Origin of the sequence: Streptococcus sp. 21.1 (genome assembly GCF_016648635.1) — a bacterium.
Classification (GTDB): Bacteria; Bacillota; Bacilli; order Lactobacillales; family Streptococcaceae; genus Streptococcus.
The window spans coordinates 1-55,493 of record NZ_JACLQL010000012.1 but is presented as its reverse complement, the minus strand read 5'-3'; the positions used below and the strand labels follow the sequence as shown (position 1 = coordinate 55,493).

The following is a 55,493-nucleotide window of genomic DNA, read 5'->3' as shown; positions in this document are numbered from 1 at the left end:
CTCAAATGCAAAATTGGAGGGGACCAATAAGCTTATCAAAGATATTAAACGTCTGGGCTTCGGTTTTAAAAATTTTATCAACTTTAGGAAGCGTGTTTTCATCACTCTGAATATACAAAAAGAGAAGACCTATCTGGTCCTCTCTAGATGTTAGCTTTTCGTCACCCACTACAGTTGACAAAGAGCCAAAAATCCAAGGTCTATGCCCTGGATTGAGGAGATTATGAAAAAGAAAAGTTTTAGGATAGTTATAGCATATAAATTAAAACCTAAAGTTTTCTTAAAGTGGTAGAAATATTTTGTCTTTCCTTTTTAATTCACTTTCTCAGTAGCCACACCGTTTTCATCGATGATATAAGTTTTGCCGTCTTTTTCGAGAGTGGTATTCGTCCACATAGCCCCACTGTCTTTGTCAAAGTAGTAAGTTTTACCATCAATGTCTACTAGGCTACCTTTGACTTGCTTACCATTTTTATCAAAGTAGAGTTGAACACCATCAATGGTTTGACGGCCTGTTAGGAGTTTGCCCTCTTTGTCGTAGTAGTACCAGTTCCAGAAATCATCGCGAACAAATTGGTTTTTAGCCGTAAATTCAGTCACTACTCCCTCATTATCAATTGTGTAGGTCTTATCATCGACTTTCAAAGTGTCGTTAGTAAGGATAATAGTGGTGTACATACCAGCATATCTTTCTGTTCGATATGATTTTGTTAGACGATAGCGCTTGCCATCGATTTCTTTCCACGTAGGCTTGTTAATACTTTCCACCTTTGGTTGGAAGTAGTGAAGGTAACCATCGGAGCCTCGTTGGATGCCCTCGAGGAGGACACCGTTTTTATCAGTTCCATAGATTCCAGAGAAACTAGGCCCGCCCCAAAATGTTTTTTTTGAAAAAAGGGCTCCAAAATAGTTTTTTTCTATTTTACTATCTGTGACTAGATAAAGTTTGCTGTCATAACCTATGATACCATCAAGAACTTGACCCTTTAAAGCAAAGATATATTCTTTTCCATCGATAATTTGTTTACCAGTTAAGACTTCGCCGTTAGCATTGGTACGGTAGGTAGAAGTGTTTGCATGGAACATTGAAGGAGTTTCAACAATGCCATATTTGTTCTTGACCAATTGTCCTTGGTAATCAAAAAGATAAATCTTCCCATCAATTGTGACAGTATCATTTTTAGCCATAAGTCCGTCAGGTTTGAAATAATAACGTTTACTGTCAATGGTATGCCATCCAATAAATGCAGCACCATCTTCGCCTAAGTAATTAGTATAAGTTGTATATTGAGGTTCTGTCCTATAGCCATTGAAAATTGAAGTGTGATGCCACTGATTCGTTAATAGAGAACCATCATTCTCATCGAATCGATAGTATTTTCCACCAATCTCTCGTTCTTGTCCTTTGACTTGTTTGCCATCTTTATCAAAGTAAAGGATGACACCATCAACATTTTGCCAACCAGTCAATTTTTCACCGTTGGCAGTGTAGTAATACCAATCTTTTTGGTTGTCAGATTGGAAATGACCACCGGTCACGACCTGAGTAGGTAGTTGTGTTTTTTCGGTTAGGATACCATCAGCATCTGCTAGATAAGTTTTACCATCTACTTCAATACTTGTATCAGTTACCTTACGCCCATTATCTTTATCGTAGTAGTAATCCTTGCCATCAATGGTTACCTTTTCACCTTTTGCCTGGATGCCATTGTCATGGAAGTAGAGGTTGAAGCTGTCGATGGTTTGTGGGCCAGTTAGTTTGTGGCCCTCGCTGTCTAGGTAATACCAGTTACCTTGTTTATCAGAAGTGAATCTGCCACCTTGTGAGGGTGTTTCCTGTGAAGTAGTTACGTTGTCGCTTGTTTCAGATGAGACTTCAGCACCCCTATCAGCAATAGTTGTTTCACTAGATTGAGCGGTTTCAACCTTTTTATCGGCCTCGTTACTAGGCTGTGTAGCAGTTGTTTCTGTTGGCTGAGTAGCGACATTCGTAGGTGTAGTGTCAGTAGATACTGCTGCACTAGAAGTATTCTCAACAGTAGTGCTTGCTGGAGCTACTTCGGTTCTTGTAATAAGGCTAGCACTTGTCTCAAGATTGCTGTCAGAGACGACATTTTCAGGACTGTTAACAGCAGTCGTTTCTGGTTTGACTTCATCAGCTCCGACCTGTCCTAGTCCAATTAGTGAAGCCCCGATAGCCAAACTTGAGGCAGCGATTGTGATCCAATGTTTCTTAACTTTATGAAGTTTGAAACGAACTTTGTTTTCCATAATTTTCCCCCTTATATGGTGACTTGGTAAATTCATGCTGTGACATATAAAACATCATGAACACCAAAAATTAATTTACGATTATATTTTAATCTTATTTTCTAATAACTTCAATAGAAAACGGATACAAAAATGCCATACTCTTATAAAAAGATGCTTATAGTTGTGATAGTTATAGCCTATAAAAGAGTTTTCCTAATTTATTTATTTTTTCGTCTATAGATATGATTGAAAGGGCAATTGTCCCCATACAGTTTGGGAAATAGAGTCTTTTTTTCAAAAATCATCCTGTGTAAAATAGAGGGCATAAAAACATGAGAGGTGATTGCAATGACAAATCGTTACGACTTAAATAAAAATTTGGCACAGATGCTTAAGGGGGGCGTCATCATGGACGTTCAAAATCCTGAGCAAGCACGTATCGCTGAGGCGGCAGGAGCCGCTGCGGTTATGGCCTTGGAACGCATTCCGGCCGATATCCGTGCAGTGGGTGGTGTGTCACGTATGAGTGATCCTAAGATGATTAAGGAAATTCAGGACGCTGTTAGTATTCCAGTGATGGCTAAGGTGCGTATTGGTCATTTCGTGGAAGCACAGATTTTGCAGGCAATTGAGATTGATTATATCGACGAGAGCGAGGTATTGACACCAGCCGATGATCTTATTCATGTGGACAAAACCAAATTTGATGTGCCTTTCGTCTGTGGAGCCAAGGACCTCGGTGAGGCTCTTCGCCGTATCTCTGAAGGGGCATCAATGATTCGTACCAAGGGTGAACCTGGGACTGGTGATATTGTTCAGGCTGTTCACCACTTGCGACTCATGAATCAAGAAATTCGCCGTATTCAAAATCTTAGAGAAGATGAACTCTATATTACTGCTAAAGACCTACAGGTGCCAATTGATTTGGTCCGCTATGTCCATGAACATGGCAAGTTGCCGGTTGTCAATTTTGCGGCAGGTGGTGTAGCGACGCCAGCAGATGCTGCCCTTATGATGCAGTTGGGTGCTGAAGGTGTCTTTGTTGGTTCAGGGATTTTCAAGTCAGGTGATCCGAAAAAACGTGCGGAAGCTATCGTCAAAGCAGTGACTAACTATAATCGTCCAGATATTTTGGCGCAAGTGTCAGAAGATTTAGGGGAAGCCATGGTTGGTATTAACAAGGATGAAATTGAAATCTTAATGGCAGAGCGAGGAAAATAGATGACAAAAATCGGAATACTGGCTTTGCAAGGTGCTTTTGCAGAACATGAGCAGGTCTTGAAAGTACTTGGGGTTGAAACGGTTCAAATCAGAAATCGACAGGATTGGGAAGCTCACGCTGATTTAGACGGGCTCATTCTACCAGGGGGAGAGTCGACAGTCATGGGGAAACTCTTGCATGATTTAGACTTGTTTGACTTGATAAAGGCGAAAATTGATGCAGGACTACCTGTATTTGGGACTTGTGCAGGTCTGATTTTGTTGGCCAAAACTATAGTAGGGGACCAAACAAAACATTTGGCAAGTATGGACATCAATGTAGCCAGAAATGCCTATGGTCGCCAATTGGGCAGTTTTGTCACAGATGCTGAATTTAAAGGAATAGGGGAAATCCCAATGGTCTTTATTCGTGGGCCGATTATTGAAGCTGTTGGACCAGAAGTGGAGATTCTAGCACAAGTCAATGGGGCTATCGTGGCAGCTAGAGAGAAGCAGATGTTGGTGACCTCTTTTCATCCAGAATTAACGGGTGACGAAAGGGTTCATGCTTATTTCCTAGATATGATTAATCAGGCAAAAGAAGAAAAGAAATAGCTCAAAACCTGTGACATCGTTTATTTCTTGACCGCACAAAAAAAATCCAGGACCTAGACCCTGGATTTAGGAGATTATGAAAAAGAAAAGTTTTAGGATGGTTATAGTATATAAAGCAAAGCCTAAAGTTTTCTTAAAGTGGAAGAAAAAGTTTATTTGTGAGATAAAAAAGGAAGTTGACAGTTGGTCGACTTCCTTTTTAACGATTACTAAATCAAAGTAATTATGCGATATCAATAGTTGTTATTTGAATTATATACTTATACTTCACCAGGGCCCATCAAATGTCCATTACCGTCAGCATCGAATTTGAAGGCACCAGTGTTTGTTCTAACAATGGTATTTTCAGCGCGTGCTCCATTCTTAGCATCGTAATAGTGGACAGTTCCGTCATCGTCAAATTTGAATTCACCTCTAAGTTGTCTACCGTTTTGGTCGAAGTAAACATGGATGCCGTTTAAGGTTTGAGGTCCTGTCAGTTTATCCCCTTTAGCATCAACATAGTAGTAGAAATCTTCACGATCTAAATCTTTACTTTCTCTTGGGTACTGTCCATCCTGATCTACGAGATCATTTCCAGGAATGGTAATAGTGAAGTGGAAGATGCGATCACCATCGAGATTTCGGTAATTCCAGTTGTAGACATGAACAAAGCTATCAGTGACGAGAGCACCAGAGTCTTTATCATAATAGTGTCCATCAGGGGCGAAGCGTCCCTTGACTTGTGCCCCATTAGGAAGGAAGTACAAGTGACTATTTCCAAAGGTTTGAGGTCCTGTTAATGGCTTACCATCAGCATCGAGATAATACCAGGCAGTAGTATAGACATTTTGATTGTTGATGTCATCACGACCAATATAAGTCAAGATTTCTTTAAAAGCATTGGTTACGAGAGCCCCAGAATCTTTGTCATAGTATTTACCATTTGGTGCAAAATGTCCCTTGACTTGTGTACCAGTGAAATCATCAAAGTAGACTTTAACACCATCGATAGTTTGTTCTCCCTTGAGTTTATCGCCTTTATCATTGACGTAAACCCAGTTGCCATCTTCAGTTTCAAGATAGCGTTTTGTTGCAAGTGCACCAGAGTTTTTATCGTAATAGCGACCATCCTCTGCAAAACGTCCTTTGACTTGTTTGCCATCCTTGTCAAAGTAGACTGGAATGTTGTCAACGAAGTTGAGACCGATGAGGTTTTTACCGTTTGCATCCTTGTAGTACCAGTTGCCTTCGTTATCACTATAATAGTGACCACCAAAAACTCGTGGTGCATTGTCTAGGGAGACAGTAGGTGTAGGAGTGACGGGGGTATCTATTTCTTCGCCAGGTTTCATCAAATGTCCATTACCATTTGCATCGAATTTGAAGGCACCAGTATTTGTTCTAACAATGGTATTTTCAGCACGTGCACCGTTTTTCGCATCGTAATAATGAACAGTACCATCTTCGTCAAATGCAAACTCACCTCTAAGTTGTCTACCATTTTGGTCGAAATAGACATGGATGCCGTTTAGGGTTTGAGGTCCTGTCAGTTTATCCCCCTTATCATCTACGTAATAGTAGAAATCTTCGCGATTCAAATCATTGCTAGAAAGTGGGTAATGACTCATATCCAAAAATTGGTTTTCACCGTTAGGTCCAACGACTGAATTATTAGGAATGGTGATGACAAAGTGATTCACATGATTTCCGTCTTGATTTTGATAATTCCAGTTGTAGACATGGACAAAGCTGTTAGTTACAAGCGCACCAGAGTCCTTATCATAGTAGTGTCCGTCAGGTGCAAAACGTCCTTTAACTTGTGCCCCATTAGGGAAGAAGTACATGTTTGTACCACCAAGATTTTGAGGACCTTTAAGTGGCCGTCCGTCGGCATCAAGGTAGTACCAATCAGTAGTATAAATGTTTTGACCGTTGATATCATCACGACCAATATAAGTTAAGAGTTCTTTAAAGGCCTTGGTTACAAGAGCACCAGAATCTTTGTCATAGTATCGGCCATCCTCTGCAAAACCACCTTTGATTTGAATACCGTCTTGGCTAAAGTAAACAGGAACATTATCCACATAGTTCAGCCCGACAAGATTTTTGCCATTTGCATCCTTGTAATACCAGTTACCATTATCATCACTATAATAATGTCCACCAGAAATATGAGGTGCATTTTCAAGTGTTACAGAAGGTGTGACTGGCTTTTCATTTTCATCGATTGGGGCAGGTTGTTCACTGTTTTTTGTAGGTGTTTTTGTTTCTTCGACAGGAATAGGTTCATTGACTTTTTCTACCGAAGTTTTTGTAGTAGAGGCTTCTGAAGTTGCCGTTTTAATAGATATAGCTTTATTGGCCTCATTATCTTGATTGCTAATTTCTTGTTCAGAAGTGATTTCTACTGGTGATTCGCTTGCCAATTCAGATGATGCGACTTCACTGCTAGGAGCTTCACTAAGAACCGTACTTGTACTAGTAGGTAGCTCAGTATTAGTTGAGATAGGATTTGTAGTAGGTGCTTTGATCTCAACATTAGTTACTACAGTTTCTTGTTCGGGTGCAATAATTTCAGTTGATTGACCTGTAGCTTCGGGTATTTTTACTTCATCCGCAAATGTAGGGCGTGCGACTAAAGTAAAAGTAGCTAGAGCAGTTGCACAGGAAAGTGCTACGACATGTTTCTTTGACATTTGCCAATGATAATTCATTTCAGTATTCATAATAGACTCCCTTCAAAAATGAACACCGATGTTTAGGTGTGTAACATAAAGGAGCTAGGCCGTCAGAAAAATGTTAAAAGTGAGAAGATCTGTTAAAACGACTGAGCCCCATATCTAAATCTCTCAGGGTATGGCCATAAGACGATTTTATAGGCGAGCACGTCAAATGTGTGCAAGGAGAATATGCTTATGCTGTGTAATTTATATCTAGAAACAAGTGATTTTACTTATTTATCCTAATACTTTTATTTCTCTCTTTTCGTTTAATTATTGAATCCAACCTATGGCATGTGTCTTCAAATACAAAAAACTAGAGCTCTTAGTTTGAAGCATTCTCTCTAAAGCTCTAGTTTTATATTATAGACTGATGTGTGTATGAAAAGAGCCTTAGATTATCATGCCAAAGTGCCTAAGGACCAGTTTTCATGCATAAAAAATTATTTTGACGTTAGAAGTCTAAAGCCAAGTTCCTAATCCTAATCCCCTGTAGTACACTTTCAACGTTTTTAGTAAAACGCTTACATGTTCACCTATCTTTATTATAATACTTTTTTTATGACAAACAAGTTTTTTTACAAGATAATCGTAATTGTTTTAGAATTGTTCATAATTGGGTTCTATTTGTATGACATTTATTGATGATATGAAAAAGGAAGTTGACAGTTGGTCGACTTCCTTTTGTGTTGGGTAATTGTTCATAGTCACTTGTAAATGACTATCGAAGGATATGGCCAACCCCGTCATTATCGAAGTAATAAGTAACGTGATTGATTGTCAAGGTTACATTATCAGCACGATTACCAGAGCCAGGAAGATAATAGTAAGTCTTACCACCTAAAATGATGAGTTTATCTTTAGCTTGTATACCCTTATATTGTCCGTAATCATCATCGTAGAAGTAGACATGCTTTCCATCGATGACTCTTCTACCAGTCAGAATATTTCCCTTACTATTTGCATAATACCAGTTATTCTTATGTTCGAAGTATTTTCCGGTTACAAGGGCACCAGTCTCTTTGTCATAATAATGATCACCACGGTATGGATAATTAAACTCACCTTTCACTTTTTCGCCGTATCTAAAGTAGTACTGAATTCCGTCCAAATATTTAGTACCGTGAAACTTCTTTCCTTTTTCATCAACATAAAACTCTTTGCCGCCATCCTCAACCAATCTATCTGTTACTAAAGCACCGTTATCTTTATCGTAATAGTGATTATCAGGAGCAAAATGGCCTTTGTATTGGACACCATTGGTGCCGAAATAAACGTTGACGTTATCAATGGTGTGGGCACCAAGGAGGAGGTAACCCTTGTCATTGACATAGTACCAGTTACCTTCGGAATCACTGATATAGCGGTTTCGTTCAGTTGATTGACTTTTAATGCTGAGGACACCAGATTGGTCTGCCACATAGGTCTTACCATCGAAATCAAAAGTTGTATCTTTGACTTTTCGACCGTTATCTTTATCAAAATAGTAAACCCTTCCATCGATATCAACGAGCTCTCCCTTAGCTTGTCTATGAGTTCCTAAATGGAAATACATGTCGTAGCCATCAATAGTTGCAGGGCCAACGACAGGAAATCCATATTCATTATAGTAACGCCAGTATCCATCTTTATCTTGGACAAAATAAGCAGTCTTTTGTCGAAGGTCCTTAAAATCACTAGAAATGAATTTACCAACCCCATCATTATCAAATTCATAGATATTTGGAAATTCTCTCGTAATATAGTGTGTAGGAATATTCAATCGTTTATTTCTAGCAATAGTTCCATCATTGTAGAAGTAATAGTTATTGAAAAATCTGTGCACGACCATATTTCCATCATCTTGGAAAAAGTACTTATTACCATTGATGGTTTGCCATCCTGTGACTGGTAGGCCATCGGCACCAAGATAATACCGTTCGAGTTCAGGATGTTCATTGTTATCATAATTTGCATAAGGAGCAAAGTCAAATCTTACTTCTTTAGCATAGTTTTCTTCAGGAATGAATCGTCCAGCTTTGAAGGTGACGAGGCGGTTCGCCACAAGGGCGCCGTTATCTGGGTCGTAAAAATAGGATTTACCATTGACCTTACGGCGTTCCCCCTTGACCTGTCTACCATTTGAATCAAAGTAATAGGTCAAACCATCAATAGTTTGTGGTCCAGTCATAAGTTTTCCATCTTTATCCATATAGTACCAGTGACCACCATTATCTTGTAGAAAAGCGGGATGGTTATTTGCCACTGTAACGATACCATTAGGATCAATATTGAGTTTGAAATCACCGTTGTTGAGATGTGTGTCTTTAACTAATTGTCCTGCATTTTCTTTGCCAGCATCTCCAAACAGATAGAGCTTGTCACCAACCACGTTCAAGCCGTAGCTAAGTTGGCCGTTTCTATCAGGATTAAAGTAATAGGTTTGTCCTTTGATATCTTGTAAGCCAGAAACTCGCACGCCATCGCTACCTAGATAGTAAGTTTGACCATTTTCTTCAACAAATTCATCATGGAGCATACGTGCACTATCTGTAAAGTAATAGAGTTTTCCATCAATGGTTTCGAAACCAGGATGTTCTCGCTCTTTTTTGAAATAATAGCGTTCTCCATTAATATCTTGCCATCCCATAAGCTTATTACCGTTGTTATCGTAGTAATAAGTTACGTAATAAGGATGTCTTGTGGTAATAAGACTACCTAAATAGTTTTCTGTTTCAATGCGTTCTTCTTTTTCGGTAACAAATCCATTCCTTTTTTCAGTAAAGGCAGAACGGTCAGTTCCTCTTGTGGTATTTTCGATTGGGATATCACCGACAGGTGACGCATTCTCAGCTGTAACACTCTCACTAGTCGTTGCAATTACCTCAGAATGTGCAGTTTCAGAATGCGCTACTTCCGAACTAGCTGTACTTGTCACTTCAGAGCTTGGTTTTTCAGAGACTGTTTCTGTTGAAGGAACTTCTAAGGTAGCTACTGGTGCTTCTGATACTGTAGCAGTCTCGCTAGAAGGGGTAGCAGGTGTATTTTCTGTAGGTTTAGCTGTGGCTTCACTAGTCGCTGGAGCCTCAACGTCAATAGCGCCTTCTTTGATGATGGTTTCAACAGTCGCTTCATTAACAGGGGTAGACTGTTCTTCAGCTGAAGCATAGTTAAGGCCAGCAAAACTCAATCCCAAAGCCAGTCCTGTCACTGCAATAGTTACCCAATGTTTTTTAACTTTGTGAAGTTTAAAATGTACTTTCTTTTCCATGATAATTCTCCTTTCATTGAAAGACAAATTGGAATTATATGTGTGAAATAAATATTATTCGTAAATATATTTAATAACCCTTCCATCACCGTTTTCATCGAAATGAACAAGCTCAGCTTTCACCTTGTAACGAATTGAGTGGTTAAAAGTAATGTCAACATTTTTAGCACGTTTTCCAGTTTTTGGGTAATAATAATGGTAGTAGTAGTCATTTCCCGCCCAAATTGTTCGCAATTCGTCGTAGCCTAGTCTACCATCATCGTGGAAATAGTAGTAATCATCTCCAATCTTTTGTTCTCCCTTGTAACATTTACCATCACTACCAACATAGTAACGATTACCGTCAACGTCAACGAATTTGTCACGTCCTAAGTCAACAAGTTCACCAGTATTCTTGTCATAGTAATAACCATCATCAGCAACAATACCTTTAGCTTGTTTACCATCTTTATCAAAGTAACCCTTCACATTATCGATAGTTTTGTGTCCAGTTACCTTTTGACTATTTTCATCGACGTAGTACCAACTATTAGAATATTTTTTACCAAAATATCTAGTAATTGCACCAGTTGAGGTGTCTGCTAGACTAGGGTATCTATCGAATTGAAATACTTGAACATAATTATGGTCGATAGGCTCATTACCTAGGTCGGTGATAAAATGCCAAGGTTTTATTTGAACATAACGTTTTGTGACTAAAGCTCCGGTGTCCTTATCGTGATATCTACCATCTGGTGCGAAATCCCCTTTTAACTGTGGTCCATCAGGGTAGAAGTAGTAGTCCTCACCGTTAATAGTCTGATAACCTGACACCTTGTAGCCACTATTATCTAGGTAGTAGCGGAATGTAGTTGAGATACCATTAGCACGCCATTCACGAGCGATTCTTACAGTACGTTCTCTGAAAGTATTTCTTGCTAAGTTACCTGTATGTTTATCGTAATATTTACCGTTTTTTGCGAAACCTCCTTTTACTTGCTCTCCATTTTCATCGAAGAATACTGTTTCACCATTAATAGTATGCTCCCCTTTTAAAGCGATTCCTTCGGAACCAAAATAGTAAAATGGTTTTGTATCATCGCTAAATCCATTGTGGTTAGAAGGAACGTATAAGTTCCTAGCTAGATGACCATTATCATTCATATAATGGATATTGTGGTAGTCATCATAGAACAGTCCATTTTTTTTGATATCATCTTTCTTTTCAGTAATGACACCTTCTTGATCTGAAATATAAAGTTTATCGTTCACTTCAAAAAGTGTTCCAATGACACGCTCACCATTATTTTTATCGTAGTAGTATTTGTTTCCTCCTTGTTTAATAAACTCTCCTTTAGATTGCTTTCCGTTTTGGTCAACATAATACCATTTACCATTTATCATAACTGATCGGTTGACACCTAAATTAACACGAGCACCGGTATCTTTATCATAATAGTAACCATCGTCTGCGAACTGGTCTTTGATTTGTTCACCATAGGCATTGAAATAAGTAGCAACACCATTTATTGTTTGGGGACCGTGAAGGAATTTTCCGTCATATCCTGCATAATAGGTGACTTTTCTAATTTTAGGGTTAAGATAGTCATTCTCTAGGTGATAGATAGTAACGTATTGATTTTTAACCATCATTCCTTGGTAGTCATAATAATAGCTGTTTTCAAAGTCATCGGTAACAATTTGGTTGCGATAGTTTAAAGCATATGGTACTTCAGAGAGTTTACCTTCATTATCAGATTTATAGGTCTTACCATCGATTTGAATAAGTGAGTTGATAACCATTTGTCCATTATGCAAATCATAGTAATGTTTTGGTAGACCTGAATTTGAGTAGCTAGCTTCACCTTTTAGTTGTCGACCATTACCGTCAAAACAAACATGATAACTATCAACAATTTGGTTTCCAATGAGTTTTTGACCATTTTCGTCGACATAATACCAGTTTCCATTGTCTTCTACATAAGCATTGGTAACAAGTTCACCACTATCCTTGTCATAGAAGTGTCCATTCGGAGCGAAGTGTCCTTTAACTTGGACTCCACTATCCTTAAAGTAAACTTTGACGTTATCAATGGTTTGTTCGCCAATGAGTTTATTGCCATCGGCGTTGTAGTAGTACCAGTTTCCTTTATCATCGCTGACATATTGGTTATGGAATTTAGAGTCACCTTGAATAGTGATATTTCCCTCTTTATCTGCGATATAATATATACCGTTTAACTCAAAGGAAGTGTCCTTGACTTTACGACCATTATCTTTGTCGAAGTAGTAGATTTTATTATCAATATTAATGAATTCGCCTTTAGCTTGATGTCCCTCTGGACGAGATGATTCATGGAAGTAGAGTTCAAAGCCATCAATAGTTTTAGGTCCAGTGATAGGAAATCCGTCTTTGTTGAAGTAATACCAACGACCTTCGTAGTCCATCATAAATTGATTTTTTGGATATTCTCTATTATTTTCTGAAGGAAGAGTATAGTAAATTGGGAACGGATAAGTTACAATGTTTAGTTTTTTATTGAGATAATCTGCCACCCCATCGTGGTCTGAATAAAATACATATGGCATAGACTTCCATAGACCCTTTTCGATGATAGGAAATTGTTTGTTTTTGGCTAAGGTCCCTTTGTCGTCAAAGTAGTAGCGTTTGTGGTCTAATTCCATTAGTCTATGAACAGCAACTTGGCCATTGTCATAGATGTAATAGTCATCACCTAAAATCGTCTGACGACCTTTCTTAAGTGTATTACCATTTTTATCGAAATAGTAACGTTCTAGTCCAGGCATTACATAATAGTTTGGTTCGATATAAGCAGGTTCATTGAAGTAAACAACTTTACTATAGTTTTCTTCTGGAATATAGTGGTTGTCTTTGAATGTAATAAAACAATCTGTTACTAGCTTGCCATCGTTTCCATCGTAAAAGTGTAGTTTGTCGTCAACTTTTCTAAGCTGCCCTTTTACCATAGTGCCATCATCGTTAAAGTAATATTGGAAACCGTTGATGTCTTTTGGTCCGGTAACCAGCCGCCCTTTTGCATCTACATAATAGGTAACACCATTTGCATCTGAAACGAAACTCTCTCTTTTATCTGTCTTTTTTGTGATACCTTCCGCTTCAACAGTGATGGTGAAATCGCCATCTTTTTGTGAGGTATCTAAAGTTGTTTTATCAGGAGTAGTACTTATGATGAGGTTTTCGTTGTTTGTAGGTGTATTTGTTGTACTTACCTCAGAATGTGCAGTTTCCGGACTAGCTACTTCCGAACTAGCTGTGCTTGTAACTTCAGAGCTTAGTTTTTCAGAGACTGTTTCTGTTGAAGCCAATTCAGAGTTAGCTGCTAGTGCTTCTGACACTGTGGCAGCTTCACTTGAAGCACTAGCAAGTGTGTTTTCTGCAGGTTTAGCTGTGGTTTCACTAGTTGCTGGAGTCTCGACGTCAATGGCGCCTTCTTTGATGATGGCTTCAACAGTCGCTTCATTAACAGGGGTAGGCTGTTCTTCAGCTGAAGCGTAGTTAAGGCCTGCAAAACTCAATCCTAAAGTGAGTCCTGTCACTGCAATAGTTACCCAATGTTTTTTAACTTTGTGAAGTTTAAAATGTACTTTCTTTTCCATGATAATTCTCCTTTCATTTTAAACTGTCGTTATTGAGAAGGAGTCTCTATAACTTCATTAACTAATGAGTGTTCCGTTTCCATCCGCATCAAAGTGATAGGTTTGCCCTTTAATAGTAATGTCAATATTTGACAAACGGGCACCTGAGTTGGCATCGTAGTAGTGGATTTTACCATCGACAGTGATTAGTTCCCCTTTAGCTTGTTTACCATCACTGTGGAAGTAGACAGGAACATTGTCAATGGTTTGCTCACCGGTAACTTTATCACCATTGACATCAACGTAGTAGAAATAGTCCTCACAATCGAAGTCTTTGCTTGAAAGTGGGTAGTGACTAATGTCTACTGGTATTGTGTTATCATTGGGATCAAGAATAAAATTATGTGGGTACTGGATAAAAAAGTTATCGACAGGATTACCGTATTTATCTTGAAATTTCCAGTTATAGATATGGACGTAACGGTTTGTTACAAGTGCACCAGTATCCTTATCATAGTAGTGTCCATCAGGAGCAAAACGTCCCTTAACCTGTGCTCCATTAGGGAAGAAGTACATTTTGACATAATCAAGTGTTTGAGGTCCTTTTAGTGGTCGGCCTTCCCTATCAAGGTAATACCAGTCCTTTGCATATAAAATTTCGCCATTTATGGTACTACCAACGGAAGTCAATACTTCTTTAAAAGTATTGGTCACTAGTTCACCAGAATCTTTGTCATAGAATTTACCGTTTTGAGCAACCCTTCCTTTGGTCTGAAAACCCCAAGGATTATCAAAGTATAGTTTTTGACCATTAATTTCAACTTCTCCTGTTGCAGCTGTACCATCTTTTGTAAAATAATACCAAGTTCCAGTTCCATTACGTTCGAAAAAGCGATTTTTCAAGATTTTACCACTATGATCAACATAATAGACCTTATTATTTTCATAGATAAAACGATCTCGTAACATTTCTCCAATGTCATAGTGTTTATACGTATTTTCTGGACGGAAGTAATAGAAATCGCCATTAATTTCCTGAAGCCCAAGAACTATTTGTCCTTTATCATCAAGGTAGTAGGTTGAATCATTTTCATTAACAAAGCCTGCATGGGTTACTTTGCAACCATTGTCTTTATCATAGTAGTACTTAGGCATGTAATAATATTTGGAGATAAACTTCGGATCTCTTACAAATCCTCCTTTAATCTGTTTACCATCATGGGGATCGAACATAACATCTTGTCCATCAATAATGTAGGCCCCTTTTAGTGGGCTACCGTATTTATTAACATAGTACCAATTACCATTAACTTCAACGTAACGATTGGTTACGAGATTTCCTGTATTGATATCGTAGTAACCTTTAAGGTCATTATATATATCTAAATAGGCCCCTTTGACTTGTTGTCCATTATCCCGGAAGAATACTCTTTGTCCCTTAATGATTTGGAAACCGATAAGGTTTTCTCCGCTTGCATTCTTATAATACCAGTTACCCTGTTCATCGCTATAGTAGCCGTTAGGGTTTGGAGCATCTTTACCAATTCCATTTTCATCAAAGTTATAAGTCATCCCATTGATCGTTAGGCTTGTATTTACAACACGAGCTCCAGAATCAGGATCATAGTAACGGAGGACCCCATTATCAAGAACAAGTTCTCCTTTAGCTTGACGGCCGTTTGAGTAGAGATAGACGATTTGTCCATTAATAAGGGTTTCCCCATCTTTAGGACGAATAGCATTTCCATCATCACCGTAGTAGTACCATTTATCATGTTCTTTAATTGTTTGTTTTTTGACTAACTGACCGGTTTCTGAGTCAAAATAGTAACGACGGGTAATGTTTGTGGGCGTTCCATATTTATTAGAAGTTGGAAGAGTCTTTCCATCTTCTAGCTCTATGCTGATTCCTTTTTGCATGACACCAGAGTTGATTTCGAAATAATAAAGATTACCATCAATCATACGAGTTCCTGTATATTTAGAACCGTCATTATTGATAAAAAAGGTTCTTCCTTCTTTATCTTGAACGAGACCTTCTTTTCTAACTCTAGCTCCGGTGTTAGGGTCATAATAGTGCATCTTATCAAGATTACCAGAATACTTTTCACTAAAGTCTCCTTTGACTTGAGTTCCGTCATAATCAAAATAAACTTCTTGCCTATCAATGGTTTGTTCCCCCTTGAGAGGAATACCATCCTTGTCAACATAGTACCAGTTTCCCTTATATTCTAGATAACGTTTGGTTTGTAGTTGACCAGTATTATCATCAAAATAACGGTATAGTTTGTAATTTACGATTTGTGGTCCTTTAATTTGTTTTCCGTCCTCCCAGAAGGAGACTCTTACGTTATCAATCGTTTGGTCTCCAGTAAGTTTTTTCCCATTAGCATCTTCATAGTACCAATTCCCCTGTTTATCACTGTAGTAGTGACCGCCAGTGATATTATTTTCAGCAAAGGGAACTTGAGAATTAGGGGTATCAGTATCACTAGTTGTTGGTGACGAATTCTCAGTTGTAACACTCTCACTAGTCGTTGCACTTACCTCAGAATGTGTAGTTTCAGAATTAGCTGCTTCCGAACTAGCTGTGCTTGTGACTTCAGAGCTTGGTTTTTCAGAGACTGTTTCTGTTGAAGCCCCTTCAGAGGTGACCACTGGTGTTTCTGACACAGTGGCAACCTCGCTCGAAGCGGTAGCAGCTGTGTTTTCTACAGGTTTAGTTGTGGCTTCATTACTTGCTGGAGCCTCAACGTCAATAGCGCCTTCTTTGATGATGGCTTCAACAGTTGCTTCATTAACAGGTGTAGGTTGTTCTTCAGCTGAAGCGTAGCTGAGTCCTGCAAAACTCAATCCCAAAGCAAGTCCTGTCACTGCAATAGTTACCCAATGTTTTTTAACTTTGTGAAGTTTAAAATGTACTTTCTTTTCCATGGTAATTCTCCTTTCATTTTAAACTTTTTACATACTGCAAAATAAGGGCTGTCATGAGAGTTTATGAAAAGTGAGCATTGGGGAGGAGTCCCTAACGATGTAAGTTAATCTTTTTGTGACAATCCTTATTTCTCCAAGCCTCCTCAATTTCTATATTACGAGACTGTTCGAGGCAAACATGAGTCCTGACGAAATGATTCTAGAAAAACGAGAGCCGTTCGGAATTTTCCTCCTTTCTAAGCATGGAAGATCTCGTTTATTTTGGGCTTCTAAGACACAAAAAACTAGAGCTTACTAGTATGAGGCGTCCCCTCTAGAGCTCTAGTTTGAAATGATGCTGTATTCTTTTTATGAGCCCTAGTTTGATGGTTCAAAGTGACTCAGGAATGGTTATCCTACTATAATCCTTATTTAGGCATTAGGTAACTAATGTCAATCTTTTAGATAATCCCCCAAGTGTCCTTTAAAGCAAAATTAAAACGCTTACATATTCACCTAGCTTCATTATAATCCTTTTTTAAGAATAAATAACAGAAACTAACGGAATTATCAAAAATGTTAAAGAACTGACATAAAAGATTCTATATTTAGTTTCGTTAGTCAAATAAGAATTCACCTGTGTAAATCATTTATATTTTTAATTTTTGTTCCTCATAGACAGACCACGATCTTAGTCAGATGAAAAAATAGAGTCTTTCTATCTAAAATTTTCTTTTCAGAATTGTCTTTTTAGGGGCTACTTCTCTCATAGTTTTGCTATCTCTTAAGGTTAATTGAAGCTTGCTTTAATCTTCAAAAGCCTTTGAAGATAAGCACTTGAAGGAGTTTGAGAAGCAAAAAAACTCTATTTAGGACCTTACATATGGTGTAAGGTCTCATTTTTACAAATCAAAGTTAATAATAGGAAGCGTCCGGCAGAGATTCATGAAAATAAGATGACTTTTTCCTATTTGTAATTTGTCTGAATATATCATAGAGTAGAGAAAACAATAGAAAAAAAGGATGATTGTTATAGATGGAAAATAAGGTACGTTTTAAACTACATAAGGTTAAGAAAAACTGGGTAACTATCGGGGTGACCACCCTCTCAATGGTTGCCTTGGCGGGTGGAAGCCTCCTAGCTCAAGGAAAAGTAGAAGCCGATGAGACGAGCGCACCTAATGGTGACGGCTTGCAGCAACTGAGTGAGGATGGTACTGCCAGTCTAGTGACGACAACAACTGTTACTGAGCAAGCTAGTGCTCAAGCAAGTGTGGCAGCAGTAGCAACAGCCAGCGTAAGTCACGAAACAAGCTCTCAGGCGACGACAAGTGCGGTCGCTCAAGAGGCAACTGCTCAAGCACAAAGCAGTCAAGTTATCGATCAAGAAGTGGCAGTTTCTTCGCAAACTCAAGCTAGTGCCCAAGAGACACTGACTACGGAACAGGCCTCACAAGGTCAGGCTACGACTCAAGTAGCTGGGCAAACAAGTGCTCAGTCTACTCCAAGTGTGACAGAACAAGCAAGACCTAGAGTCTTGACCAATGCTGCACCAGCAATCGCCACACGCGCTGCTGATAGCACTATTTGTATCAATGCCAACCGTAACACCAACATCACGATTACGGCCAGCGGTACGACACCAAATGTCACCATTATCACAGGGCCAAACACTCCTAAGCCAAACGTGACGGTGACAAGTCCAAATGGCACAAGACCAAATGTGACCATTGTAACGCAGCCAAATCAACCCAACAAACCTGTTCAACCAAGTCAACCGTCTCAACCTAACAAGCCAGTCCAACCAAGTCAGTCAAGTCTTGACTATAAACCAGTAGCTTCCAACTTGAAGACGATTGATGGCAAGCAGTATTATGTTGAAAATGGCGTTGTGAAAAAGAACACAGCGATTGAACTTGATGGTCGTCTTTATTATTTCGATGAGACTGGGGCGATGGTAGATCAAAGTAAACCTTTGTATCGTGCCGATGCCATTCCAAATAACTCTATCTATGCGGTTTATAACCAGGCCTATGATACGTCAAGCAAGAGTTTTGAACACTTGGACAATTTTTTGACGGCTGATAGCTGGTACCGTCCAAAACAGATTTTGAAGGATGGGAAAAATTGGACAGCTTCAACTGAGAAAGATTATCGTCCCCTTTTGATGACTTGGTGGCCAGACAAGGTGACACAGGTCAACTACCTCAACTATATGAGCCAACAAGGGTTTGGTAATAAGACCTATACGACAGATATGATGAGCTATGACTTGGCAGCTGCTGCCGAAACGGTTCAACGAGGAATCGAGGAACGTATCGGTCGTGAGGGCAATACCACTTGGCTTCGTCAATTGATGTCAGACTTCATCAAAACACAGCCTGGCTGGAACTCTGAGAGTGAGGACAATCTCTTAGTTGGTAAGGACCACTTGCAAGGAGGCGCTCTGACCTTCTTCAATAATAGTACGACCAGTCATGCCAATTCAGACTTCCGCCTCATGAACCGCACACCGACTAACCAAACGGGGACACGCAAATACCATATTGACCGTTCAAATGGTGGCTACGAGTTGCTCTTGGCTAACGATATCGACAACTCTAACCCAGCTGTTCAGGCCGAGCAACTAAACTGGCTCCACTACATCATGAACATTGGTTCTATCCTTGGCAATGATCCAAGTGCCAACTTTGACGGGGTTCGTATCGACGCAGTGGACAATGTGGATGCGGACCTCTTGCAGATTGCTTCTGACTACTTCAAGGAAAAATACCGTGTCGAAGATAATGAAGCAAATGCCATTGCCCACTTGTCGATTCTTGAAGCTTGGTCTTACAACGACCATCAATACAACAAGGATACCAAGGGGGCTCAGTTATCCATTGACAATCCACTACGTGAAACGCTTTTGACAACTTTCTTACGTAAGAGCAATTACCGTGGTAGCTTGGAGCGAGTGATTACTAACTCTCTTAACAATCGTTCAAGTGAGCAGAAACACACGCCACGTGATGCCAATTATATTTTCGTGCGAGCCCATGATAGTGAAGTGCAAGCTGTTTTGGCCAATATCATCAGTAAGCAGATTAATCCAAAAACAGATGGTTTCACCTTCACTATGGATGAGCTCAAACAGGCCTTCGAAATCTATAATGCGGACATGCGCAAGGCTGATAAAAAGTACACCCAGTACAATATCCCAGCTGCCTATGCCACAATGTTGACCAACAAGGATAGTATCACTCGTGTTTACTACGGGGACCTCTTTACCGACGATGGCCAATATATGGCTCAAAAATCACCGTACTATAATGCCATCGATGCCCTGCTTCGTGCTCGCATTAAATATGTAGCAGGTGGTCAAGACATGAAGGTCACTAAGCTCAATGGCTATGAAATCATGTCATCTGTGCGTTATGGTAAAGGAGCAGAAGAAGCCAACCAGCTTGGTACTGCTGAAACACGCAACCAAGGAATGCTCGTCCTTACAGCTAACCGTCCAGATATGAAGTTGGGAGCAAATGACCGTCTAGTGGTCAATATGGGAGCTGCCCACAAAAATCAGGCCTACCGTCCATTGCTTCTCAGTAAATCGACAGGACTTGCGACCTACCTCAAGGATTCTGATGTGCCAGCAGGATTGGTTCGCTATACGGATAATCAAGGGAACTTGACCTTCACGGCAGACGATATTGCTGGTCATTCAACCGTTGAAGTTTCAGGTTATTTGGCAGTTTGGGTGCCAGTAGGTGCCTCAGAAAACCAAGATGCCCGCACCAAGGCTTCGACAACCAAGAAGGGTGAGCAGGTCTTTGAATCATCAGCAGCTCTTGACTCACAGGTCATTTACGAAGGTTTCTCAAACTTCCAAGATTTCGTTAAGACACCAAGTCAGTACACCAACCGTGTCATTGCTCAAAATGCCAAACGCTTCAAAGGGTGGGGAATCACTTCCTTTGAATTTGCGCCACAGTACGTGTCTAGCCAAGACGGAACTTTCTTGGATTCTATCATTGAAAATGGCTATGCCTTCGAGGATCGTTACGATATTGCCATGAGCAAGAACAACAAATACGGTTCACTCAAAGACCTCATGGATGCCCTTCGTGCCCTTCACGCAGAAGGTATCTCAGCCATTGCTGACTGGGTTCCAGACCAAATTTACAACCTTCCTGGAAAAGAAGTGGTAACAGCTTCACGTACCAACAGCTACGGCACACCACGTCCAAATGCCGAAATCTACAATAGTCTCTATGCAGCTAAAACACGTACCTTTGGAAATGACTTCCAAGGCAAGTACGGTGGTGCCTTCCTCGATGAATTGAAGGCAAAATACCCAGCTATCTTTGAGCGCGTGCAGATTTCAAACGGCCGTAAATTGACAACCAATGAGAAAATCACGCAATGGTCAGCCAAGTATTTCAATGGAAGCAATATCCAAGGTACAGGGGCTCGTTATGTCTTGCAAGATAACGCCACAAACCAATACTTCAACCTGAAAGCAGGTCAAACCTTCCTTCCTAAACAAATGACAGAAATCACAGCAACTGGTTTCCGTAGGGTCGGTGATAAGGTCCAATACCTCTCAACGAGTGGCTACCTTGCCAAGAATACCTTCATTCAAATCGGTGCCAACCAGTGGTATTACTTTGATAAGAATGGCAACATGGTCACAGGTGAACAGGTCATTGATGGTAAGAAATATTTCTTCCTAGACAATGGTCTCCAGCTACGTCATGTCCTTCGCCAAGGCAGTGATGGTCACGTCTATTACTACGATCCTAAAGGGGTTCAGGCCTTTAACGGATTCTACGACTTTGCAGGTCCTCGCCAAGACGTTCGCTATTTTGATGGCAACGGTCAAATGTATCGTGGTCTCCACGACATGTATGGCACAACCTTCTATTTCGATGAAAAGACTGGTATTCAAGCCAAAGACAAGTTCATCCGCTTTGCGGACGGACGCACACGTTACTTCATTCCAGATACAGGAAATCTCGCAGTCAACCGTTTTGCGCAAAATCCTGAGAACAAGGCTTGGTATTACCTCGATAGCAACGGTTATGCCGTGACAGGCCTACAAACTATTAACGGTAAACAGTATTACTTTGACAATGAAGGACGTCAGGTTAAGGGACACTTTGTCACTATCAATAACCAACGTTACTTCCTTGATGGTGATAGTGGTGAAATTGCTCGCTCACGCTTTGTGACGGAAAACAACAAGTGGTACTATGTCGATGGCAATGGTAAACTGGTTAAAGGTGCTCAGGTCATCAATGGTAATCACTACTATTTCAACAATGATTATAGCCAAGTCAAGGGTGCCTGGGCCAACGGCCGTTACTATGATGGTGACTCAGGTCAGGCCGTAAGCAACCGCTTTGTCCAAATCGGTGCCAACAAATGGGCTTATCTCAACCAAAATGGTCAAAAGGTAGTTGGTCTCCAGCATATCAATGGTAAACTTTACTATTTTGAAGGCAACGGTGTCCAAGCTAAAGGGAAACTTCTGACATACAGAGGCAAGAAATACTACTTTGATGCCAATAGTGGTGAAGCCGTAACCAATCGCTTTATCCAAGTTTCTCGCGGTGTTTGGTATTACTTTAACGCCTCAGGACAAGCAGTAACGGGTGAGCAAGTCATCAACGGTCAACACCTCTACTTTGACGCTTCTGGCCGTCAGGTCAAAGGCCGTTACGTCTGGGTTAAAGGCCAACGTCGTTACTATGACGCCAATACTGGAGCTTGGGTCAGAAATCGATAAGGGGCAGAAGAAAATGTGATTTTGGGACTATCCTAGATGCTTTTAGATTAAAATTCAGTAGGTACCTTCCCAGTCTCACCACTTTTAAGCACTTGAAACAAAATGTTTCAAGTGCTTTTCTTTTATTACTATCTCTTGATATGTCAAGCAGATTGTAAGTAAACAATGAATTTGATTAATAGAATCGTCAATAAACTACTTACTTTCGCTTTAAACTATACTCAGTCCTCTAATGAAGGGGGAGCTAAAATGGCTAAACATCGGATTTTCTGTGTGAGTTTAAGAAAATCCGAACATATTTTTGGTAACGTTTTCTAACATATAAAAGCTATTGGTATCTATCTTAGGCTTGTTTTTTTAAATGGATTATGGGCAGAAGGTTAGTCTTATGAGATTAGGGTTATGTATCTGTAATTGTATTCGTTTCCAAAATCCCTTAACATAGTATAGAGAAATAAAGTTATATTGAAAGGTGTATGTTATGGAAAAGAAAGTTGGATTTAAGTTGCACAAGGTCAAGAAAAACTGGGTGACTATTGGAGTTAGTACGCTGTCGATGGTTGCACTTGCGGGTGGAGCCCTTTTAGCGGACCAATCGGCACAAGCAGATGAAGTGTCACTTCCTAATGGTGACGGTTTTGAACAAACAGATGCAGGCATTGAGTCAAGTGCTTCATTGATTAATGAAAGCTATTCGCCAACCTTGACGGAAGATGCTGGCCATTTGTCAGCGGTGTCATCTAACTATGGCAGTCAAACAAGCTCAGGCTACGAGTCTTCATCATCTGTCTCAACAGGAGGCTCATCACAGACTGTGGTAGGTGGTGGATCTGGTCAAGTCAGCTCGTCACAATCTTCTCAAGTAGTAGGAACACAAACCTCTAATTCATCACAAACGGGTTCTGCTTACCAATCAAGTAGCAGTTCGGCATCAGTAAGTGCTAGTGCGTCAAGTTCTTCAAGCTCATCAAGTTCAGCTTGGTATTCTTACTCGTCTTCATCATCATGGTCATCATCATCGTCAGCTAGCGGTTTTGCGACAATTACGACAAGTTCGTCTGACTCAAACGGCATTCATTGGAATGGTGGTCGAAACACGACGATTACAATCACGGCTTCAGGTACTACGCCAAATGTGACTATTGTTTCGAATTCAAATAAACTGTTTCCAAACGTGACAGTAGGTCATTCAAATGGTTCAAATGCTAATGTCACTATCATTTCACAAGGAAATCAACAAAATAACTCAGGTTACCAAATCATCACAGGTGAGACTAAACCAAGTGTTGATTCGAACAATGCCAAGTCTTCATTTGTCCGTGTAGGCGAAAATCAATGGTATTATTACGACCAATATGGCCAAAAGGTCAAAGGTGAAAAGGTTATCGATGGTAAGGCTTATTACTTCCTTGAAAATGGTCTTCAAGCTCGTGACTCACTTGTTAAAGGTAGCGATGGCTACACTTATTATTACGATAAAAATGGTGTGAAAGCTATCAACGGTTTCTACGATTTTGCTGGTTATCGTAAGGATGTCCGCTATTTCGATTGTTATGGTCACATGGCTACTGGTCTTCTTGAAATGTGTGGCACAACCTTCTACTTTGATACACAAACAGGTATCCAAGCGAAAGACAAGTTTATTCGCTTCTCAGATGGCCGTATCCGTTACTTCATCCCTGATACTGGTAATATGGCTGTAAATACTTTTGTTCAAAATAAAGAAAACCAAGCTTGGTACTACCTAGATGAACATGGTTACGCTGTGACAGGAAAACGTATCATCAATGGTAAAGAATACTGCTTTGACTCAGAAGGCCGTCAAATCAAAGGTCAGATGATGCAACAAGGCAACAAGCAATACTACATTTCAGCTCAAACAGGTGAAATGGCTGTTTCACGCTTTATCTTTGAAAACAACAACTGGTATTATGCGGATGCTTTTGGTTGCCTCGTTCAAGGTGCAAAAGTGATTGATGGTAAACTCTATTACTTCAATAAAGATCACAGCCAATTAAAAGGTGGCTGGGCTGAAGGACGCTATTATGATGCCGTTACTGGCCAAGCAGTCATCAACCAATTCATTCAAATTGCGGCTAACCAATGGGCTTACCTTAACCAAGATGGTCACAAAGTGACAGGTCTTCAAAACATTAACAATAAAGTTTACTACTTTGGCAGCAATGGTGCTCAAGTCAAAGGTAAATTGCTCACTGTCCAAGGTAAGAAATGCTACTTTGATGCCCACACTGGTGAGCAAGTGGTGAACCGCTTTGTCGAAGCTGGACGTGGCTGCTGGTATTACTTCAACGCAGCAGGTCAAGCAGTGACTGGGAAACAGGTCATCAATGGCAAACACCTATACTTTGACGGTTCAGGTCGTCAAGTGAAAGGACGTTATGTCTATGTTGGTGGTAAACGCCTCTTCTGCGATGCCAAAACTGGTGAATTGAGACAGCGTCGCTAATTAATATGTACTTTAAAAAATCTAGAGCGAATTTTTCCTATTCCTATATAAATTACTATTATTATTTTCCTATCAGAACTCTAGATGCTTAATAGACAAAAAAGCCAGCATTAGCTGGTTTTTTGAGTGAAGATAAGGTTTTGCTGTTTGTTTAGGTGATTTTTCACGCTTAAATCCTAATAATTTTATCCCTCTCATATTCAAAAGAAGGAGCCATAGCCGTGTTATAATGGGTATTATAGTTGTATTTAGGAAAATAGAGTTAGGGGTAGTTATGGGGGACTATTTTCGTTAAACTCGAGGTGTAATTGACTTTCTAGAGGAGGAAAATCATGCTTATCTTAGCTTGGAGTATCATTGTCATATTATTTATCTTCATTTCGAATTACTACTTTTATAAAACAGATTTCAGACCACGAAAACCCCCATTACTCTATGCCATTATTGAAACCATAGGTGCCTTTTTCACTAGGTGGTAGTACATGGAAAATGAGTAAAAAATAGCAATCAAGCGTTTTGTGGACTACTAAATATGGAAAGCATCGCGACCTCCTAACCCATAAACCACGCATACTTTAGCAGGATTTTGCTAGTCCCCGTAACCAAGCCTTTATTTCATCTTAGAAATGAAGGTTTTTTTATTTAAAAATAAATTAATATTGTTGGATGATTCTATCGTCTAAAAAAGTCTTAGTCCTAACGATTTTAGCTGGTTTTATGTTATCCTTAGTGCATTTGTTCACAAGGTGTATTTATTAGGCAGATTATTAAAGGACGTTTTCTGAGAAAACGAAGGTAGATACATTAAACTGATATTACAGTTGTGTAATTGTATTCCCTTGTCAAATAGCTTATGATAGAAGTAATATAAGGGAAAAAGGTAAATATTATGGAACAAAAAGTACGCTTTAAAATGCATAAAGTGAAGAAGAATTGGGTGACTATTGGGGTGACAGCACTCTCAATGGTTACTGTTGCTGGTGGAACTTTGTTGGCGGATCAACAGGTTCAGGCCGATGAGCAAAATCCTGTGAATCAGTCGGGTGATAGCAGTCAAGATTTGCTTCGAGAAGCGCCTGCCACAACTAATGATGCAGCAACTACAGTAGCACCAACTATTTCAGCAGATGCTAATACTGCGAGCGTGGCTATTCCTGTCGCAGATGCGACTAGCACGACAACCGATGTTACAGATAGGGCAGCGGCACCTACTACAACTGCAACGACAGTTGATACTAACTCAGGTCAAGCTGCACCAAGTACAAATGTGCAAGCAGCTGCAGCTGATACGAGTGCTACAACGAAAGATACAAATAATGCGACTGCAACAGCTACTACAGACCGTGCAGCAACAACTGAGACGGCAAATACAGAAGCTCGTACACGTAGTCGTCGTGCCTTGGCAGAAACTCGTGAAGCCAATACCAATACAGCGACTGGTATCCAATGGATTAACGGCAAACAATACTATGTCAATAGTGACGGTAGTGTGCGTAAGAACTTCGTCTTTGAGCAAGATGGGAAGTCATATTACTTTGATGCTGAAACAGGGGCTCTTGCGACCAAGTCACAGGATGAATTTTCAACAGAACCTATCAAGGCAACTGTGGATTTTTCATCTGGAAATCAGCTCTACAAAAACGATAACAAATCTTTGGACCAACTCGACACCTTCATCACAGCAGATGCTTGGTACCGTCCAAAGAGTATTCTTAAGGATGGTAAGACTTGGACAGCTTCAACTGAAGCGGACAAACGTCCACTCTTGATGGTTTGGTGGCCTGACAAGTCAACTCAGGTTAACTACCTAAACTACATGCAAAATCAAGGTCTTGGTGCGGGATCATTTTCAACCAACTCTAGCCAGGAAAGTCTAAATCTAGCTGCTAAAGCTGTTCAGACTAAGATTGAAGAACGTATTGCGCGTGAAGGCAATACCAACTGGTTGCGTACAAGTATCGACCAGTTCATCAAGACTCAGCCAGGTTGGAATAGTAGCACTGAAAATAGTTCCTACGACCACTTGCAAGGTGGACAGTTGCTCTTTAACAACAGTAAGGGTGATACTGGTAACCGTACTAGCTACGCCAACTCTGACTATCGTTTGCTTAACCGCACACCGACTAATCAGACGGGTACACGTAAGTACTTCAAGGACAATTCTATCGGTGGTCTTGAGTTCTTGCTTGCCAACGATATTGATAACTCAAACCCAGCTGTTCAGGCGGAACAACTTAACTGGCTCCACTTTATGATGAATATCGGAAGTATCATGGCCAACGATCCAACAGCCAACTTTGACGGTTTGCGTGTCGATGCCTTGGACAATGTGGATGCCGACCTTCTCCAAATCGCTTCAGATTACTTCAAAGCAGCCTATGGTGTTGACAAGTCTGAAGCCAATGCGATCAAACACTTGTCATACTTGGAAGCGTGGTCTGCCAACGACCCATATTACAACAAGGACACTAAGGGGGCACAACTGCCGATTGATAATGCCCTTCGTAATGCTCTTACCAACCTTTTGATGCGTGATAAAAATACACGTATGCAGCTTGGGGACATGACTGCTTTTATGAATAGTAGTTTGAATCCACGAGGTGCTAACGATAAGAACGGTGAACGTATGGCCAACTATATTTTCACCCGTGCCCACGATACTGAAGCGCAAACCATTATCCAACGTATCATCCGTGATCGTATCAACCCAAGTCTGTTTGGTTACAATTTCACCCGTGATGAAATCAAGAAGGCCTTCGAGATTTACAATGCGGATATCAATACAGCTCACAAGACTTATGCGTCTTACAACTTGCCATCTGTCTATGCCCTCATGTTGACCAATAAGGACTCTGTAACACGTGTTTATTATGGAGACCTCTACCGTGAGGATGGTCACTACATGGCCAAGAAGACGCCTTACTTTGATGCCATCGATACCCTTTTGCGTGCCCGTATCAAGTATGTAGCTGGTGGTCAAGACATGGAAGTGAAGAAAGTCGGAAATGACGGCCTCTTGACATCAGTTCGTTATGGTAAAGGTGCCAATAACAGAACTGATTGGGGAACTGCTGAAACCCGTACGCAAGGGATGGGTGTCATCATGACCAACAACTATGATTTCCGATTGGGTAGCAATGAAACCGTAACGATGAACATGGGTAGAGCTCACCGTAATCAGCTTTATCGCCCATTACTTTTGACAACAAAAGATGGTATAGCAACCTACCTCAACGATTCTGATGTGCCTAAAAACCTTCTTAAACGTACCGACTGGAATGGGAACTTGACCTTCAATGCCAACGATATTTTTGGTGTGGAAAATGTGCAAGTATCAGGTTACCTCGGTGTCTGGGTACCAGTCGGGGCTAAGGCTAACCAAGACGCACGTACACAGCCAAGTAACCGTGCCAATAGAGATGGTCAAGTTTACAAGTCTTCAGCAGCCCTTGATTCGCAAGTCATGTATGAAGCCTTCTCAAACTTCCAAGCTTTTGCGGACGATCAGCCAGAACTCTATATGAACCGTGTCTTGGCTAAGAACACTAATTTGCTCAAAGCTTGGGGTGTTACGTCTGTTGGACTTCCACCACAGTACGTTTCAAGTAAGGATGGTACCTTCCTTGATTCAACAATTGACAATGGTTATGCCTTTGATGACCGTTATGACATGGCCTTGAGTCAAAATAACAAGTATGGCTCACTTGAGGACCTCCTTAATGTCCTTCGTGCTCTCCACAAAGATGGTATTCAAGCCATCGCTGACTGGGTGCCAGACCAAATTTATAACCTTCCAGGAAAAGAAGTAGTTAATGCCACACGTGTTAACGGCTACGGTTATCACCAACAAGGTTATCAAATTGTGGACCAAGCCTATGTGGCAAATACCCGCACAGATGGCACAGACTATCAAGGCAAGTACGGTGGTGCCTTCCTTGATGAGCTGAAAGCTAAGTACCCATCTATTTTCAACCGTGTGCAAATCTCAAATGGTAAGCAATTGCCTACGAATGAAAAGATTACCAAATGGTCTGCTAAGTACTTCAACGGAACTAACATCCTTGGACGAGGCATCAACTTTGTCCTTCGTGATGACAAGACCAACCAGTACTTTAATACTTCAGCCAACGGCCAACTCTTGCCAACACCACTTCGTGATACAGGTGCCATCACAAGCACTCAAGTCTTCCAACGTCGTGGACAAGATGTTTACTTCCTTCGTGATAATCAAGTCATCAAGAATGAATTTGTTCAAGACGGTAACGGTAACTGGTATTACTTCGGTGCTGACGGTAAGATGACCAAGGGTGCCCAAAACATCAATAGCAAGGATTACTATTTCTTTGATAATGGTGTTCAATTGCGTAATGCCCTTCGTCGTGCTAGCAACGGCTATACCTACTATTACGGTCTAGACGGTGCCATGGTTAAGAATGCCTTCGTTGATTTTGACGACAAGCGTAAGCAGGTGCGTGCCTTTACGACTCAAGGAACCATGGTAGTGGGTAACCTTCATTGGAGTGGCCACCATTTCTACTTTGACCGTGAAACTGGCATTCAGGCCAAGGATCGTATTGTCCGTACAGATGATGGCAAATTGCATTACTATGTTGCAGAAACTGGTGACATGGGACGCAATGTCTTTGCGACTGATAGCAGCACAGGTAAACGTTATTACTTTGACGCTGATGGTAACACTGTGACTGGTTCACGTGTCATTGATGGTAAGACTTATTACTTTAACCAAGATGGTAGTGTCGGTACGGCCTACAGCAACCGAGCTGATTCTATTATCTTTGAAAATGGTAAGGCTCGTTATATCACACCAGCAGGCGAAATCGGACGTAGCATCTTTGTCTACAATCCAGCGACTAAGGCTTGGAACTACTTTGATAAAGAGGGGAACCGTGTCACTGGACGTCAATACATTGATGGTCACCTCTATTACTTCAAGGAAGATGGTAGCCAAGCTAAGGGTGAAATTATCGAGGAAAACGGCATCAAGTATTACTATGAGCCAGATTCAGGTATTCTCGCTAGCGGACGCTACCTCCAAGTAGGTGATGACCAGTGGATGTACTTTAAACACGACGGTTCAATGGCTATCGGCCAAGTTCGTGCTGATCATGGATACCTTAAGTACTTTGATGAAAATGGTATCCAAGTCAAGGGGAAAACTGTTGTCGAAGATGGTAAGACTTATTACTATGATGCTCACAGTGGAGCTCTTGTAACAAGTAGCTTTGCTGAGATTGCACCAAACCAATGGTCTTATTTCAATACTGAAGGTCAAGCCCTTAAAGGCAGGTGGACTATCAATGGCAAGGAATACTACTTTGACCAAAATGGTATCCAATACAAGGGCAAAGCCGTTAAGGTCGGCAGTCGTTACAAGTACTATGACGAAAACGATGGCCAACCTGTAACCAACCGCTTCGCTCAAATCGAGCCTAATGTCTGGGCTTACTTTGGAGCAGATGGTTATGCAGTGACAGGGGAACAAGTCATCAATGGCCAACACCTTTACTTTGACCAATCAGGTCGCCAAGTTAAAGGAGCCTACGTCACAGTCAATGGCCAACGCCGTTACTACGATGCCAACACTGGCGAATATGTCCCAGGAAGATAAGTAGTAGTAGCCCCAGTGACTGCTCAGAGAACACACAGACGAGAATGAGGGAAAATTCTCAAGAAAAAAAGATCGTGAAAACGGTCTTTTTTTGTATCTCTATTTCGATTTTTTCGAAATAGTCTTGACAGTAGTCTATGAAAAGCGTAGAATCTTTTTCAAAAAAAGAAAATAGGTGTGCTCACCAAGATAGCATTTCTTTCCGAATTCGATGATAGTATAAATCAAATGTTTACCTTGAGAAAAGCAGGATCTATTTAGGGAGTGTTCTAGTTGACAAAAAGTGATAATATCCAAATTGAAGATATCTTAAACAATATCTATAATCTCATTTTAAATCCAGAAACAACTGAAGAAGAGAGAAACTTACTCGTAACGTTTAAAAACGAAATAGAAGTTGGAAAGAAGGACAATGGTGAACTTCTTGCAGAGTTACGCAGAGCTATTCAAGTTCTAGCTGTCGACAATCTTTCTAAAGGGATTTCACTGAGTTCAGGATTGAGTGAATTGAGTAAGACACTCACAGAATTCCAAAATGAATCAGAACGTAACGCTAATCTAGCAATAGGATTGTCATCAATCGCCATGTTTTTTAGATGATTTATCTGTTTGTGATGCTTAATAATTAAAATGACAAAAAAGATCAACTGAATTGAGCCAAATAAGTTGGATTCTGTTGATCTTTTGTAGTTCTAATCTTGAGTGTCTTGATACCCAATTTTCGATATTTAAGTAAAGGATGTAAGAATGACGTATAAACGCGATCTGATCGGGTAGTTATTCTGGGGCAAATTAAAATGATTTATCGTGCTGAAAATTTAGAAATATCAGTACAAGTTTTGGAGGACTTTATCGCTGAATGGAAGCCAAAGTATAGGAAAGTCATGGAAAGTCTGGAGAATACGGATAATCTTTTAACTTTTTATCAGTTTCCCTACCAGATTTGGCATAGCATTTATTCGACAAACCTCATTGAGTCTCTCAATAAAGAAATCAAACGTCAAACGAAAAAGAAGGTTCTTTTTTCCTAACGAGGAGGCTCTGGAACGTTATTTAGTTACACTGTTTGAAGATTATAATTTTAAGCAAAGTCAACGCATCCATAAAGGGTTTGGCCAATGTTCTGACACACTTGAAAGCTTATTTGATTAACACTCTGTAACTCTACTTGAGTGTTTACACATAATTATTGACACTATCTTTGATTGGTACATACTTAATTTTAAAGATTCCAGAATATTATTTTTGAAATTAAAATCTGCCCAAAATTCTAATCCTTCAATCATGATGGGAGATTTTAACATAAATAAATTAGAACTTTCATCTTGTTGAAGATAACCAGGTATTAGAAGAATATGACTGTATTGATAAAGTTAGGCAAACTAATTATTATTTTGATACTGAGGATTTTATCCTTACACAGGACAAATTGACTATGAAATTGAAATAGAGTTTACAACAAATACTCTACCATATGCTATAGATGTAATAGACACTTTACAATTAAAAGATAAAAAGTCTAATTATGGAAAGAAAAAACGATTATTAAGAAGTATCAATTACAGAACAAGAGAAAGGAAAGAAAATTAATGGAAAATAAATTAATAGCACATAGTTTGATAATGTTAAAAAATAAATATCTTGTAATAAAACGTAGTGATATTAAACGAGGAGAAAAAAATTATTATCCCTCTTATTGGGATATTCCAGGTGGGAGTGTAGAAGATGGGGAGCTTCCTAGACAAGCTGCAATCAGGGAGTGTCAAGAGGAAGTTGGCCTAGTTATTTCATTAGAAAACATTATTCATGAAGATAGTAATATAGATAATAATAAGATATTTACAAGACTTGTCTATAGTGCCAACTTACTTCAAAATGAAAATATCAATATTAAATTAGATCCAGAAGAACATGTGGAGTATAAGTGGATAAAAAATTTAGCTGATTTAGACGGGGAAAGTATAGTACCATACTTATATGATATTATGAAATAGTCATTTAGAAACGATAAAAATTGAAAGTAATTAAAGCAATGAATAAATGGTAGGATTGTCATCAATCGCCATGTTTTTTAGATGATTTATCTGTTTGTGATGCTTAATAATTAAAATGACAAAAAAGATCGTTTTCACGATTTTTTTTGTGATTCTATTTCGATTTTTTTCGAAATAGAATTGACTGTAGTCTATGAAAAGCGTATAATCTATTTCGAAAAGTATAGAAATAGGTATTCTCACCAAGATAGTATTCTTATTCCGTCTCAATGAAAGGATAAATCAAATGGAAACACTCCTTTTTATGACAATTCTTGCCATGTTAGTTATCGCCATCATAAGTTTTATCGTCCTGAGGAAAAGATGGAAGTTTTCGCTCAAGCTCTTTTTAGTGGGACTGATTGGCTTTGCCTTACCAGTCATGATGATTGAAGGACCTATCAATGCCTTGGTTTTATCTGGTTTTACTCACTCTTCTAAGTGGTTTACCATTGTTTATGGAGGACTTATGGCTGGTCTTGTTGAAGAAACAACACGCTATTTGGTTTTTAAGATTCTCGAAAAGAAAAGAAGTTTGATGACGTCTGATATTGTAGCTTACGGTTTTGGACATGGTCTTAGTGAATTTATCTTGCTTGGAGTGATGGGCTTACTCACTAACATCATTGTTTTACAGGCCGTCCATTCAGGTCAGGCCAGTCAGTTACCTTCATTTCTAGTAGGTCAGGTCAATCAATTAACAGGCTTTGCTGTTGTTATGTCTCTCTTTGAAAGACTAGTTGCCTTACTACTACAGGTCTTGCTTACAGCTTGGGATTTTCTAGCAGTCACTAAGCATAAGCTTTCATTCTATTTTGGGGCGATATTACTTCATGCTACCATCGATTTTTTGGCAGGTGCTTATCAACAAGGAATAGTTAGCAATCTCTTACTAATCGAAGCCATTTTAGCTATTTATGTGCTAGGTGTAGGACTCCTGACAAGCAGAATTTGGAAGAAGGAGGGAAGTCATGGGATTATCAGAAACACTTAAAGCTATCTCTGCCCCTGTGAGGAGAGAAATTTTAAACTATCTAAAGTCTGGGCCCAAGTCTGCAGGTGAAATCAGCCAGCAGTTTGACTTGGCTCCCGCAACAGTTTCTCATCATTTGTCTACCTTGCGAAAAGCAGGTCTTATTGAGGAAGAAAAGCAGAAGAATTTTATTTACTATAGTTTGAACTTGACCGTTTTTGAAGAAATTCTAACCTGGATTCAGTCACTTGGAGGAAAAGAAGATGAAAAATAATATGCAAAGAGTCATTGGTAATATAGTGATACTTACACCGGTTATTGTCGGACTAGTCTTTTACAAACAACTACCAAATCAGATTGCAATCCACTTTAATGTGGAAGAGCAAGCCAATGGTTTTATGAATCGCAATTTAGCAATTGTTGCACTTCCTTTTCTTACGTTAATCATGTATAATCTCTGTTTTTCATTCTTTAAACAAATAACGATCCCATTCTTAAAAGAGTTTATGCTATGGTTAGTCCCAATTTCTGCTGTGCTTATCCAAGGTCTTATATTGATTGTTGCCTTAGGAGGCCATATTCAAGTTCGATTGACTGTTATCTGGTTGGTGGCACTCATTTTTCTAGTGATTGGAAATTATCTTCCTAAAAGTATTGGCTTGGCCACAAAAAATCATAACCAGAGCAGTGAGTCAGTAGTGAGAAAGTTGGGATACCTAATGATTGGAATAAGTCTTACCTTGCTAATAAGTCTCTGCTTTAATCCCTATACTACAATTATGGTTTTGGGCATTTTTATAGTTCTTATCTTGAGTATCTTGTTACCCAATTTTCGCTATTTAAGAAAATAATGAGAAATTCATCTCAGCTTTCTTTGTGATAGTCAAAGCGAATGACTTGCTCCGTTGCATCTACATACGCGTGAACTCCAAAGGGAACAATTGCTCTTGGTGTGGCATGGCCGACATTCAGATTATAGACAATCGGGATATTGCTATCAATGATGTCCATTAAAGCCTCCTTATAGTCGTCATAGAAGGTTTCATCCATAGGTTTCCCGACCAAGAGTCCACTGATGACCTCAAATATCCTAGTTTCTTTTAAAGTTTGCAACATTTTTTTGAAATCATCAGGTTCAGGCTTTTCTTCACTTGTTTCTAGCAATAGAATCTTTCCTTCCCAGTCGGATAAGTCAGGGAAAAGTTTGTATTTTTGGCAGAGGTCTGTGCTATCTGCGTGTAGTGAGTTGTCAAAAATATCATAGAGAGACTCAAGACAACCACCGAGGATTTCTCCCTCAAACTGAGTATTGCCTTGTAACAAGTCAAAACCTGTATTTGCATGGCTGACACGAGGTGTTCCCAGAGCCTTGGGACTATAATCAGTCCGTTCCTCATACCAAACGTTACTAGGGCGGATTTCTGAGATTCTACCAGTCTCAATTAATTCTTTAAAGTAGTGAAAGCTATAGGGCAACATCTCCTTGTCTAATTCACAAATGTCTGCTAAAAAGGATTGGCCGTAAAAAGTCTTGATTCCTAGTTTATGCAACATGAGATGGTTCATAGTGGTATCCGAGAAGCCAAGAAAAATCTTTGGTTTGATAACCTTTTGTAGTTGGTCATTTTCAAAAAGATAAGGTAGCAAGCGATAGGTATCGTCTCCACCGATGGCGCATAAGATCATGTCGATGCTATCATCAGAAAAGGCCTGAATCAAATCCTCTACACGAGCTTCGGGATGTTCTTTGATAAAGTCTAAGCCTTTTAGTGAATGAGGTAAAAAGATAGGATTGAGTCCGAGGTCTTTGAGTCGTTGGACTCCCAAGTCCACTTCGTGTTTGACAAAGTCTTCACCGATAATTCCACTAGATAAGCTCACAATACCAATAGTAGAAGTCATATATTATCCTCCTAAAAATAAATTGATGCTATTGTATCATAAAGAATGATAGAAAAATATAAGGAATAGCGTTAGACATATGATTTTATGTCAATAAATCAATAGAAAAATAACTGTTCGATGTGCTTACTTCAGAATATAGGCAAGCCCTTTTAAAAGTTGGTTACCACGTAGTTAAATCTCTTAGGAATATTGATGTAATAGAATTTATAAGAGTTTTTCACTTTATACTCTAAAAGAAACAGATTGAAGAAAGTTGCCTAAAATGGACTTTTTCTTCAATCTGAAATAAGTAATCGTTTGATTACTTATTTTTATCTGTTTGTGCTAAATTTGGACCATTTGTGGCAGAAGGATATTTTTGTTCTTGAATTTGATATGCTAGATGTGTATAATGATGTCACATCTAGCTATTAAAAGAGGTCGTTGCTCATTACAAAACAAACAATTAACCAATTTAATTCACTTGCTCGACCTAATCTTGCTACAGGTTATAGGAGGTAATCTAGATGACAAAAAGTAACAACAACCAAATTACGGATATCTTAAACAATATCTATAATCTTATTATAAATCCAGAAACAACTGAAAATGAGAGAGAGTTGCTCGTAACGTTTAAAAATGAAATCGAAGTTGGGAAGAAGGATAATGATGAACTTCTTGCAGAATTATGTAGAGCTATTCAGGCTCTAGCAGTCCGCAATCTTTCTAAAGGCAAATCACTGAGTTCTGGAGTGAGTGACTTGAGTAAGACGCTCACAGAATTCCAAGAAAAATCAGAGCGTAACATTAATCTAGCAAGAGGATTAGCATCAATCTGCTTGTCATTTAGATGATCTTTTATGTTTCTTATCTTGAGTGTCATGATACCTAATTTTAGCTATTTAAGAAAATAAAGAGAAGTAATCGTCTGATTACTTCTTTTTGTCTCCCAAAAACATCTTGCTAAAATCAGTGTTCTAATGATATAATACAAGTATATTAATCTAATTTTCTAAGGAGTATTTATGAAAAAGCGTAAGAAAATTATTCTTGGTTCCATAACGGGAGCTTTGGCCTTGGCTCTTGCTGGAGGCGGTTTTTGGGCCTATAAAACCTTTGTCCCACAAGAGACGCCGATTGACAAGAATGCTACGATAGCCTCAAATTTTTATCAGGCTGTCAACAAGGAATGGCTCCTAAAAGCAAAAATTCCTGTTGATTCTCCAAGCATTGATAGTTTTTATACATTAGATGAAGATGTCAAAGGGAAGCTAAAGAAGGATATCAAAAATTTAGGGGAAGGAAAGGAATCTTCAGACATTACGGGGATGTCTGAGTTTATCACTTTCTACAAGGCTGCTAGTGATTACAAGCAGCGTGAGAAAGATGGACTAGAACCTCTCAAACCTTATCTAAAAGAAATTGAGGATATCAAGGATCTAAGTGATTTGGCCAATAAATCTGCTAGCTTAACTGATAAAGGGATTCCTATTCCATTTGGTTATGACGTAGGAACTAACGCAGAGAATACCAGCCAGAAACAAATCCAATTGACTCCCCCAAGTATCTTATTGCCAGATGTGTCTATTTATAAAGATGAGGCGAGCAAGAAACAATATTTGACTCCAATCGAGACAGCCACGCAAAAAGCCTTGGAAATGCTTGGATATAGTGAAAAAAATAGTAAACGCATTGTCAAAGAAGCACTGGAGTTCGACGAAATCATTGCTAAGTATAGTCTCAGTAACGAAGAGATGTCTGAGAGTAAGAATCTGGTTCATCCTAAAACGGCAGAAGAGATTAATGCCTACTCTGGTTCCTTCAAATTATATGATGTCATCAAAGGCATTATGGGACGTGATTTAGAAACCATCAATGTCCCTAATACCAAGTATTTTGAGAATTATAGTAAGGTCGTTAATCAGGACAATTTTTCTAAAATAAAATCATGGATGTTGATGCAAGAAGCTATGGCAGCATCAAATTCTCTAACCGAAGATTACCGCTTAAATTTTCAATCGATTAGCATGGCTATTATGGGCACACAGAAGCCAATTTCTAAGGAAGATACGGTTTACGAGATGAGTGTCAATCTGTTTAGCGATGTTATGAGTGTCTATTATGGACGTAAATACTTTGGTGAGGAAGCCAAGACTGATGTGACAGGCATGATTGATAAAATCAAAAATGTCTATCGTGGCCGTCTCCAACAGAATGATTGGTTGACGGAAGAAACACGTAACAAGGCCATCGAAAAGTTGGATAAAATGAAGGTTTTTGTAGGTTATCAGGAAGATGTGGATCCTGGAACCAAAGAATTACATCTTGACCCTAACAAGTCCTTCTTTGAGTTGTCAGAAGACATTGCCCAGTTCGGAAAACGTTATACCATTGACCATTTTGATGAGCCTATTGATAAGAATAAATGGTCTGGTTCTGCTTTTGATATCAATGCCTATTACAACCCAGAAAGCAATAGCATCAACTTCCCAGCTGGCATTTTGCAAGCTCCATTTTATGACAAGAACCAAAGTACTGAAAAGAACTATGGTGGTATCGGTGTCGTGATTGGACATGAAATTACCCATGCCTTTGACTCCAATGGTGCCGACTATGATGAGAACGGCGACATGCATAACTGGTGGACAAAAGCAGATAGTAAAGCTTTCGACAAGAGGATCAAAGCCTTTGAAGATCAGTGGAATGGTTTGGAAATTTACGGGACTAAGGTAAATGGAAAACTCACAGTCACTGAGAATGTCGCAGATGCTGGCGGTCTCTCATCCACACTACAAGTTCTCAAAACAGATATGACAAAACCTAACCTCAAGGATTACTTTGAGAACTACGCAGATATCTGGAAACAAAAGGCCAGCCTACAGTACAATAAATATACCATGGTACAAGACGTCCACGCACCTAACGAACTGCGTGTTAACCAACAACTTAAGAATCTTCCTGAGTTTTATGAAGCTTACCCTCAAATCAAGGAAGGCGACGCCATGTATCTAGCACCAAGCAAACGCATTAGTTTGTGGTAAAAAGTCTTGCTGCTTTGCTAATCAAGAATAAGAGAATTTGGAATGTAAACATCCCAGATTCTCTTTTTATGTTGTAGCTTTGGGGAATCATTTTCTAGTGTTATAATGGTGCTATTAAGGAAAGGATTCAAGAATGATGCATAAAAGTAATCTGATAGAAGATAATAAAAGAGGTGAGAATCAGAGCTTTCTCTACTTCCTACACGAGGAGAAAAAATTTGACGTAAAAGCACTTGATGATTTGTGTCACTACATCATAGAACTGGATACAATCAGCCTAGAGCAGTTGAGAGATATCCATTATATTGAAAATCAAATACTACGTCATCTCGTGTATCATTTTGATGATAATGATCTAAGTAAGATTTCCAATCTCCCTTTTGAGTATTGGGAGTATATAGAGCCCTTTGAACGCTTGGTGGCATGTTTGTATGAGGGTGATGGTGAGGAATGACAATTATCCAGGGCATAACAAAGACTTAATCGAGCGTTTAAATCAACAGTATGGCTATGCTAAAGATGTCAAGAAATATTTTGACTTGAAGTAGATTGATGATAGAGATTTTGCCGGTAGCCTTACTAGGTTTTAGACAAAAAGAAAACACCAGAAAAAATGATTTCTGGTGTTTTTGAATACATTTTGGCAAAAATGAGGTATTTTTAAATGCTTACAGTTGTTAGTTTGATATTAATCCTTTTTCTCTGTAGCTACGCCATTTTCGTCAATAATATAGGTTTTTCCATCTTTTTCAAGCGTAGTGTTAGTGGTAATTGGAGAACCTTTTGAGTATGGACTAACTGATATCGGCATTTCAAAATGATAAAGTTTACCATCAAACTCTGCCCATTCGCCACTAAAAGGAGTAGTCATATAAATTTCAGGGTTGAAATAATAAAGCCTATTATCTTCTAACCGAATGACACCTGTTTTTACAACTCCATTTTCATCAGAAACACAGAAATTATCCCAAGAGATGTCTGTAGCTGTATTCCGTAGAAGTCGTCCTTTAGGGCCCAAAAGATAGGTCTTTTCATTGATATTTTGTAGATATGTTCGGTTTTCAGCTCCCCATGGTGGGCTGATATAGTAGGTTTCATTATTATGAGTAACCCATCCGAACTGTAGATGACCGTCCTTATCAGCATAATAGTATTTGTAGTTGCCGTCAATATCATTAGCAAGCATACTACCGTCTTTTTTGAAGAAATAATCGAAACCACCTATCTTGTATGTATCATTTCGAACTTGGTAGCCATCTTCTTTAAAATAAACACGTTTACCGTCAATAGTTGCCCAACCAAATATCTGGCTTCCATCCTCGCCAAAATAAGTATATTTTTTAGAAAAGTAATCGCCTGTTTCATGGAATTTATTTACGAACATAGCACCAGTATCGTTATCGAAGAAATAGTACTTTCCATCAAGCAGAAGTCGTTTTCCTTTGGCTTGTTTTCCAGTTGGATCAAAGTAGTATTTTTGATGATTAATAATTTGAAGTCCAGTGGCTAACTGTCCGTTTTCTTTAATATAAGCCCAATCACCATCTTTATCTTGAATAAATTGTCCAGGTTTGTTCATCGTTACATAACCATTTTGGTCAATGATATAACGAATACCATTAAGTTCAAGTGTTCGGTTAGTCCACATAGCTCCGCTGTCTCTATCGAAATAATGTGTTTGACCGTCAATTTCGACAAGTCTTCCCTTAGCTTGTTTGCCCTCTTTATCAAAGTATAGAGTGACATTATCTATTGAATGGAGTCCGGTGACAGCTTTTCCCTCGTTATCAAAGTAGTACCAATTCCATGCATCATCGTGTTCGAAACGATTTGTTAGTTTAGTTTCGGTCGCTACTCCTTTATCATCAATGAGGTAGGCTTTTTTATTGTAAACTAAGGTCTTGGAAACTGTGAGAGGGGAAGTTTCGGAAAGCGAACTTGTTCTATTGAAAGCATAGAATTTATTGTCACTTTGAATTACAGTTTCTTCAATTTTAGTTAAATCTGTGTTTTCTGGAAGTAGATGTCCGATGTAAAAATCATTGTTTTCATCAAGATAGTATAGATTACCAAAATCATCATCAATAATACGTTTAATCTTATCGGTCTTTGTTCGTACTCCGTGGTTAATAATGTCTACTTCTTCTCTGACGGTATAGGTTCGGCTTCTTCCAGATTTGTAAGTTCTGTTTATGCTAGGTTCTAAGTGGTATAGCTTACCATCAATCGTTTTCCATGTAGGTGTTGTAACTGTAACCATTTGGGGGATATATCTTTCATGGTAAATATCTCCCTTATTTTCAAAATAATAGAGTTTACCATTATTTGCAGTGCTAACACCAGTAAGTACCCTCCCATCCTTATCTGTACCTACGATGCCATGGTAGTAAGTATAATCATCCATATACTGACGTACGAGTAAAGGTCCGAGATAGTTTTTCAGAAGTTTACCTTCAAAATAATAATAATCCTTGCCACCTTTTGTGACAATAGCAGTGACTGCTGAACCAGAATTTGAAAAATAGTAGTCATCACCATTAATATGATGTTCTCCGGTTAGTACTTGACCAAATTTATTGGAGCGATAACTAGTATTTAAAGTTCCAGCAAAGACACGTAATGACTGAATATAAAAGGCATCTTTTACCAATTTTCCATGATTATCAAAGAGGTAGTCTTGTCCTTTGAAGGTAGTAAGAGCATTTTCAACTCGACCAGTATGATCAAAATAATAAAGTTGATCGCCAACTCGATGCCATCCATAGTAACGTCGACCATCAGAACCATAATAGATGTTATACGTTTTTGCAAATGGTTCCCATCTTCTGATTTCAATAGACCAAGTATGCCAATAGTTGGTTTTTACAGCACCTGAATAGTGACTAAAATAGTAATGGAAGCCGTCTATGATTCTTTCGCCATCTTTCGCTTGACGACCTTCTTCATCAAAGTAAAGAGTTACTCCATCTACATTTTGCCATCCTCTTAGTTTCTCTCCTGTTGCGGTGTAATAATACCAGTTCCCTGAGGAATCCTCTTGGAAATGGCCACCAGAAACAAGTGGAAGTTGTGGAAGTTTCTGCTCAGTTTCAATCAAAAGACCATTAGCTTCTGCGTGGTAAGTTTTTCCATTAATAGTGATGTCGGTATTTATAACCTTATGACCACTATCCTTATCAAAGTAATAGGGTTCGATACCTATTGTAACGATTTCACCCTTGGCCTGAACACCGTCTGGGTAGAAATACATGTCGAAGCCATCTATAGTCTGTTCGCCTGTTAGAAGTTTCCCTTCTTTATCACTATAGTACCAGTTGCCGTCGTCATCCGACCAAAAACGGTCACGAACCAATTGGCCAGTATCTTTTTGAAAATAATAGGAATTTCCATCTAGGACGACAAAGGCATCTTTAGCTTGGACACCATTAGGGTAAAAGTAGAGTGGTATATTGTCAATAACTTGTTTACCGATAAGTGCTTTCCCATCTTGGCCTAAGTAGTACCAATTTCCATTCTTATCAGATGCAAAAGCATTGCGAGTAAGTTGTCCGCTATCTTTCTCAAAGTGATATGTTGATCCATTAACGTAACGGGTGTCTCCTTTGACTTGCTTACCATCGGCATCGAAGTAGACATTCACATTATCAATATTTTGCATACCAGTAAGTGTTTTCCCATCCTTAATATAGTACCAGTTGCCCTGATCATCGCTAGTGTAATGACCGCCGGATATTACGGGACTTTCTTCTACTTCATGGGCTGTATTTGTTTCAGAATGTGATGTTTCAGAGCTTACGACTTCACTGCTAGTAACAGTAGAGACTTCCGAACGAAGAGCTTGTTGAGAGTTAATTTCAGAAGTACTTGTTTCTGGAACAGTTGCTTCAGTGGTACTTAGGTCAGATTCAGTAGAAGTAGTTTCAGTGATGTTTTCTCTTGTATTGGGGGCGTCGAAAGATTTGTTTTCTTCTGGTTTAGTAATAACTTCATTAGTTGATGAGCTTACGACATCAATTGCGTTTTCTTGTATGCTGTTTTCAACAGTTGGTTCTGAGGTGGGGTGAGTCTGTTCAGCTGCGGACACATAGCCCAAGCTTGCAAAACTAAGTCCTAGAGCTAGACCAGTTACTGCAATGGTTACCCATTGCTTTTTTACTTTGTGAAGTTTAAAGTATACTTTCTTTTCCATGATAATGCTCCTTTCATTAAACTGAACAATGTTAGCAAGGATATGGTTAATTCATGAGTAAAATTAAGTTAGTATTATGGCTCTATTACTTACATATCAAGTTTATCATCACATTTTAATAAAATCAAAGAATTGTGTAAGCGTTTTTATTTTTTGTATAAACTCTTTCCAACTCTACTCTAAACAAAACTGATAGTATATGAATGATGAACTTTCATTAAAGAGTGTTAATGATGTATTTGCTTTAAGTTAGCAGCGGATAGATCCTTGAGTAGGGTATTTTTGATATTCATAATATGCTATTCACTGATTTTAGAACGCCACCAAAAAAGCCACTGGCATATAAAACCACTGGCTTTTAACAATCTATTTCTTCTTCCCTAGTACAAAATAGCGGCTAGGGATTTGTTGTGTCAAACTGACGGCGATGGCGATGGTAAATGAGGCCAGGAAACAAGCTCGTAGGAAGCTGAGTCCGAGGTCTGCATTTCCAATCAAGAGGAAGTAGACAGCACGATAGAAGCTCATCCCAGGGATGAGTGGGAACATGCTTGAGGCTAGGAAGACTGTAGCTGGACATCTACGGTAGTGGGCCAAAAAGCGTGAGGTGATAGTGACTAATAGGGCTGGGAAGAGGATGGCGAGGACCTCGTGATGGGTATTATTCCAAATCAAGAGGTAGAGGAGCCATGAGCCGGCACCTAGGGTCCCAAGGTCTAAGAAGTATTTCTTAGGCACTCGGTAAAGCACGGAGAAGGCTGCTGTCCCAAGTCCTGCCATGAAGGTCTGAATCAAGACCCCCAGCCATGAGGTTGACGGTGTTGAGAATATGCCTGATAACTGTTCCGCAAAGGGGAGGATGGAAATCATGGCAAGAACACCGACAGAGATAGATAGACAAGTGGAGACCCCTGACAACATCAGGGCCAGACCGCTATAGTAGTTGTTCTGGGTGAATTCTCGAATGGCATTTACAAAGTAAGCCCCAGGAATCAAAATCATCAAGGTGCCCAGAATAATCACGCTACGATGTTGCCCGATACCCAAATAATAGAGAATGTTAGCTGATAAAGCGGCAATGGCACTAGAAAGGATAATCTGCAAGAAACTGGTATGAATAAAACGGGAAAAGAGTTGCATGCCAATCCCTACAAAAACTCCCGATATAGCCGCAGCAGTTCCATCAATCCAGCTACTTCCAAGGGCTAGCGAGAAGCTCCCTGCACCAATGACACAGGCTATAATATCCTCTAAAGGACGATAGAAAGTCTTCTGCTCAATGGTTTTCAGCTTTTGGAAAATGCTAGATACAGGCTGATTTGGCTGTTCTGCCAGTTCTCGAGACAGGCGGTTTACTTCCTCTAGTTTACCTAGATGGATAGACGGGACTGAGGTAGCTAGGACACGAGACTCTTTAAGACCTGAGCGGTTGAGTCCAGAAATCATGACTCCTCGATTGACCACATAAGTGGAGAAGTCTCTGATACCAAGAGACTTGGCCATGTGTCCCATGGTGTCTTCGATACGGTAAATCTCGGCACCGCTCTCCATAAGGACACGGCCTGCCTGAAGGACGGCATCCATTTCATTTTTGGTTTCTATTTCTGTCTCTCTTGGAAAATCGATGGTCATTTGAACCTCCTTATCACTTAATTCGTCATTCCATTATAAGGTTTGAATGATGGTTTTTCAATAGCTTTAACGACTAAAATAGGACTTTCTATGAGATTTTTCTTCTACTTAATGATAGGGGGCAGGAAAATGGAGGGCTTGCCTTTTGCCTTGCTATTGGTAGAGGCAAATGCTACAATTAAATTATAAAATGTATGCGTTTACATGTTTTTACGCTACCTTTCCTAAAAAGCCTTGCAGTCCTTTATTTATAGAGGTCTTAGCAATTAAAGAAGGGAACAAATGTAAGTGCAAATAGATGATACCTTTGAAAAGGAGGCAATTCCATGAAAAAAATTATCAATAAACCTGAAAATGTTGTGACAGAGATGCTAGATGGTTTGGTTTATGTTCACAGTGATTTGGTGCATCGTGTTGACGGCTTTGACATCATTGTAAGAAATGAGCAGGCTGCTGGTCAAGTTGGTCTCATTTCTGGTGGTGGAAGTGGTCATGAGCCAGCCCATGCTGGCTTTGTAGGTGATGGTATGCTTTCAGCAGCCATCGCAGGTGCAGTGTTCACATCACCAACACCTGATCAAATTTTGGAAGCCATCAAGGAAGCAGATCAAGGGGCTGGTGTCTTCATGATTGTTAAAAATTATTCTGGGGACATCATGAATTTTGAGATGGCTCAAGAATTGGCTGAGATGGAAGGTATCGAAGTTGCCAGTGTTGTTGTGGACGACGATATTGCTGTGGAAAATAGCCTCTATACTCAAGGTCGTCGTGGGGTTGCAGGTACCATTTTCGTGCATAAGATCCTAGGTCATGCGGCTCGCGAAGGTAAGTCTCTGGCTGAAATCAAAGACTTGGCTGACAAGATTGTTCCTAATATCCACACTATTGGTTTGGCCCTTAGCGGTGCGACAGTTCCTGAGGTCGGCAAGCCTGGTTTTGTCCTAGCAGAGGATGAAATAGAGTACGGTATTGGTATCCATGGTGAACCAGGCTATCGCAAGGAGTCTATGCAACCTTCTCGACAGTTAGCTGAAGAATTGACAGGGAAGCTCCTTGAAGCCTTTGAGGCTAAGTCAGGCGAACGCTATGCCCTTCTCATCAATGGTATGGGTGCGACACCTCTCATGGAGCAGTATGTCTTTGCTAATGATGTAGCAAGCATTCTTGGAGATGCCGGACTAGATGTGGCATATAAAAAATTAGGTAATTACATGACATCTATTGATATGGCAGGCCTCTCATTGACTCTGATGAAGATTGAAGATGAGGCTTGGCTTGAGGCTTTGGAGAGTCCAGTTAAGACTATTGCTTGGTAGTCTGACGTGAGAACTAGAAATTAGGTATATTATGGATAAAACAGTTGCAGTAAAATGGATGCAAGGCTTTAACCAAAAAGTTGAAGCAGAAAAAGACCACTTGTCTGAATTAGACGGTCCTATTGGAGATGGTGATCATGGTGCTAACTTGGCGCGTGGTATGGCGGCAGCCATTGAGGCTATTAAGAGCACGGAACCACAAAGTGCAGCAGAAGTGTTTAAGGCAGTCTCAATGGCCTTGATTAGCAAGGTTGGTGGTGCCTCAGGTCCGCTCTATGGGTCTGCCTTTATGGGCATGATGAAGGCTGAACAAGCTGGTCAAGATTTGGCAGGAGTGCTTGAGGCAGGTCTCGAGATGATTAAAAAACGTGGTCATGCACAAGTTGGTGAAAAGACCATGGTGGATGTTTGGCACCCAGTTGTTGAAGCTGTCAAACAAGGTCAATTAACCAATGACCTTATTGATCAAGCTGTTCTTTCAACCAAGGAAGTTGTGGCTACCAAGGGGCGTGCCTCTTATGTAGGTGAGCGTTCTATTGGTCACATTGATCCAGGCTCTTATTCGTCTGGTCTACTCTTCAAAGCCTTGCTAGAAGCGGAGGGCTAGGATATGCCAGAACTTGGAATTGTGATTGTGTCCCACTCTGCGGATATTGCTAAAGGTTTGGTGAGCCTGATTCGTGAAGTCGCTCCAGATATCCCTTTGACGGCTACAGGTGGTCTGGAAGATGGTGGCTTGGGATCTAGTTTTGACCATGTCCAAGTGGCTGTGGACAGTCAGCCCGCCAACCGACTCTTGGCCTTTTACGACCTAGGCAGTTCCCGTATGAATTTGGAAATGCTTGAGGAATTTTCAGACAAGGAAATCCTTATTCAACAGGTACCTCTCATTGAGGGGGCCTATGCGGCTGCAGCCTTGCTTCAGGCAGGAGCGAGTGAGGTTGAAATCTTATCTCAGATTAATGAATTGACCATTCAAAAATAGAAAAAGGAAAATTATGACAAATCAAATTAAGTATAACTGGGCTAGTCTTGGAACTGGCGTAATTGCCAACGAATTGGCACAAGCCTTGGAAGCTCTTGGTGGGAAACTCTATTCCGTTGCCAATCGTACCTATGACAAGGGTGTAGCCTTCGCTGAAAAATATGGCATTGAAAAGGTTTATGAAGAGATTGACCAAGTATTTGAAGATCCTGAAGTGGATATTATCTATATCTCAACGCCTCATAATACGCATATTAATTACCTTCGCAAGGCCCTCGCAGCTGGCAAGCACGTCCTCTGTGAAAAATCTATCACTCTAAACAGTGAGGAATTGACAGAAGCTATTCAACTCGCCGAAGAAAATCATGTCAAACTGGCAGAAGCCATGACCATTTTCCATATGCCTATTTATCGGAAACTTTCTGAAATCGTGGAAAGTGGTAAGTTGGGACCTCTCAAGGTTATCCAGATGAACTTCGGTTCTTATAAAGAATATGACATGACCAACCGCTTTTTCAATCGTAACTTGGCTGGTGGAGCTTTGCTTGATATCGGTGTCTATGCCCTTTCCTTTGTACGTTGGTTCATGACGTCGCAACCAACTGAGATGGTTTCACAGGTTAAATTAGCTCTAACTGGTGTTGATGAACAAGCGGGTATTCTCCTTACCAATGCAGAAGGGGAAATGGCAACGGTGACGCTAAGTCTTCATGCTAAACAACCTAAACGTGGCACCATCGCTTATGACAAGGGCTATATCGAACTCTATGAATACCCACGTGGACAAAGGGCGGTCATCACCTATACGGAAGATGGCTCACAAGAAGTCATCGAAGCAGGAGAAACCGCTAAAGCCCTCCAGTATGAGGTTCTGGATATGGAAGCAGCCGTTGCAGGAGAGAATGATTATACCTACCTCAATTACAGCCGAGATGTCATGGAACTTATGACACAACTCCGTAAAGACTGGGGTTTGACCTACCCAGAAGAAGAGTAGAAGTTTTGAAAACAGAGTAAAAAATTAGACTTATGTACTGACTCTAAATAGATATACTGTCAATTAAAGTGAGGGTTTAGCTCTGTATCCCATAGAACTAAGATCATTTAATTGATTCTATATAAATACATTTATATCAAAGGAGAAAGACTATGAGAAATTTTGCAAGTCCGTCACGTTACATTCAAGGTGAAAATGCCTTATTTGAAAATGCAAAAACCATTTTGGAACTAGGAAGTCATCCTGTACTATTGTGTGATTCAGTAGTTTATGACATTGTGGGTCAACGTTTCGAAGAATACCTCGTTCAAAATGGACTTACAGTTGTTCCAGTCTTCTTTAATGGTGAAGCTTCAGATAATGAAATTAATCGTGTGGTAAGTTTGGCCAAAGAAAAGGGCTGTAATTTAGTCATTGGTTTAGGTGGTGGTAAGACTATTGATAGTGCTAAAGCCATCGCAGATCTTCTTAAATCACCAGTAGTGATTGCTCCTACCATTGCATCTACAGATGCTCCGGTTTCAGCCTTGTCTGTTATCTATACGGACGAAGGTGCCTTTGAACGCTACATCTTCTATTCTAAGAACCCAGAATTAGTTTTGGTTGATAGTAAGGTTATCTCTCAAGCGCCAAAACGCTTGCTTGCTTCTGGTATCGCAGATGGCTTAGCAACTTGGGTAGAAGCTCGAGCAGTTATGCAAGCAAATGGTAAAACCATGCTAGGCAAACACCAAACACTTGCTGGTGTTGCCATTGCTGAACGCTGTGAAGAAATCCTTTTTGCAGATGGTTTACAAGCCATGGCCGCCTGTGAAGCAAAAGTTGTAACGCCTGCCCTTGAAAACATCATTGAAGCCAATACCCTTCTCAGTGGTATTGGATTTGAAAGTGGTGGCTTGGCTGCGGCTCACGCCATCCATAATGGTTTCACAGCTCTCACTGGCGATATTCACCATTTGACTCATGGTGAAAAAGTAGCTTACGGAACTCTTGTACAATTGTTCCTAGAAAATCGTCCAAAAGAAGTTTTGGATAAATACATTCGTTTCTATCAACAAATTGGCATGCCAACCACTCTTAAAGAAATGCATCTTGAAAATGCAAGTTACGAAGATCTTCTCAAGGTTGGTCAACAAGCAACAATCGAAGGAGAAACTATTCATCAAATGCCATTTGAGGTGAAAGCTTCTGATATTGCGCAAGCCATCGTTGCTGTAGATGCTTATGTTCATGGATTAGCCTAAGTAAATTTGCTCTTTTGTAGGGAAAGTGCCACCATTCCCGTATAGGAATATTATCCCCCTCAGGCACTTATCCCAACAGGATAGACAAATTCTTATAGGAAAGGGTTCAGTTCTGTATTAGATAGGACTGTGCCCTTTTTACTATTTAAAATCCAATATTTCCAAAGTCCCTCAAAGCGTTTTAAGAACTTTTGAAAACATAAACCATTTTCAAGAAATCCTGATTTAACAGTCATTTCACTTGTGTAAGCGTTTTAAAAAGTGTATAATATAGGTGGAAAGATAGGAAAAGGAGATGGCTAGTGGCTAGTATAACAATTGAAGCGAGCAAGGTAGCTAGAAAGAGTCCTATTCGCGTAGACAGTAGTCTTGTGGGGACAGTTTCTGGAGTGGAAGACGTGAGCGTTTCCCTACCATCGTCGAAAGCTCGTTTGAGTGTCGGAAAGTTGGGTTACAAGTCTAACACCATTACCGTTGAGGACGGACAAACCGTTCGTGTTACTAGCAATTTTCTAAATCGTTTCATAGCGATAGCGCCATTGTTACTCTATCTTGTTGGAGGCCGTTACCTCCCACTTGTGGCAGTCCTATCTACTATAATTTTGCTTTTTAGCTTACCTTTTCTCAAGTTAGAAATCGTAGGCTGATTAGAATCGGGAGTGGCTTAGCCCTCTGTTTGATACCTTTAACTCACTTTTTCATAATAATGCTAGGCCACTCCCTTTTCATTGGGAACGGGTCGAGACGAAAGAGTGGGTTATCAAAAAGGGAACTCGATAGAGTTTCCCTTTTTTCTTTCTCCAACTAAATGCAATTCTAAAAGACCTCAGTTAGTAAAACTGAGGTCTTTGTTGTTTCTAGTCATGCATTATTTACGATACAATTTGTCGTATTGATAGTAAGGGTCGAAGGTCACATTGATACCAAGCTTACGGAGAACATTTTTATCTTCATCAGTAAGGATGATGGTTGAGTGGGCTTCAGACCCCTTGAGGTTACCTAGTTCCTCCATGGCACGCGCCGCATCCGCATTGTTAGCAGCTGTGATGGCCAAGGCAATGAGGATTTCGTTTGAGTGGAGGCGAGGGTTACGGCTACCTAAATGGTCAATTTTCAGACCTTGGATAGGTTTAACCACCTCAGGCTCGATAAGTTTATTATCCTTATCAATACCTGCAGAAGTCTTGATAGCGTTGATTAAAGCAGCCGCAGTTGGACCAAAGAGTTCTGAATTTTTACCAGTGACAATTTGGCCATTTGGCAATTCAAGCGCAAGGGCAGAACCACCTGTTTCTTCAGCCTTAGCGCGTGCTGCAACGACCACTTGGCGATCTTCAGGAGTAATGCCAAGATCGTTCATGAGCAACTCAATCTTCTTGACAGCGGTCTCAGGAACACGTTCATTTTTGAAATCAAGTACAGTTTGATAGTAGCGACGGATGATTTCTTGTTTAGAAGCTTCTTTGGCGGCCTCATCATCCGTAATGGCAAAACCAACCATGTTAACACCCATATCCGTAGGTGAAGCGTAAGGAGACTCACCAAGGATACGCTCAAGCATACGTTTGAGGACTGGGAAAATCTCGATGTCACGGTTGTAGTTTACTGTAGTCTTGCCATAAGTTTCCAAGTGGAATGGGTCAATCATATTGACATCATCAAGGTCGGCAGTGGCAGCTTCATAGGCCAGGTTAACTGGGTGATGAAGCGGCAAATTCCAAACTGGGAAGGTTTCAAATTTAGCATAACCTGACTTGATACCATTGATTTGGTCGTGGTACATGTTAGACATACATGTCGCCAATTTACCAGAACCAGGACCAGGAGCAGTAACAACGATAAGGTTACGGCTAGTCTTGATATAGTCGTTTTTCCCCATACCCTCAGGAGAAATGATATGATTCATATCCGTTGGGTAGCCCTTGATAGGGTAGTGGATGTAAGGCGTGATGCCATTTTTTTCCAATTGGTTACGGAAAGCATCGGCTGCAGGTTGACCAGAATACTGCGTAATAACAACAGAACCCACATAGATATTGAGCTCGTTGAATTTATCAATCAGACGAAGCACCTCTTGGTCGTAGGAAATGCCAAGGTCACCACGAGCCTTAGAATGCTCGATATTGCTGGCATTAATAGCAATAACCACTTCGACCTGATCTTTGAGCTCTTGAAGGAGCTTGATTTTATTGTCAGGTTCATAACCAGGGAGGACACGGGCAGCATGGAAATCTTCCAACATCTTACCACCAAACTCCAAGTAGAGCTTGCCGTCAAACTGGTTAATACGCTCCAAAATATGGTCGCGTTGCAGATTCAAATACTGTTCAGAACTAAAAGCTTGTTTCTTCATAAATAAAAATACCTCTGAGAAAAATTATATCAAATGCCGAGGGTAAATGCTATTGGCGAAAGACGATTTATGGGAGAAAAAGAGGTGAAGTCAATCATGAAACGAATTTTTTATGATAGTCCTTTAGAGTTATTATTTAATTGGAGTTCTCATCTCAGCAGTTAGATTTTTAGATAACAATCACTTCAGAATATTGAATTTCATAAAGGTTTCACATTTGTCGTCTATAATTAGGATAAGAAAATGAAAGCGTCCTCACCTATCTTTGGTGTAGCTGAGGGCTAATGTCTTAAATGGAGGTGGAAGATGGTTCTCTTACAACAGGCAGTTGCTTATATTTTTCGCAAAAAAACGCGGAATATTATCCTTTTTCTCATTTTGTTTTTGATATTATCTTGCTTGTATTTTTGTTTCTCTCTTATGCAAGTTGGTGGAGGAATGAAAGCACAAATCAGGAAGTCAAGTGGGGCAAGTTTTGCTCTGGTAAGTAAAGAAAGAGGCAGTGCATTTTCCTGGAAAGAGGGGGAAAAGATTAGTCATCTATCTGATGTGATGACAACGATACCTGAATATATAAGCCCAGTGCGACTTATCGATAAGGAGGTCGTTACAGGAAAACAAACGGTGGAACGTGATGATCTTGATAATGAGGCTAATCAAGCCTTGGGAGCCACTTTTACTAAGGAAACAGGCCAAAGTGTTGATTTTAGGAGTGGTGCTTTTCAACTCCTTAAGGGGAAGCACATATCTGCTAAAGGTCAAATTATGATTCATGAATCGCTTGCTAGGAAAAATAAGCTAAGCGTCGGAGATAAGCTGACCTTGTCCAATTTCCAGATGACTGAAAGTGGAGCTAGGGAAATGGGCTTTGATATCGTTGGTATTTTTTCTGGCAAGAAGGAGGAGACATTTACTGGAATGTCCTCAGATTTAAGTGAAAATCAAGTCTTCCTCCATTATGAGGACTCTAGCCAGCTGCTTAATTTGACTGATAAGTTAGTGACAAAATTATCCTTTGGTATTAAGAATCCAGATAGAATCGACCAAGTCATTAAACAAGTGGAACAATTAGATATCGATTGGTATCGTCTACGTTTGGACCAGGACCGAAAGGCTTTTGACTCCTTGAAGGAATCGTCTCAAGCGCTACAAGAAATAGTCAGAACGATGATGATTAGTTTAATTGTTACAGGAGCAGGTATCCTCTCGTTTTTAATGGCACTATGGACGCGTGAGAGAAATCATGAGATAGGTATTCTTTTAGCAATTGGGAAGAGCAAGGGACGCATTTTTGCTCAATTTCTTATGGAGATATTGTTGGTGTCCCTTATGTCTTTGTTACCAGCCCTTGCTATTGGACGACTACTAAGTCGACTGTTTTTGCAAGAATTTATAGGACAGCAAGGACAGCAGCAGGCTCTTCAGTTATTAGATCAAATTCCTCAGGGACTACCCTTAGGGCTATCTTATCTATGTCTTCTAGTCTTGGTAATATTATCGCTCGGTGTGACAACAGGTCTCATTTGGCGCAAAACTCCAAAAGAAATCTTATCTAATATGAGTTAAGGAGAAAGGAACACTATGTTAGAACTCAAAGATGTTACGTATAGTTATCAAAATAAAAGTGAAGCTATCTTCTCGAAGGTGAATTATCGTTTCGAGAAAGGTAAATTTTATAGTATTATTGGGCAATCTGGAGCGGGAAAAACGACCTTACTTTCCCTTTTGGCAGGTCTTGATTATCCCAAGAAGGGGCAGGTCTTGTTTAACGGAGAAAATATCAAGAAAAAAAGCTCTAGTTATCATCGTAGACACCATGTTGCGCTTGTTTTTCAAAATTACAATCTCATTGATTATCTTACACCTTTAGAAAATGTACGACTTGTTAATAAAAATGCTGATAGGAAGATACTTTCTGAATTGGGATTAGATGAAAAACAAATTAATCGAAATGTCCTGCAACTTTCAGGTGGGCAACAACAACGTGTAGCTATTGCGCGAGCTTTGGTTTCAGAGGCTCCAATTATCTTAGCAGATGAACCGACAGGAAATCTAGACGAGGAAACTGCGAAGGATATTATTGCTATCCTTAAAAGAATGGCCTTAGATCGCCAAAAATGTGTCATAGTTGTTACGCACAGTAAGGAAGTTGCTCAGGCATCTGATGTGGTTTTAGAGTTGAAGAAGAAACAACTCATAGAAAAGAAAAAATAAAGAAAGGACTCTTATGTTTCGAAACGCTTTTGCATATATTACACGAAAATGGTCAAAGTCACTATTACTGTTAATTATTATTCTTTTGATGAGTACCCTTAGTTTGTTAGGACTTGCTATGCGAAGTGCAACCCAAGAAGCTGCATCCAAGAGTCTAGGGTCAATTACCAATAGTTTTTCAATGCAGATTAATCGTAACACGAATCCTGGAACTCCTCGTGGGGCTGGAAATCTTAAGGGAGAAGATATTAAAAAGATTAGTGAGACTAAAGGGATTGTTTCGACTATAAAACGGATAAATGGTATTGGTGATTTACTAGATTATGAGATTATCGAAACAGAGCAAACGCTACAAAATCAGTCTCCAGAACGTGCTAAAAATTTTAAGTCTACCTTGATGTTGACAGGAGTTAATGACTCATCAAAAGAAGACAAATTTGTTTCAGGTGCTTATAAACTAGTTGAAGGAGAACATCTAACCGATAAGGATCATAATCAAATCTTGATGCACGAAGATTTAGCTAAAAAGAATGGTCTTAATGTAGGAGATAAAGTAAAGCTTAAATCTAATCTCTATGATGCTGATAACGAAAAAAGGGCTGATGAAACAGTAGAAGTGACTATCAAAGGTTTATTTTCTGGTCAAAATAAAGCAGCCGTTACCTATGCTCAGGAGTTATATGAAAACACCCTCATCACTGATCTAGATACAGTAGCAAAACTCTATGGTAATACTGTAGAAACTGCCACTTATGAGGATGCCACTTTCTTTGCTAAAGGCGATCAAAATCTTGATTCCTTGATAGCAAAGATTAAAAAGTTGAATATTAACTGGTCCCTCTACGATCTTGTTAAGAGCTCGTCAAATTACCCTGCTTTACAGAAATCTATTCTTGGGATGTATCGTGTGGCAAACCGTATGTTTATTGGAAGTCTCATTTTTACAAGTTTATTGCTAACTCTTCTGTTAATTTTATGGTTAAATGCTCGTCGTAGAGAAGTTGGTATCTTTTTGGCCTTGGGACTTAAAAAGACACAGGTTGCGGGTCAATTTTTAATAGAATTGCTGATGATTGCCTTACCAGCCTTTCTTTTGTCATATGGTTTAGCTAGTTTCTTTGCCGAAAAAGTTGGTAATACAGTCCTTTCCAATGTAACAGAAGGTATCAATAAGCAAATGACCAAAGAATCTCTAGCTGCAAATCTTGGTGGAGGGGCTGAGGCAGAGAGCTTCAGTAAGACTCTGACTCAGATTCATATGACAGTCCAACCTAAGCAACTTTTAGTAGTTATTCTAGTCGGTGGCTTTATCTTAAGCTTGGTATCCTTAATTTCTTCACGCTGGCTTCTTCACAAGAAACCCAAAGACCTCTTAGTTGATGTTGAATGATAAGTTTGCTGCACCTATAAAAAACGGTATAATGAAAGAAAGCGACTATATATAGATGAAAAGGATAATGTATGAAGATACTAATCGTAGAAGATGAAGTCCTGATTCGAGAAGGGATGAGCGACTATCTCATGGAATGTGGCTATGAGGTCTTTGAAGCAGGCGATGGGCAGGAGGCCCTGGACCTCTTTCACAAAGAAGCGCCGGATCTAGTCTTGCTGGACATCCAGCTTCCTATCCTCAATGGCTTGGAAGTCCTCAAGACCATTCGCAAGACCAGCTCAGTCCCTGTCCTCATGCTAACGGCCTTCCATGACGAGGACTATAAGTTGACAGCCTTTGGAGAGTTGGCAGATGGCTACCTGGAAAAACCCTTCTCCTTGTCCCTCTTGAAGGTCCGTATCGAAGCTATTTTTAAAAAGCTTCAACCTTCACGGGTCTTCACCTATGGAGAGGCACGGGTGGATTTTGAGAGTTATACAGCCAGCCTAGCTGGGCAAGCTATTTCCATGAATGCCAAGGAGTTGGAAATCTTGGAATACTTGCTCCAGCATGAGGGCAAGGCCCGGACCCGCTCTCAGATCCTCGATGCCGTCTGGAAGGAGACGGAAGAGATTCCTTTTGACCGGGTGATCGATGTCTATATCAAGGAACTACGAAAAAAACTGGAGCTAGACTGTATTGTTACGGTACGCAATGTCGGCTATAAATTGGAGAGACCATGACCAAACGGAGTATCTTTGCAAAAATCTTTCTGATCACCTTTGCCCTTTTTCTACCATTTGTCAAGCATATCAAGGCATTTGATAAAAAATAGATTGAATTCCATAATCAAACTAAGGAATT

General features: G+C 39.8%; 32 protein-coding genes and 2 pseudogenes. 25 read left to right on the top strand and 9 right to left on the bottom strand.

Features of this window, described 5'->3' with window-relative positions; all coding sequences use genetic code 11:
- Positions 1-147 (top strand): annotated as a pseudogene (locus tag H7U01_RS08620) (transposase); the annotation flags it as partial.
- Between the two features lie 165 nt (positions 148-312).
- Here H7U01_RS08620 and H7U01_RS08615 read toward each other — a convergent pair.
- Entirely contained in the window at positions 313-2,271 is a 1,959-nt protein-coding gene (locus H7U01_RS08615) for a KxYKxGKxW signal peptide domain-containing protein (protein WP_073951049.1), read from the bottom strand.
- Positions 2,272-2,601: 330 nt separating this feature from the next.
- Between H7U01_RS08615 and pdxS the strand changes: the two genes are divergently transcribed.
- Together pdxS and pdxT are read left to right on the top strand one after the other, a co-directional pair.
- The gene (gene pdxS, locus H7U01_RS08610) at positions 2,602-3,474 is read left to right on the top strand and encodes a pyridoxal 5'-phosphate synthase lyase subunit PdxS (RefSeq protein WP_064525332.1); all 873 of its coding nucleotides are present in this window, start codon (positions 2,602-2,604) and stop codon (positions 3,472-3,474) included.
- Complete coding sequence (pdxT, locus tag H7U01_RS08605; RefSeq protein WP_064525335.1) at positions 3,475-4,068, top strand: pyridoxal 5'-phosphate synthase glutaminase subunit PdxT; 594 nt, start codon at positions 3,475-3,477, stop codon at positions 4,066-4,068.
- Positions 4,069-4,328: 260 nt separating this feature from the next.
- Here the strand turns inward: pdxT and H7U01_RS08600 are convergent, their stop codons facing one another.
- From H7U01_RS08600 to H7U01_RS08585, 4 genes are all read right to left on the bottom strand, one after another.
- Complete coding sequence (locus H7U01_RS08600; protein ID WP_171963588.1) at positions 4,329-6,776, bottom strand: glucosyl transferase; 2,448 nt, start codon at positions 6,774-6,776, stop codon at positions 4,329-4,331.
- A gap of 715 nt (positions 6,777-7,491) precedes the next feature.
- Entirely contained in the window at positions 7,492-10,020 is a 2,529-nt protein-coding gene (locus H7U01_RS08595) for a KxYKxGKxW signal peptide domain-containing protein (RefSeq protein WP_080611908.1), read from the bottom strand.
- A 54-nt stretch (positions 10,021-10,074) separates the two neighbouring features.
- Positions 10,075-13,638: a KxYKxGKxW signal peptide domain-containing protein gene (locus tag H7U01_RS08590; RefSeq protein ID WP_070576986.1), complete on the bottom strand. Its 3,564-nt coding sequence runs from the start codon at positions 13,636-13,638 to the stop codon at positions 10,075-10,077.
- Between the two features lie 57 nt (positions 13,639-13,695).
- Complete coding sequence (locus tag H7U01_RS08585) at positions 13,696-16,551, bottom strand: KxYKxGKxW signal peptide domain-containing protein (protein ID WP_201041452.1); 2,856 nt, start codon at positions 16,549-16,551, stop codon at positions 13,696-13,698.
- A 1,015-nt stretch (positions 16,552-17,566) separates the two neighbouring features.
- Between H7U01_RS08585 and H7U01_RS08580 the strand changes: the two genes are divergently transcribed.
- From H7U01_RS08580 to H7U01_RS08540, 9 genes and pseudogenes are all read left to right on the top strand, one after another.
- Entirely contained in the window at positions 17,567-22,300 is a 4,734-nt protein-coding gene (locus tag H7U01_RS08580; protein ID WP_201041451.1) for a glycoside hydrolase family 70 protein, read from the top strand.
- Between the two features lie 481 nt (positions 22,301-22,781).
- The gene (locus tag H7U01_RS08575) at positions 22,782-24,767 is read left to right on the top strand and encodes a KxYKxGKxW signal peptide domain-containing protein (RefSeq protein ID WP_048790826.1); all 1,986 of its coding nucleotides are present in this window, start codon (positions 22,782-22,784) and stop codon (positions 24,765-24,767) included.
- A gap of 889 nt (positions 24,768-25,656) precedes the next feature.
- The gene (locus H7U01_RS08570; protein ID WP_201041450.1) at positions 25,657-30,396 is read left to right on the top strand and encodes a glycoside hydrolase family 70 protein; all 4,740 of its coding nucleotides are present in this window, start codon (positions 25,657-25,659) and stop codon (positions 30,394-30,396) included.
- A gap of 273 nt (positions 30,397-30,669) precedes the next feature.
- Positions 30,670-30,996: a bacteriocin immunity protein gene (locus H7U01_RS08565; RefSeq protein WP_021146107.1), complete on the top strand. Its 327-nt coding sequence runs from the start codon at positions 30,670-30,672 to the stop codon at positions 30,994-30,996.
- Between the two features lie 161 nt (positions 30,997-31,157).
- Positions 31,158-31,548, top strand: a pseudogene (locus H7U01_RS08560) (transposase); the annotation flags it as partial.
- A gap of 437 nt (positions 31,549-31,985) precedes the next feature.
- Complete coding sequence (locus H7U01_RS08555; RefSeq protein WP_045772275.1) at positions 31,986-32,390, top strand: NUDIX hydrolase; 405 nt, start codon at positions 31,986-31,988, stop codon at positions 32,388-32,390.
- 286 nt (positions 32,391-32,676) lie between these two features.
- On the top strand, positions 32,677-33,423 hold the full coding sequence (locus tag H7U01_RS08550; RefSeq protein ID WP_073689739.1) for a YhfC family glutamic-type intramembrane protease: 747 nt from the start codon (positions 32,677-32,679) through the stop codon (positions 33,421-33,423).
- Positions 33,401-33,676 carry an autorepressor SdpR family transcription factor gene (locus H7U01_RS08545; protein WP_022496791.1) on the top strand — a complete coding sequence of 92 codons (276 nt, stop codon included), beginning with the start codon at positions 33,401-33,403 and terminating at the stop codon, positions 33,674-33,676. Before H7U01_RS08550 ends, H7U01_RS08545 begins: the two co-directional genes overlap by 23 nt.
- Positions 33,666-34,253 (top strand): DUF1648 domain-containing protein, encoded by a 588-nt coding sequence (locus H7U01_RS08540; RefSeq protein WP_201041449.1) that lies wholly within the window; start codon positions 33,666-33,668, stop codon positions 34,251-34,253. Before H7U01_RS08545 ends, H7U01_RS08540 begins: the two co-directional genes overlap by 11 nt.
- Before the next feature lie 13 nt (positions 34,254-34,266).
- Here the strand turns inward: H7U01_RS08540 and H7U01_RS08535 are convergent, their stop codons facing one another.
- A complete protein-coding gene (locus H7U01_RS08535; protein ID WP_201041448.1) occupies positions 34,267-35,304 on the bottom strand; it encodes a S66 peptidase family protein in 1,038 nt (345 codons plus the stop codon).
- A 509-nt stretch (positions 35,305-35,813) separates the two neighbouring features.
- On the opposite strand from H7U01_RS08535, the gene H7U01_RS08530 reads away from it, so the two are divergent.
- From H7U01_RS08530 to H7U01_RS08520, 3 genes are all read left to right on the top strand, one after another.
- Positions 35,814-36,140 carry a bacteriocin immunity protein gene (locus H7U01_RS08530; RefSeq protein WP_201041447.1) on the top strand — a complete coding sequence of 109 codons (327 nt, stop codon included), beginning with the start codon at positions 35,814-35,816 and terminating at the stop codon, positions 36,138-36,140.
- A gap of 171 nt (positions 36,141-36,311) precedes the next feature.
- A complete protein-coding gene (locus tag H7U01_RS08525; RefSeq protein WP_201041446.1) occupies positions 36,312-38,327 on the top strand; it encodes a M13 family metallopeptidase in 2,016 nt (671 codons plus the stop codon).
- A gap of 133 nt (positions 38,328-38,460) precedes the next feature.
- Complete coding sequence (locus tag H7U01_RS08520) at positions 38,461-38,781, top strand: hypothetical protein (RefSeq protein WP_013990329.1); 321 nt, start codon at positions 38,461-38,463, stop codon at positions 38,779-38,781.
- Positions 38,782-39,015: 234 nt separating this feature from the next.
- Here the strand turns inward: H7U01_RS08520 and H7U01_RS08515 are convergent, their stop codons facing one another.
- Positions 39,016-42,516 carry a KxYKxGKxW signal peptide domain-containing protein gene (locus tag H7U01_RS08515; RefSeq protein ID WP_201041445.1) on the bottom strand — a complete coding sequence of 1,167 codons (3,501 nt, stop codon included), beginning with the start codon at positions 42,514-42,516 and terminating at the stop codon, positions 39,016-39,018.
- A 366-nt stretch (positions 42,517-42,882) separates the two neighbouring features.
- Positions 42,883-44,148, bottom strand: coding sequence for a threonine/serine ThrE exporter family protein (locus H7U01_RS08510; protein ID WP_002891300.1), 1,266 nt, complete (start codon positions 44,146-44,148; stop codon positions 42,883-42,885).
- Positions 44,149-44,474: 326 nt separating this feature from the next.
- Between H7U01_RS08510 and dhaK the strand changes: the two genes are divergently transcribed.
- The 6 genes from dhaK to H7U01_RS08480 all read left to right on the top strand — a co-directional run bounded on the left by dhaK (position 44,475) and on the right by H7U01_RS08480 (position 49,337).
- Entirely contained in the window at positions 44,475-45,464 is a 990-nt protein-coding gene (gene dhaK / locus H7U01_RS08505; protein WP_201041444.1) for a dihydroxyacetone kinase subunit DhaK, read from the top strand.
- A 31-nt stretch (positions 45,465-45,495) separates the two neighbouring features.
- Positions 45,496-46,071: a dihydroxyacetone kinase subunit DhaL gene (gene dhaL / locus H7U01_RS08500; RefSeq protein WP_004182241.1), complete on the top strand. Its 576-nt coding sequence runs from the start codon at positions 45,496-45,498 to the stop codon at positions 46,069-46,071.
- Between the two features lie 3 nt (positions 46,072-46,074).
- On the top strand, positions 46,075-46,449 hold the full coding sequence (gene dhaM, locus H7U01_RS08495; RefSeq protein WP_049545759.1) for a dihydroxyacetone kinase phosphoryl donor subunit DhaM: 375 nt from the start codon (positions 46,075-46,077) through the stop codon (positions 46,447-46,449).
- A 13-nt stretch (positions 46,450-46,462) separates the two neighbouring features.
- Entirely contained in the window at positions 46,463-47,446 is a 984-nt protein-coding gene (locus H7U01_RS08490; protein WP_201041443.1) for a Gfo/Idh/MocA family protein, read from the top strand.
- A 152-nt stretch (positions 47,447-47,598) separates the two neighbouring features.
- Positions 47,599-48,690, top strand: a complete 1,092-nt coding sequence (locus tag H7U01_RS08485) for a glycerol dehydrogenase (protein ID WP_004182244.1) — start codon at positions 47,599-47,601, stop codon at positions 48,688-48,690.
- A gap of 302 nt (positions 48,691-48,992) precedes the next feature.
- Positions 48,993-49,337 (top strand): hypothetical protein, encoded by a 345-nt coding sequence (locus tag H7U01_RS08480; protein ID WP_002885337.1) that lies wholly within the window; start codon positions 48,993-48,995, stop codon positions 49,335-49,337.
- 221 nt (positions 49,338-49,558) lie between these two features.
- On the opposite strand, the gene H7U01_RS08475 is transcribed toward H7U01_RS08480, so the two are convergent.
- A complete protein-coding gene (locus tag H7U01_RS08475) occupies positions 49,559-51,043 on the bottom strand; it encodes a DUF1846 domain-containing protein (RefSeq protein WP_201041442.1) in 1,485 nt (494 codons plus the stop codon).
- 306 nt (positions 51,044-51,349) lie between these two features.
- Between H7U01_RS08475 and H7U01_RS08470 the strand changes: the two genes are divergently transcribed.
- The 4 genes from H7U01_RS08470 to H7U01_RS08455 all read left to right on the top strand — a co-directional run bounded on the left by H7U01_RS08470 (position 51,350) and on the right by H7U01_RS08455 (position 55,372).
- Positions 51,350-52,609 (top strand): ABC transporter permease, encoded by a 1,260-nt coding sequence (locus tag H7U01_RS08470; protein ID WP_183135764.1) that lies wholly within the window; start codon positions 51,350-51,352, stop codon positions 52,607-52,609.
- A gap of 15 nt (positions 52,610-52,624) precedes the next feature.
- Positions 52,625-53,257 (top strand): ABC transporter ATP-binding protein, encoded by a 633-nt coding sequence (locus H7U01_RS08465; protein WP_195914676.1) that lies wholly within the window; start codon positions 52,625-52,627, stop codon positions 53,255-53,257.
- Between the two features lie 13 nt (positions 53,258-53,270).
- On the top strand, positions 53,271-54,647 hold the full coding sequence (locus H7U01_RS08460) for an ABC transporter permease (RefSeq protein ID WP_014634737.1): 1,377 nt from the start codon (positions 53,271-53,273) through the stop codon (positions 54,645-54,647).
- Between the two features lie 71 nt (positions 54,648-54,718).
- Positions 54,719-55,372, top strand: coding sequence for a response regulator transcription factor (locus tag H7U01_RS08455; RefSeq protein WP_002891287.1), 654 nt, complete (start codon positions 54,719-54,721; stop codon positions 55,370-55,372).
- Positions 55,373-55,493: the final 121 nt, after the last annotated feature.

Excerpts from the sequence above, each read along its gene's own strand:
- H7U01_RS08615 (WP_073951049.1), bottom strand. The coding sequence starts at position 2,271 with ATGGAAAACAAAGTTCGTTTCAAACTTCATAAAGTTAAGAAACATTGG.
- pdxS (WP_064525332.1), top strand. The coding sequence starts at position 2,602 with ATGACAAATCGTTACGACTTAAATAAAAATTTGGCACAGATGCTTAAG.
- pdxT (WP_064525335.1), top strand. The coding sequence starts at position 3,475 with ATGACAAAAATCGGAATACTGGCTTTGCAAGGTGCTTTTGCAGAACAT.
- H7U01_RS08600 (WP_171963588.1), bottom strand. The coding sequence starts at position 6,776 with ATGAATACTGAAATGAATTATCATTGGCAAATGTCAAAGAAACATGTC.
- H7U01_RS08595 (WP_080611908.1), bottom strand. The coding sequence starts at position 10,020 with ATGGAAAAGAAAGTACATTTTAAACTTCACAAAGTTAAAAAACATTGG.
- H7U01_RS08590 (WP_070576986.1), bottom strand. The coding sequence starts at position 13,638 with ATGGAAAAGAAAGTACATTTTAAACTTCACAAAGTTAAAAAACATTGG.
- H7U01_RS08585 (WP_201041452.1), bottom strand. The coding sequence starts at position 16,551 with ATGGAAAAGAAAGTACATTTTAAACTTCACAAAGTTAAAAAACATTGG.
- H7U01_RS08580 (WP_201041451.1), top strand. The coding sequence starts at position 17,567 with ATGGAAAATAAGGTACGTTTTAAACTACATAAGGTTAAGAAAAACTGG.
- H7U01_RS08575 (WP_048790826.1), top strand. The coding sequence starts at position 22,782 with ATGGAAAAGAAAGTTGGATTTAAGTTGCACAAGGTCAAGAAAAACTGG.
- H7U01_RS08570 (WP_201041450.1), top strand. The coding sequence starts at position 25,657 with ATGGAACAAAAAGTACGCTTTAAAATGCATAAAGTGAAGAAGAATTGG.
- H7U01_RS08555 (WP_045772275.1), top strand. The coding sequence starts at position 31,986 with ATGGAAAATAAATTAATAGCACATAGTTTGATAATGTTAAAAAATAAA.
- H7U01_RS08550 (WP_073689739.1), top strand. The coding sequence starts at position 32,677 with ATGGAAACACTCCTTTTTATGACAATTCTTGCCATGTTAGTTATCGCC.
- H7U01_RS08545 (WP_022496791.1), top strand. The coding sequence starts at position 33,401 with ATGGGATTATCAGAAACACTTAAAGCTATCTCTGCCCCTGTGAGGAGA.
- H7U01_RS08540 (WP_201041449.1), top strand. The coding sequence starts at position 33,666 with ATGAAAAATAATATGCAAAGAGTCATTGGTAATATAGTGATACTTACA.
- H7U01_RS08535 (WP_201041448.1), bottom strand. The coding sequence starts at position 35,304 with ATGACTTCTACTATTGGTATTGTGAGCTTATCTAGTGGAATTATCGGT.
- H7U01_RS08530 (WP_201041447.1), top strand. The coding sequence starts at position 35,814 with ATGACAAAAAGTAACAACAACCAAATTACGGATATCTTAAACAATATC.
- H7U01_RS08525 (WP_201041446.1), top strand. The coding sequence starts at position 36,312 with ATGAAAAAGCGTAAGAAAATTATTCTTGGTTCCATAACGGGAGCTTTG.
- H7U01_RS08520 (WP_013990329.1), top strand. The coding sequence starts at position 38,461 with ATGATGCATAAAAGTAATCTGATAGAAGATAATAAAAGAGGTGAGAAT.
- H7U01_RS08515 (WP_201041445.1), bottom strand. The coding sequence starts at position 42,516 with ATGGAAAAGAAAGTATACTTTAAACTTCACAAAGTAAAAAAGCAATGG.
- H7U01_RS08510 (WP_002891300.1), bottom strand. The coding sequence starts at position 44,148 with ATGACCATCGATTTTCCAAGAGAGACAGAAATAGAAACCAAAAATGAA.
- dhaK (WP_201041444.1), top strand. The coding sequence starts at position 44,475 with ATGAAAAAAATTATCAATAAACCTGAAAATGTTGTGACAGAGATGCTA.
- dhaL (WP_004182241.1), top strand. The coding sequence starts at position 45,496 with ATGGATAAAACAGTTGCAGTAAAATGGATGCAAGGCTTTAACCAAAAA.
- dhaM (WP_049545759.1), top strand. The coding sequence starts at position 46,075 with ATGCCAGAACTTGGAATTGTGATTGTGTCCCACTCTGCGGATATTGCT.
- H7U01_RS08490 (WP_201041443.1), top strand. The coding sequence starts at position 46,463 with ATGACAAATCAAATTAAGTATAACTGGGCTAGTCTTGGAACTGGCGTA.
- H7U01_RS08485 (WP_004182244.1), top strand. The coding sequence starts at position 47,599 with ATGAGAAATTTTGCAAGTCCGTCACGTTACATTCAAGGTGAAAATGCC.
- H7U01_RS08475 (WP_201041442.1), bottom strand. The coding sequence starts at position 51,043 with ATGAAGAAACAAGCTTTTAGTTCTGAACAGTATTTGAATCTGCAACGC.
- H7U01_RS08470 (WP_183135764.1), top strand. The coding sequence starts at position 51,350 with ATGGTTCTCTTACAACAGGCAGTTGCTTATATTTTTCGCAAAAAAACG.
- H7U01_RS08465 (WP_195914676.1), top strand. The coding sequence starts at position 52,625 with ATGTTAGAACTCAAAGATGTTACGTATAGTTATCAAAATAAAAGTGAA.
- H7U01_RS08460 (WP_014634737.1), top strand. The coding sequence starts at position 53,271 with ATGTTTCGAAACGCTTTTGCATATATTACACGAAAATGGTCAAAGTCA.
- H7U01_RS08455 (WP_002891287.1), top strand. The coding sequence starts at position 54,719 with ATGAAGATACTAATCGTAGAAGATGAAGTCCTGATTCGAGAAGGGATG.